Origin of the sequence: Microbacterium sp. NPDC058345 (assembly GCF_042723855.1) — a bacterium.
In the GTDB taxonomy this organism is placed as follows: Bacteria; Actinomycetota; Actinomycetes; order Actinomycetales; family Microbacteriaceae; genus Microbacterium.
Genome location: NZ_JBHXIG010000003.1, coordinates 1 through 56,337, shown reverse-complemented (window position 1 = coordinate 56,337; position 56,337 = coordinate 1). Strand labels below are relative to the sequence as shown.

General features: G+C 70.7%; 51 protein-coding genes (1 of these 51 only partly in view). 18 read left to right on the top strand and 33 right to left on the bottom strand.

What is annotated here, in order from left to right; translation table 11 throughout:
• The 4 genes from ACFWH5_RS11940 to ACFWH5_RS11925 form a co-directional block, all read left to right on the top strand.
• Positions 1-1,228, top strand: the 3' portion of a protein-coding gene (locus tag ACFWH5_RS11940) for an ABC1 kinase family protein (RefSeq protein ID WP_378834894.1). 731 nt of this gene lie to the left of the window's left edge; only the last 1,228 of its 1,959 coding nucleotides appear in the window; its start codon lies off the left edge, out of view; the stop codon is at positions 1,226-1,228.
• Between the two features lie 108 nt (positions 1,229-1,336).
• Positions 1,337-1,789: a hypothetical protein gene (locus ACFWH5_RS11935; protein ID WP_378834893.1), complete on the top strand. Its 453-nt coding sequence runs from the start codon at positions 1,337-1,339 to the stop codon at positions 1,787-1,789.
• A 135-nt stretch (positions 1,790-1,924) separates the two neighbouring features.
• Positions 1,925-2,137 carry a hypothetical protein gene (locus ACFWH5_RS11930; RefSeq protein ID WP_378834892.1) on the top strand — a complete coding sequence of 71 codons (213 nt, stop codon included), beginning with the start codon at positions 1,925-1,927 and terminating at the stop codon, positions 2,135-2,137.
• Positions 2,138-2,276: 139 nt separating this feature from the next.
• Positions 2,277-2,642: a DoxX family protein gene (locus ACFWH5_RS11925; protein WP_378834891.1), complete on the top strand. Its 366-nt coding sequence runs from the start codon at positions 2,277-2,279 to the stop codon at positions 2,640-2,642.
• A gap of 345 nt (positions 2,643-2,987) precedes the next feature.
• On the opposite strand, the gene ACFWH5_RS11920 is transcribed toward ACFWH5_RS11925, so the two are convergent.
• The gene (locus tag ACFWH5_RS11920) at positions 2,988-6,443 is read right to left on the bottom strand and encodes a bifunctional proline dehydrogenase/L-glutamate gamma-semialdehyde dehydrogenase (protein WP_378834890.1); all 3,456 of its coding nucleotides are present in this window, start codon (positions 6,441-6,443) and stop codon (positions 2,988-2,990) included.
• A 91-nt stretch (positions 6,444-6,534) separates the two neighbouring features.
• On the opposite strand from ACFWH5_RS11920, the gene ACFWH5_RS11915 reads away from it, so the two are divergent.
• The gene (locus ACFWH5_RS11915) at positions 6,535-7,428 is read left to right on the top strand and encodes a LysR family transcriptional regulator (protein WP_378834889.1); all 894 of its coding nucleotides are present in this window, start codon (positions 6,535-6,537) and stop codon (positions 7,426-7,428) included.
• A 22-nt stretch (positions 7,429-7,450) separates the two neighbouring features.
• Here ACFWH5_RS11915 and ACFWH5_RS11910 read toward each other — a convergent pair whose 3' ends face one another.
• The 5 genes from ACFWH5_RS11910 to ACFWH5_RS11890 form a co-directional block, all read right to left on the bottom strand.
• Positions 7,451-8,371: a DNA-methyltransferase gene (locus ACFWH5_RS11910; RefSeq protein WP_378835768.1), complete on the bottom strand. Its 921-nt coding sequence runs from the start codon at positions 8,369-8,371 to the stop codon at positions 7,451-7,453.
• Positions 8,368-9,417 carry a lipoate--protein ligase family protein gene (locus ACFWH5_RS11905; protein ID WP_378834888.1) on the bottom strand — a complete coding sequence of 350 codons (1,050 nt, stop codon included), beginning with the start codon at positions 9,415-9,417 and terminating at the stop codon, positions 8,368-8,370. The genes ACFWH5_RS11910 and ACFWH5_RS11905 overlap by 4 nt, the downstream gene beginning before the upstream one ends.
• Positions 9,418-9,450: 33 nt before the next feature.
• Entirely contained in the window at positions 9,451-10,305 is an 855-nt protein-coding gene (locus ACFWH5_RS11900; protein ID WP_378835766.1) for an alpha/beta fold hydrolase, read from the bottom strand.
• A 62-nt stretch (positions 10,306-10,367) separates the two neighbouring features.
• Positions 10,368-10,772: a PRC-barrel domain-containing protein gene (locus tag ACFWH5_RS11895; RefSeq protein ID WP_378834887.1), complete on the bottom strand. Its 405-nt coding sequence runs from the start codon at positions 10,770-10,772 to the stop codon at positions 10,368-10,370.
• A gap of 146 nt (positions 10,773-10,918) precedes the next feature.
• Complete coding sequence (locus ACFWH5_RS11890; RefSeq protein WP_378834886.1) at positions 10,919-11,698, bottom strand: copper homeostasis protein CutC; 780 nt, start codon at positions 11,696-11,698, stop codon at positions 10,919-10,921.
• 104 nt (positions 11,699-11,802) lie between these two features.
• On the opposite strand from ACFWH5_RS11890, the gene ACFWH5_RS11885 reads away from it, so the two are divergent.
• From ACFWH5_RS11885 to ACFWH5_RS11875, 3 genes are all read left to right on the top strand, one after another.
• Entirely contained in the window at positions 11,803-12,243 is a 441-nt protein-coding gene (locus ACFWH5_RS11885; RefSeq protein ID WP_378834885.1) for a MarR family winged helix-turn-helix transcriptional regulator, read from the top strand.
• A gap of 65 nt (positions 12,244-12,308) precedes the next feature.
• Positions 12,309-13,652, top strand: a complete 1,344-nt coding sequence (locus tag ACFWH5_RS11880; protein WP_378835763.1) for an MFS transporter — start codon at positions 12,309-12,311, stop codon at positions 13,650-13,652.
• A 141-nt stretch (positions 13,653-13,793) separates the two neighbouring features.
• Positions 13,794-14,174, top strand: coding sequence for a hypothetical protein (locus ACFWH5_RS11875; protein WP_378834883.1), 381 nt, complete (start codon positions 13,794-13,796; stop codon positions 14,172-14,174).
• 25 nt (positions 14,175-14,199) lie between these two features.
• Here ACFWH5_RS11875 and rocD read toward each other — a convergent pair whose 3' ends face one another.
• On the bottom strand, positions 14,200-15,405 hold the full coding sequence (gene rocD, locus ACFWH5_RS11870) for an ornithine--oxo-acid transaminase (RefSeq protein ID WP_378834882.1): 1,206 nt from the start codon (positions 15,403-15,405) through the stop codon (positions 14,200-14,202).
• Positions 15,402-16,280, bottom strand: coding sequence for a dimethylargininase (ddaH, locus tag ACFWH5_RS11865; protein WP_378834881.1), 879 nt, complete (start codon positions 16,278-16,280; stop codon positions 15,402-15,404). Before ddaH ends, rocD begins: the two co-directional genes overlap by 4 nt.
• A gap of 298 nt (positions 16,281-16,578) precedes the next feature.
• On the opposite strand from ddaH, the gene ACFWH5_RS11860 reads away from it, so the two are divergent.
• Positions 16,579-17,460, top strand: coding sequence for a manganese catalase family protein (locus ACFWH5_RS11860; protein ID WP_378834879.1), 882 nt, complete (start codon positions 16,579-16,581; stop codon positions 17,458-17,460).
• A 50-nt stretch (positions 17,461-17,510) separates the two neighbouring features.
• Here ACFWH5_RS11860 and ACFWH5_RS11855 read toward each other — a convergent pair whose 3' ends face one another.
• From ACFWH5_RS11855 to ACFWH5_RS11845, 3 genes are all read right to left on the bottom strand, one after another.
• A complete protein-coding gene (locus ACFWH5_RS11855; RefSeq protein ID WP_378834878.1) occupies positions 17,511-18,029 on the bottom strand; it encodes a DUF2231 domain-containing protein in 519 nt (172 codons plus the stop codon).
• Positions 18,030-18,107: 78 nt separating this feature from the next.
• A complete protein-coding gene (locus ACFWH5_RS11850) occupies positions 18,108-21,788 on the bottom strand; it encodes a proline dehydrogenase family protein (RefSeq protein ID WP_378834876.1) in 3,681 nt (1,226 codons plus the stop codon).
• A gap of 67 nt (positions 21,789-21,855) precedes the next feature.
• Positions 21,856-21,978 carry a hypothetical protein gene (locus ACFWH5_RS11845; RefSeq protein WP_378834875.1) on the bottom strand — a complete coding sequence of 41 codons (123 nt, stop codon included), beginning with the start codon at positions 21,976-21,978 and terminating at the stop codon, positions 21,856-21,858.
• A gap of 101 nt (positions 21,979-22,079) precedes the next feature.
• On the opposite strand from ACFWH5_RS11845, the gene ACFWH5_RS11840 reads away from it, so the two are divergent.
• On the top strand, positions 22,080-22,562 hold the full coding sequence (locus ACFWH5_RS11840; RefSeq protein WP_378834874.1) for a hypothetical protein: 483 nt from the start codon (positions 22,080-22,082) through the stop codon (positions 22,560-22,562).
• Positions 22,559-23,128 carry a hypothetical protein gene (locus ACFWH5_RS11835; protein ID WP_378834872.1) on the top strand — a complete coding sequence of 190 codons (570 nt, stop codon included), beginning with the start codon at positions 22,559-22,561 and terminating at the stop codon, positions 23,126-23,128. Before ACFWH5_RS11840 ends, ACFWH5_RS11835 begins: the two co-directional genes overlap by 4 nt.
• Before the next feature lie 448 nt (positions 23,129-23,576).
• Here ACFWH5_RS11835 and ACFWH5_RS11830 read toward each other — a convergent pair whose 3' ends face one another.
• Positions 23,577-25,094, bottom strand: a complete 1,518-nt coding sequence (locus tag ACFWH5_RS11830) for a hypothetical protein (RefSeq protein WP_378834870.1) — start codon at positions 25,092-25,094, stop codon at positions 23,577-23,579.
• A 121-nt stretch (positions 25,095-25,215) separates the two neighbouring features.
• Positions 25,216-25,776, bottom strand: coding sequence for an acyl-CoA thioesterase (locus ACFWH5_RS11825; RefSeq protein WP_378834869.1), 561 nt, complete (start codon positions 25,774-25,776; stop codon positions 25,216-25,218).
• A 109-nt stretch (positions 25,777-25,885) separates the two neighbouring features.
• Here ACFWH5_RS11825 and ACFWH5_RS11820 point away from each other — a divergent pair, with 109 nt between their 5' ends.
• Positions 25,886-26,395 (top strand): GNAT family N-acetyltransferase, encoded by a 510-nt coding sequence (locus ACFWH5_RS11820; RefSeq protein ID WP_378834867.1) that lies wholly within the window; start codon positions 25,886-25,888, stop codon positions 26,393-26,395.
• 60 nt (positions 26,396-26,455) lie between these two features.
• Here ACFWH5_RS11820 and pntB read toward each other — a convergent pair whose 3' ends face one another.
• The 3 genes from pntB to ACFWH5_RS11805 form a co-directional block, all read right to left on the bottom strand.
• Positions 26,456-27,856, bottom strand: coding sequence for a Re/Si-specific NAD(P)(+) transhydrogenase subunit beta (pntB, locus tag ACFWH5_RS11815; protein ID WP_378834865.1), 1,401 nt, complete (start codon positions 27,854-27,856; stop codon positions 26,456-26,458).
• The gene (locus ACFWH5_RS11810; RefSeq protein ID WP_378834864.1) at positions 27,853-29,409 is read right to left on the bottom strand and encodes a Re/Si-specific NAD(P)(+) transhydrogenase subunit alpha; all 1,557 of its coding nucleotides are present in this window, start codon (positions 29,407-29,409) and stop codon (positions 27,853-27,855) included. Before ACFWH5_RS11810 ends, pntB begins: the two co-directional genes overlap by 4 nt.
• A gap of 136 nt (positions 29,410-29,545) precedes the next feature.
• Positions 29,546-30,535 carry a helix-turn-helix transcriptional regulator gene (locus tag ACFWH5_RS11805; protein WP_378834863.1) on the bottom strand — a complete coding sequence of 330 codons (990 nt, stop codon included), beginning with the start codon at positions 30,533-30,535 and terminating at the stop codon, positions 29,546-29,548.
• Positions 30,536-30,596: 61 nt separating this feature from the next.
• On the opposite strand from ACFWH5_RS11805, the gene ACFWH5_RS11800 reads away from it, so the two are divergent.
• Entirely contained in the window at positions 30,597-31,763 is a 1,167-nt protein-coding gene (locus ACFWH5_RS11800; protein WP_378834861.1) for an epoxide hydrolase family protein, read from the top strand.
• 39 nt (positions 31,764-31,802) lie between these two features.
• Here ACFWH5_RS11800 and ACFWH5_RS11795 read toward each other — a convergent pair whose 3' ends face one another.
• Genes ACFWH5_RS11795 through ACFWH5_RS11785 form a run of 3 tightly spaced genes read right to left on the bottom strand, consistent with a single transcriptional unit; the run spans position 31,803 to position 35,756 of the window.
• A complete protein-coding gene (locus ACFWH5_RS11795) occupies positions 31,803-34,007 on the bottom strand; it encodes a cytochrome b/b6 domain-containing protein (protein WP_378834859.1) in 2,205 nt (734 codons plus the stop codon).
• 2 nt (positions 34,008-34,009) lie between these two features.
• Positions 34,010-34,978 carry an electron transfer flavoprotein subunit alpha/FixB family protein gene (locus tag ACFWH5_RS11790; RefSeq protein WP_378834858.1) on the bottom strand — a complete coding sequence of 323 codons (969 nt, stop codon included), beginning with the start codon at positions 34,976-34,978 and terminating at the stop codon, positions 34,010-34,012.
• A 1-nt stretch (position 34,979) separates the two neighbouring features.
• On the bottom strand, positions 34,980-35,756 hold the full coding sequence (locus ACFWH5_RS11785; RefSeq protein WP_378834857.1) for an electron transfer flavoprotein subunit beta/FixA family protein: 777 nt from the start codon (positions 35,754-35,756) through the stop codon (positions 34,980-34,982).
• A gap of 86 nt (positions 35,757-35,842) precedes the next feature.
• Here ACFWH5_RS11785 and ACFWH5_RS11780 point away from each other — a divergent pair, with 86 nt between their 5' ends.
• Positions 35,843-36,379, top strand: coding sequence for a MarR family winged helix-turn-helix transcriptional regulator (locus ACFWH5_RS11780; RefSeq protein ID WP_378834855.1), 537 nt, complete (start codon positions 35,843-35,845; stop codon positions 36,377-36,379).
• Between the two features lie 16 nt (positions 36,380-36,395).
• Positions 36,396-36,842: an SRPBCC family protein gene (locus tag ACFWH5_RS11775; protein ID WP_378834854.1), complete on the top strand. Its 447-nt coding sequence runs from the start codon at positions 36,396-36,398 to the stop codon at positions 36,840-36,842.
• Positions 36,843-36,871: 29 nt separating this feature from the next.
• Here ACFWH5_RS11775 and surE read toward each other — a convergent pair whose 3' ends face one another.
• Both surE and ACFWH5_RS11765 read right to left on the bottom strand, forming a co-directional pair.
• Positions 36,872-37,612 (bottom strand): 5'/3'-nucleotidase SurE, encoded by a 741-nt coding sequence (gene surE / locus ACFWH5_RS11770; RefSeq protein ID WP_378834853.1) that lies wholly within the window; start codon positions 37,610-37,612, stop codon positions 36,872-36,874.
• On the bottom strand, positions 37,609-38,598 hold the full coding sequence (locus ACFWH5_RS11765; protein WP_378834851.1) for a 1-phosphofructokinase family hexose kinase: 990 nt from the start codon (positions 38,596-38,598) through the stop codon (positions 37,609-37,611). The genes surE and ACFWH5_RS11765 overlap by 4 nt, the downstream gene beginning before the upstream one ends.
• Before the next feature lie 98 nt (positions 38,599-38,696).
• On the opposite strand from ACFWH5_RS11765, the gene ACFWH5_RS11760 reads away from it, so the two are divergent.
• Positions 38,697-39,140 (top strand): YdeI/OmpD-associated family protein, encoded by a 444-nt coding sequence (locus ACFWH5_RS11760; RefSeq protein ID WP_378834850.1) that lies wholly within the window; start codon positions 38,697-38,699, stop codon positions 39,138-39,140.
• 166 nt (positions 39,141-39,306) lie between these two features.
• Here ACFWH5_RS11760 and ACFWH5_RS11755 read toward each other — a convergent pair whose 3' ends face one another.
• The 9 genes from ACFWH5_RS11755 to ACFWH5_RS11715 all read right to left on the bottom strand — a co-directional run bounded on the left by ACFWH5_RS11755 (position 39,307) and on the right by ACFWH5_RS11715 (position 49,701).
• Entirely contained in the window at positions 39,307-39,756 is a 450-nt protein-coding gene (locus tag ACFWH5_RS11755) for a putative immunity protein (protein WP_378834849.1), read from the bottom strand.
• Positions 39,753-40,529 (bottom strand): enoyl-CoA hydratase-related protein, encoded by a 777-nt coding sequence (locus tag ACFWH5_RS11750; protein ID WP_378834847.1) that lies wholly within the window; start codon positions 40,527-40,529, stop codon positions 39,753-39,755. Before ACFWH5_RS11750 ends, ACFWH5_RS11755 begins: the two co-directional genes overlap by 4 nt.
• Before the next feature lie 143 nt (positions 40,530-40,672).
• Positions 40,673-41,557 (bottom strand): 3-hydroxyisobutyrate dehydrogenase, encoded by an 885-nt coding sequence (gene mmsB, locus ACFWH5_RS11745; protein WP_378834846.1) that lies wholly within the window; start codon positions 41,555-41,557, stop codon positions 40,673-40,675.
• Positions 41,554-42,765, bottom strand: coding sequence for an acyl-CoA dehydrogenase family protein (locus tag ACFWH5_RS11740; RefSeq protein ID WP_378834845.1), 1,212 nt, complete (start codon positions 42,763-42,765; stop codon positions 41,554-41,556). The genes mmsB and ACFWH5_RS11740 overlap by 4 nt, the downstream gene beginning before the upstream one ends.
• Before the next feature lie 30 nt (positions 42,766-42,795).
• Positions 42,796-44,298 carry a CoA-acylating methylmalonate-semialdehyde dehydrogenase gene (locus ACFWH5_RS11735; protein ID WP_378834843.1) on the bottom strand — a complete coding sequence of 501 codons (1,503 nt, stop codon included), beginning with the start codon at positions 44,296-44,298 and terminating at the stop codon, positions 42,796-42,798.
• Positions 44,299-44,634: 336 nt separating this feature from the next.
• Positions 44,635-45,729: a ScyD/ScyE family protein gene (locus ACFWH5_RS11730; RefSeq protein ID WP_378834841.1), complete on the bottom strand. Its 1,095-nt coding sequence runs from the start codon at positions 45,727-45,729 to the stop codon at positions 44,635-44,637.
• A gap of 191 nt (positions 45,730-45,920) precedes the next feature.
• Positions 45,921-47,099 (bottom strand): thiolase family protein, encoded by a 1,179-nt coding sequence (locus ACFWH5_RS11725; RefSeq protein WP_378834840.1) that lies wholly within the window; start codon positions 47,097-47,099, stop codon positions 45,921-45,923.
• 88 nt (positions 47,100-47,187) lie between these two features.
• Positions 47,188-48,453: an FAD-binding protein gene (locus ACFWH5_RS11720; protein WP_378834838.1), complete on the bottom strand. Its 1,266-nt coding sequence runs from the start codon at positions 48,451-48,453 to the stop codon at positions 47,188-47,190.
• Positions 48,454-48,543: 90 nt separating this feature from the next.
• Positions 48,544-49,701, bottom strand: coding sequence for an ROK family protein (locus ACFWH5_RS11715; protein ID WP_378834837.1), 1,158 nt, complete (start codon positions 49,699-49,701; stop codon positions 48,544-48,546).
• A 119-nt stretch (positions 49,702-49,820) separates the two neighbouring features.
• Here ACFWH5_RS11715 and xylA point away from each other — a divergent pair, with 119 nt between their 5' ends.
• Together xylA and xylB are read left to right on the top strand one after the other, a co-directional pair.
• A complete protein-coding gene (gene xylA, locus ACFWH5_RS11710; protein ID WP_378834836.1) occupies positions 49,821-51,011 on the top strand; it encodes a xylose isomerase in 1,191 nt (396 codons plus the stop codon).
• Between the two features lies 1 nt (position 51,012).
• A complete protein-coding gene (gene xylB, locus ACFWH5_RS11705; protein WP_378835760.1) occupies positions 51,013-52,395 on the top strand; it encodes a xylulokinase in 1,383 nt (460 codons plus the stop codon).
• Positions 52,396-52,493: 98 nt separating this feature from the next.
• On the opposite strand, the gene ACFWH5_RS11700 is transcribed toward xylB, so the two are convergent.
• From ACFWH5_RS11700 to ACFWH5_RS11690, 3 genes are read right to left on the bottom strand one after another with little or no spacing between them, the layout of a single operon-like run.
• On the bottom strand, positions 52,494-54,377 hold the full coding sequence (locus tag ACFWH5_RS11700) for a glycoside hydrolase family 127 protein (protein WP_378834835.1): 1,884 nt from the start codon (positions 54,375-54,377) through the stop codon (positions 52,494-52,496).
• 3 nt (positions 54,378-54,380) lie between these two features.
• A complete protein-coding gene (locus ACFWH5_RS11695; protein ID WP_378834833.1) occupies positions 54,381-55,274 on the bottom strand; it encodes a carbohydrate ABC transporter permease in 894 nt (297 codons plus the stop codon).
• Positions 55,275-55,278: 4 nt separating this feature from the next.
• Complete coding sequence (locus ACFWH5_RS11690; protein WP_378834831.1) at positions 55,279-56,199, bottom strand: carbohydrate ABC transporter permease; 921 nt, start codon at positions 56,197-56,199, stop codon at positions 55,279-55,281.
• Positions 56,200-56,337 lie beyond the last annotated feature (138 nt).

Genomic DNA, 56,337 nt, shown 5'->3' with positions numbered 1-56,337 from the left:
GGTCGTCGTCAAGGTCCAGCGCCCGCGCGCCCGCGCGCAGGTGGAGGTCGACATCGACATCGCCCTTCGCGTCTGCCGGCGGATCGAGGCGCGCTCGGATGACGCGCGCCGCGCAGGCCTGCATCGTCTGATGGACGAGCTCGCCGCATCTCTGCGCGCCGAGCTCGACTACCGCGTCGAGGGCCGCAACCTCGCTCTGATGCGATCGGCGGCCACGCGCGGCCGGCCGCGGATCACCATCCCGCGGGTGCACCTCGACGCCTCGACACGTCGGGTGCTGATCATGGAGCGCGTCGCCGGCACCCCGTTGACCTCCGCTGCATCCGTCATCGGAGCGCTTCCGGCCTTGCGACGACGCGAGGTCGCCGCAGAGCTGATCGACGTCGTGCTGCAGCAGATCCTCATCGACGGCGTGTTCCACGCCGACCTCCACTCCGGGAACATCCTGATCGACGGACGCGGGGAGCTCGCCCTGATCGATTTCGGGTCTGTCGCGGTGCTCGATCGCGAGCAGCGCGAGCTGCTGGTGTGCTTCTTCTCGGCGCTGCGGGCGGAAGACGCCCGCTCCGCGGTCGTCGCGGTGCGTCACCTCACCCTCGGCCGCGACGCGTTCGACGACCATGCGCTGCGCCGCGACATCGGCGAGCTGTTCACCCTCACCGCGCTCGAACCCGACACCGCGGTGCTGAGCGACCGGCTGCTGCGTCTGCTCCACCGCCACGGGCTCGCCGTACCCGGCAACCTGGCTGCGGCCGTGCGGACCCTGGCGACGCTTCAGGACGCTGTGGCGTCACTCGATCCCGGCTCGGACTACGCAGATCTCATCCTCGATCGAGTCGGCGACACGGCCACGCGGACCCTCGACCCCCGCAGACTCCCCCGTCTGGCTGCCGCACAGGCGATGGCCCTCGGGCAGTACCTGCGCCGGCTGCCTGGCAATCTCGACATCCTGACGGAGGCGCACACGGCATCGGCGAGGTCGAGTGGCGCCAGGGAGAGCTCCCGGCGCGGATGGCGGCTCCGCATCCTCACCGTCCTGAGCGGATGTGCGTTCGGCGCGCTCCTGTGCGCCGCCGCGTTCGTCCTCCTGCTGCAGACCGGCGGTCCTTCGCTTCCTCCCGGCGTCGCCGTCCTTCCCCTGGTCGGCGCCGTTCTGGGATCCGCAGGCCTCATCATCGGCCTCCGTTCCGTGATCGCCCTGCACCGGCTCTCGTCGAGCACACGATGATCCGATCGGGTTCCTCGCACCGAGTCGATGCGGATGTCTCCCTCGTGCGACCGAGTTGTCGCCTCAGGGCAGACGCTGCAGCCCGACTCCGCCGCCTACCGTGGCGGCATGATTCATGACACGCCCTCCGCCCCTCCCCGGAAGACCGGTCTCGGGTTCCCGTTCGTCGCACTGGTCGGCCTTGCGGCCCTCGGGCTTCCACGGGTGATCCTGCATGACCTCCACATCATCGAGCAGAACGACGTCCTGAACTGGGTGCTCGCCCTGGGCCCGATGGCGATCTGGGTCGCGGCTGCCGTGGTCAGGAAGGTTCCGAGTCCGTTCATCACGGTGCTGATCATCGGCGTCATCTTCGGTGCGATGCTCGTCATCACCCATCAGGTCCTCTGGGACGCGGCGTACCAGGGCGATCCACCGGCGCTCGGCGACAGCCCGGCTGCTGCCGTCATCCCGCGCGTGGCGGCCGTGTTCAGCGGAATGTTCACCAGCGCGCTCACCGGTGCCGTCTGCGGCCTCATCGCGTGGGGTATCCAGTCGGCCGCCAAGCGCACGAGCGCCTGACGACTCTGCGAACGGAGAAGGATGACTTCCTCACCTGAAGATCACACGAATAACCGCAGCTTCGGCGCTCCTCCCGACCCACCGGCGCCGCGCGCGACCTCGCCCCGCCCTGCGGGCCCCGTGCGCGTCCTCGCCGTGACCGCCCTCGGGCTCGCGGCCGGACTCCTGTGCGGTTTCCTGATTCAGGATGCGGTCGCCATCGCGCTTGTGGCCGGCGGAGCGCTGAATGGGCGAGCGGGCGACCTTCCCCTGGAGCTCGCGATGCTGTTCGGGCTCCTGATGCCGACGTTCGCGATCATCGGCGTCGTCGTGGCGATGCTGGTCGACCGTCGCATCCGGCGGCGATGAATCCGTCCGCCGCGCTCGCGCCGCGCCTGACGGCTGTTCCGGAGAACCCTACATTCCATTTGTTCCGAATCGCAGGATCACCCTGCTCACAGAAGGCATGCCAGCACCATCGATACGGTGCTCGAGAGGAGACATCATCATGTGGATCGCCTACTGGGCCGCGGCCGGCTCTCTCACCGCCCTCTTCCTCGTGGCGGGCGTCACCAAGCTGCTGCGGTCGAGAACCGCGCTCAAGACCGCCGGCATGGGTTACGTCGATGACTTCACCGATGCTCAGGTGAAGCTGATCGGCGCAGCGGAGATCGCGGGGGCCGCCGGGCTCATCCTGCCGATGCTCTCGGGGATCGCGATGGGGCTCAGCCCGGTCGCCGGGTTCTCGCTCGCCGCCCTCATGGCCGGCGCGGTCATCACGCACGCGCGTCGCGGCGAGCCGTTCCTGGTTCCCCTTGTGCTCGCTGTCGGGTCGGTTGCCGCGGCGGTTCTGGGCCTCCTCCTCCTCGGCTGAGCGCTCACACCGACGACGTGCGGCAGAGGGGTGCGGCGCTACTTGCCCATGCCGAGGGTGAGCCCCTCGGTGAGCCGGCGCCCCAGCCACAGGTAGATCGAGCGGGAATCCCGAGGCGAGCAGGAAGTACAGCGTCAGCGAGCTTGTCACTCGGTTCTCGACCCGGCTGAGGTAGTAGGCCGCGGACGCGGCGATCACGACGGTGAGGAAGGACGACACGACGGTCGTGACGACGCTGCACCGCTGACCCCCGCTGCGTGGATCAGAAACGCACCCCGCTGGTACGGGAAGGTGCGTTTCTGATCCACGCCGGCGTCGTCCGGGCAGGGGCGCAGGGCGAGGGGCTCAGCGCACCGGGTCGAGCAGCGGGATGTCGTAGCGGTGCGGCGTGCCGAAGCGGTGCGCGGTGACCGACACCGCCTGCTCGCGCAGGAACGTCAGCATCTCGACGCGACCCGCCGACACGACCGGGTTGGCGTAGATCGCCAGGCTCGGCGAGCCGTCCACGGCGGACGCGGTCGCGGCGGCATCCGCCCCGATCACCCGCACCCGTCCGCCCGCAGCCGCCAGGCGCTTCGCGTGGGCTGTCCACGTGTCGGCGTCCTCGGTGACGACGACGACATCGTGGGCGCCGAGCCAGGTCACGACGGATGCCGGCAGCGCGGCCGCGGTGCTCACGGTGACCCGTGCCCGCACGCGCAGGCCCGCGGCGACGACGCGGATGAGTTCAGCGAGGCGCTCGCCCGCGAAGCGCACGGTCACCGGCAGCGCCTGGTAGCGCAGCGCGTTCTGCTCGGTGGTCAGGCCGGTGGCGTCACGAACGACGCCGAACTCCCCCGCCCACGCGTCGATGTCGGTCGCCAGCGCACCGCGCAACCACGCCGCGTCGTCGCCGTCGACCAGTGCGGCGGCCGACCGGCCCAGCTCGTCGAGCTCCGTGGCGGTCGACACCGCGGCATCCGTCCACTCCGACAGGCCGACGAGGTAGTTCGGGCCGCCCGCCTTCGAACCGGCGCCCACGGCGGCCTTCTTCCAGCCGCCGAAGGGCTGGCGCTGCACGATCGCGCCGGTCGTGCCGCGGTTGACGTACACGTTGCCCGCCTGGATGCGAGCGAGCCACTGCTGGATCTCGTCCTCGTCGAGCGAGTGGATGCCGCTGGTCAGCCCGTAGTCGATGTCGTTGACGATGTCGATCGCCTCGGTCAGGCTCTCGGCGGTCATGATGCCCAGCACCGGCCCGAAGTACTCCACGCGGTGGAACTCGCTGCCGCGCTGCACGCCGTCACGGATGCCGGGGCGCCACAGCTGCCCCGCGTCGTCGAGCTTCTCGGGCTCGAGCAGCCACGACTGACCGGGATGCAGCTCGGTGAGGGCGCCGAGCAGCTTGCCCTCTGCCGGGCCGATCAGCGGTCCGATGCGATTGCTGCCGTCGCTCGGGTCGCCCACCTCATAGGCGCGCACGGCGTCGACAAGCTGACGGCGGAAGCGCTCCGACCGCGCCGCCGAACCCACCAGCACGACGAGGGATGCGGCCGAGCACTTCTGGCCGGCGTGACCGAAGGCGGAGTACGCGACATCCTTCGCGGCCAGGTCGAGGTCGGCAGAGGGCGTCACGATGATGGCGTTCTTGCCGCTCGTCTCGGCGAGCAGCGGCAGGTCGGGGCGGAAGCTGCGGAACAGCTCGGCCGTCTCGTAGCCGCCGGTGAGGATCACGCGGCCGACGGCCGGGTCGCTGACCAGCCTGGTGCCGAGCTCGCGGCCGTCGAGCTGCACGTATTGCAGCACGTCGCGGGGCACGCCGGCCTCCCACAGCGCCTCGACCATCACGGCACCCGAGCGACGCGCCTGGCGGGCGGGCTTGATGATGACGGGCGACCCGGTGGCCAGGGCCGAGAGCACCGATCCGGCCGGGATGGCCACCGGGAAGTTCCACGGCGGGGTGACGACGGTGAGCCCGACCGGCTGCATGACCGCGCCGTCGACGTCGGCGAGCTTCTTCGCGCTCTCCGCGTAGTAGTGCGCGAAGTCGATCGCCTCCGACACCTCGGGGTCGCCCTGCTCGATGACCTTGCCGGCCTCGGAGCCCATGACCTCGAGCAGCTCGGCACGACGCGCCTCGAGCACGTCACCCGCGCGGTGCAGGATCTCGGCGCGGCCGTCGGCGCCCAGCGCGCGCCAGGCCTCGCCGGCGGCGACGCCCGCTGCGATGCGCTCGGAGACCTGGTCGACCTCGTTCAGGGTGTTCGCCGCGACGGTGTCGTTCCCGAGCGTGGAGTCCTTCATGCGGGAGCGGATGCTGTCGCCCCATGCCCGATTGGCGGCCAGCGACGGGTCGGTGTCGGGCGTGTTCTCGAAGCCGTCGCGCGGTGCGGGTGCGGCCGCCTCGAGACGGTTCTGCACGCGGTTCGGACCCGGCACCTCCGCGGGCATCGTCTCGACCGAGGCCAGGAAGCGCTGCTTCTCGCGCTCGAAGAGCGCAGCATCCGTGTCGAGGTCGAAGACGGCCGACATGAAGTTCTCGTGCGATGCGCCCTCTTCGAGACGGCGGATCAGGTAGGCGATCGCGACGTCGAACTCGTCGGGGTGCACGACGGGCGTGTAGAGCAGCAGTGAGCCGACGGTGCGCTTGACGACCTCGGCCTGCGCCGACGCCATGCCCAGCAGCATCTCGAACTCGATGCCCTGCGTCACGCCGCGCTGCTCAGCGAGCAGCCAGGCCAGCGCGATGTCGAACAGGTTGTGGCCGGCGACGCCGATGCGCACGTGGCCGATGTGCTCGGGGCGCAGCGCGTAGTCGAGCACGGCCTTGTACGAGGAGTCGGACTGCTGCTTGGTCGACCAGGTCGCCAGCTCCCAGCCGTGCGACTCGGCATCGACGGTCTCCATGGGCAGGTTGGCGCCCTTCACGACGCGCACCTTGATGGGTGCGCCGCCGGCCGCGACGCGTGCGGCGGCCCACTCCTGCAGGCGGATCATCGCCGACAGGGCGTCGGGCAGGTAGGCCTGCAGCACGATGCCGGCTTCGAGGTTCGTGAACTCGGGACGGTCGAGGATCGCGGTGAAGACCGCGATCGTCAGGTCGAGGTCCTTGTACTCCTCCATGTCGAGGTTGATGAACTTGCCGCGCTTCACCGCGATGTCGTACAGCGGACGCAGCGCCGCGGCGGCGTGCTGCACGGCCTCGTCGAAGGCCCACGGGCTGTGCGGAGCGACGGTCGACGACACCTTGATGGAGACGTAGTCGACATCGTCGCGCTGCAGCAGGCGACGGGTTCCCTCGAGACGCCGAGCGGCCTCCTCCTTGCCGAGGATGGCCTCGCCGAGCAGGTTGATGTTCAGGCGCACGTTCTCGGCCGAGCGGATGCGGCGGATCGCGGAGCCCAGCTGCGAGTCACGCGCGTCGACGATCAGGTGGCGCACCATGCCGCGCAGCACGCGCCGGCTGATCGGCACCACGATGCCGGGCAGGATCGGCGCGAACGCGCCGCCGAGGGCGATGGCACCGCGCAGCGGGGCGGGCAGGAACTTCGGGGTGAGCGGCACGAGCTCGCGCAGCTTTCGGGCGGCGACCTTCGTGTCCTCGGGCCGGACGACGCCGTCGACGAAGCCGACGGTGAAGTCGAGGCCGTTCGGGTCGCGCAGCACGCCGGCGAGGCGCTGGGCGGCGACGTCGACAGGGATGTCGCGGCTCTCCGCGAGCCAGCGGCGCACCAGCGCGACGGCGTCGTCGGCGAGGGCGGCCAGTTCGGCACGGGATTCGGGGGTGGATGCCGCGGAGGGGGCGGACACGGAGGTGCTCATGGTCTCAGGATGACGCGCCGCACCCGATATGAAAAGCGAACGTTCCTGAAGGATAATGTTCGATGTCAACGAATGGTGAGGAGCCCCCGCGATGTTCGAGCTGCGCCGCTTGCGACTGCTGCATGAGCTGTCATTGCGCGGCACCATCGCCGAGGTGGCGGCGTCGCTCTCGTACAGCCCTTCCACGGTGTCGCAGCAGCTTGCGCTGCTGGAGCGCGAGGCAGGCGTGGCCCTGCTCGAGCCCGACGGACGCCGGGTCCGGCTGACGCCTCAGGGGCGGATGCTGGCGGAGCACGCCGCCCGTGCTCTGGACCTCGACGAGAGGGCCCGTGCCGCCCTAACCGCGCACACCGGCTGGCAGCCGGTTCGGCTGGCAGCCATGCCCACCGCCGCCGAGACCATCGTCCCCGCCGCGCTCACGCTGCTCGCCGAGCGCGCGCCGGAGCTGCGCGTCGAGCTGGCCGAGCTCGCGCCCGAGGAGAGCCTGTTCGAGCTGTGGGCGCGCCGCTTCGATCTCGTCATCGCCGAGCAGTATCCCGGATACACCCGCGAGCGCCGTGACGGCGTCGTGCACGAGCTGCTCGGCGACGACCCGATCCGCATCGCGCTGCCCTCGCTCGAGCCTCCGACCCCCTTGGCACAGTTGCGCGATCACGCCTGGGTGATGGAACCCGAGGGCACGGCGGCGCGCCAGTGGGCCGTGCAGCAGTGCCGCGCCGCCGGCTTCGAACCGGACGTGCGCTTCGACGCGGCCGACCTGACCGCGCATGTGCGGCTGATCGCCGCCGGCCATGCCGTGGGGATGCTCCCCGATCTCATCTGGGGCGATGAGCCCAGCCCGCTCACCGTCGCCGATCTGCCGGGATCGCCGGTGCGCGAGGTGTTCACAGCCGTGCGCGCGGCATCCCGCGACGACGAGGCGGTCGAGCTGGTACGCGCCGCGCTCGCGGACGCGTTCGCGGCACACAGACGGGTCAGCCCGTAGCGTCCGACGGCACTCGCCCGCGTCAGACCGACCGGACGCGGGCGTGCGGCATCCGCTCACGCATGACGCGGATCGCCTCCGGACTGTGGTCGACGAGAACGGCGTCGCGGCCGAGCGCCGACGCCACCGCGCCCGTCGTGCCGGAGCCGGCGAACAGGTCGAGCACCCGGTCGCCGGGTCGGCTGGAGGCCTGCACGATGCGGCGCAGCACGCCCTCGGGCTTCTGCGTCGGGTACCCGGTCTTCTCACGCCCGGTGGTCGGCACGATGGTGTGCCACCAGACATCGGTGGGCAGCTTGCCCCGCGCCGCCTTCTCTGGCGTCACCAGGCCGGGCGCCATGTACGGCTCGCGGTCGACCTCGTCGGAGTTGAAGACGTACGCGCGCGGGTTCTTCACGTAGACCAGGATCGTGTCGTGCTTGGTGGGCCAGCGTCGGCGCGACTTGGCTCCGTAGTCGTAGGCCCAGATCAGCTCGTTGAGGAACGCATCCCGCCCGAACACGGCATCGAGCATGACCTTGGCGTAGTGCGCCTCGCGGTAGTCGAGGTGCAGGTACAGGGTGCCGTCGTCGGCGAGCAGCCGCCACGCCTCCGCGAGGCGCGGCATGAGGAAATCGCCGTAGTCGTCGAAGCGGTCGTCGTAGGTGCGCAGCATCCCGCGCACCCGCTCATAGGCGTGGCCGTGGAAACCGTGCCGGATCTCCTTCGCCGCGACCGGCTCCGACGGCCCCGGCTCGTCGGCGCTCGCCGGCAGGTTGCGGCGCGCCTCGATGATCTGGCGCTCCTGCGCGCGTCCGGTGTTGAACGGCGGATCGAGGTAGATCAGCGTGAAGGATGCCGACGGCAACGCGCCCGCGACGAGGAGGTTGTCACCCTCGATGATCTCCACCGATCCGGGTGGTTCGTCCCGCTTCTCCCGCTTCACGCGAGGCGCCGGGATCATGGGACCCGGTGCAGCCACGCCTCGGTGGCGAATTTCGACTCCACCAGCGCCTCCGCGTCGGCGTACTCGTCTGCGGTGATCGCGCCGTCCTCGGCGCCTGTGAGGGATCGGAAGGTCTCCTTGAACCGCTCGATGATCTCGGAGCGGGCCATGCCCGTCTGAGTGCGCAGCGGGTCGACCCGCTTGGCAGCCGAGGTCGTGCCCTTGTCGCTGAGCTTCTCGCGGCCGATGCGCAGCACCTCGGTCATCATCTGGCCGTCGATGTCGTACGAGATGGTGGCGTGGTGCAGCACTCCGCCGTTGGCGAGGCGCTTCTGCGCGGCGCCGCCGATCTTGCCCGTCGGCGAGGCGATGTCGTTGAGCGGCTGGTACGTCGCGTCGACCCCGACCGAGCGCAGCGCCTGCAGCACCCAGTCGTCGAGGAACGCATAGGAGTCGGCGAACGTCATGCCCTGCACGAGGGATGCGGGAACGTACAGCGAGTACGTGATGATCTGGCCGGCCGCCATCAGCATCGCCCCGCCGCCCGAGATGCGGCGCACCACATCGAAGCCGTGCTTCGCGGCACCGTCCGGATCGACCTCGTTGCGATACGACTGGAACGACCCGATCACGACGGCCGACTCGTCCCACTCCCAGATGCGCAGCGTGGGCCGGCGGCGGCCCTCCCCGACCCGGGCGGTGAGCACCTCGTCGAGGGCGAGGTTCATCCGCGGCGAGACGGCCTTCTCGTGCACGATCTCCCAGTCGAAGTCCCGCCAGCCCGGCGCGGTGACCAGCGCTCGGCGCACGGCCGTTCCGACGGCCTCGGGCGAGAATCCGAGCAGCTGAGCGCCGTCGGGAAGCGCACTGCGCACGGCGGCGGCGATCGTCGACGCGTCCGTCTCGACGGGCATCCCCTCGACCGCGGCGTTGATGGCGTCGAGCGCCGTGTCGGGCTCGAGGAAGAAGTCGCCCGCCAGCCGGAAGTCGCGGATCAGCCCGTTCTCGACCTGCAGGTCGACGACGACGAGCTTTCCGCCTGGGACCTTGTACTCACCATGCACGTGTCCAGCTTAGGCGGGCCGACGCACCGGAGCTCAGGCCTCGGCGGGCACGTGCTTGTCGAGCCAGGCCAGCAGGTCGGCGCGGACCTCTGCTTGATTGAGCTCGTTGAACAGCTCGTGCCGTGCGTCGGGATAGACGAGCGTCGTCACGTCGGAGAGACCGGAACGCCGGCGGTACGCATCGGCGAGCTTGTGCACGCTGCGCGGCCCGCCCACCGGATCGTCGCGTCCGACCAGCAGCAGCACGGGCACGTCGCGTTCCAGGTCGCGGCGCGGCCGGCCGTACAGCCGCGCCGCCTCGACGGGACCGAACAGCCGCAGCAGCGGCGTCTCGGTGGTCAGCGGATCGTCGCGGAACGCCTTCCAGACGGCCGAATCACGCGACAGCCACTCCAGCCCGTCGGCATCCGGCCCCTTCCAGCGCGCGTTCAGCGGCGCGGCGTTCAGATCGGCCGGCGTGAGGTGCGCCGAGCCGCTCAGCACGACGGCGTCATACGCCGTCGGATTCTCGTTGAGCAGCTTCTGCGCGAGGAACGATCCCCACGAGTGGCCGATCAGCACGAGCGGCAGCTCGGGGTGCTCGGTGCGGATGATGTCGGTCAGCTGCGCGCATGCCGCCACCGCGGCCCGCAGCCCTCCGGGTCCGAGCCGGCCCAGTCTCGCCGGCCCGCCGTGCTGCCGGATGCCGGTGCGCCCATGCCCGCGATGGTCGTCGGCGTAGACGTGGAATCCCGCGCTCGTGAGCGCGTCGATCACCGCGCCGTACCGCCCGGCGTGCTCGCCCACGCCGTGCAGCAGCTGCACCGCGCCCCTCGGCGTGCCGACCGCGTCGTACACGTCGTACACGATGGGGATCCCGTGAGCGTCGGTGAACTCCGTCGTCCGCATCGTCGTCATGGTGCGAGTCTACGGACGCGCGGCCGCGCCGACACCCTCGCGCGACGCGTGACTCACCGGTAGTACGGAAAAGCGGGGTAGACGTATCCCGCCGCCCAGAATGGCGTGTAGCCGTAGTAGTCGAGCACGTTCTGGTTGTACTCCTGGTCGTTGATGAGCTCGGGGTCGTACGTGGGGGCGCCCGCCAGGTGCTCGCGGCTCTGATCGACCCGCACCTCATCGTCGCCGACACTCGTCACCGCATCGACGGGGATGTACGACTTGTGCTCGCCGATGCCGAGGAATCCGCCGGAGGCGACCACGAGGAATCGGACCTTGTTCTCCGTGGTGTCGATCAGCAGGCCTTCGACCTCACCGACCTCCTCGCCGCCGGCATCCCTGACGGTCCTGCCGCGGATGTCGTCCTCGGCTGCGACCGTGCGGTCGCTGTCCTGCAGTGTGACCAGTTCGTTGTCCATGTCGGTCTCCTTCCCGTTCTGTCGCAAGCCTGCCCTCGGACAGCGGCGAACGCGAGGGGGTGGCGTGACGTCCACGGAGCACGCATACTGGCGCCACGAGGGCGTGCGGACGACGGCCGGGGGCGACGGTTATCGGGACTCTACGGTCACGGTCGGGCAGCCGTGCCGGCGGGCCGGAGCACCGCGGCGAGCGCCGATACGACGGCGCGAGCGATGTCGGCGTCGGTGACCTCGTGGCCGCCGACGCCGTCGGCTGCAGAACCCATCCGCACCGAGCCGCTCGCGCCGACGATGTCGGAGACGACGGTGCGCTTCGCCGAGAAGTGCACCGCGTCGACGCCGGTGGCCGCGATCTCGCCGACGTTCGCGGCGTTCACCCCGCTGCCGGCCATCACCTCGATCGCCCCGTCGGCTTCGGCGACGAGCGCGCGCAAGACGTCGAGTCCGTCGACGGCCGACGACGCCCCTCCCGAGCTGAGCACGCGTCGCATCCCGAGCTCGCGCGCGACGCGCAGCGCCGCGACGGGGTCCGGCGTCACGTCGATGGCGCGGTGGAGGGTGACGGATGCTCCGCCGGCCGCGTCCACCAGCATGGCGAGAGCATCGCGGTCGAGCGCTCCGTCGGGCCGCTGGCATCCGATCACCACGCCGTGCGCACCGGCACCGAGTGCGTGGCGGATGTCGCGCACGGTGAGGTCGAGCTCGTCGACGTCGTAGTGGAAGCCGCCGGCGCGCGGGCGCACCAGCACATGCACCTCTGGTCCGGTGTCGCCCGCCGCCTCGAGCGCAGCCTCGACCGTCGCGGCGGACGGAGTGAGGCCTCCGAGGGCCAGTGCCTGCCCGAGTTCGACACGAGCGGCGCCGATCTCGCGAGCGATGCGGATTCCGGCGGTGTCTTGGACGGCGAGTTCGAACGCGAGGGGCATCCCACTATTTTCTCACCGGCCAGCGCCGATTCCGCGCACGGTGCGCTCGGCGGTGCAGGTCGCGCTTTCCGTCGGGCGGCAAAGTTAGTTAGACTATCTAAGTAATGACCGCCTCCCCCGAAGATCTCGACGACACGGCGACGGAACTCCGCTTCGCCGTCTTCCGGCTCGCCCGTCGCCTGCGCTCAGCCCGCGCGCTCGACGCGATGAGCGACGCACAGCTCGCCGTGCTCGCCGCGCTGCGCATGCACGGGCGGCACACGCTCTCCCGCCTCGCCGAGCGCGAGCGCGTGACGGCTCCCACGATGAGCGCCATGATCAACGGACTCGCCGAGCAGGGCTTCGTCGTGCGCATCCCCGACGACGAGGACCGTCGTCGCGTGCATGTCGAGATCACCGAGCAGGGTGCGAACGTCGTCGCCGAGACGATCCGCCGCCGCGACGAGCTGCTGGCGGGCATGCTGCGCGAGGTCGATCTCGACGATCACGACCTGTCGGTGCTGCGAGAGGCGTCCGTACTGCTGAGGAAGGTGGCGGAGGGATGATCCGCAAACCCACTCGCCGCTCCGCCGGCACGTCACGCCGAGCCGCCGGGCGCGGAACCCCGGCGATGTTCCGCTCATTCCGCTCGTTCAACTACCGGACGTGGTTCTTCGGCGCCGTCATCTCGAACATCGGCGGTTGGATGCAGGCCACTGCGCAGGACTGGGTGGTGCTCACCGAGCTGACCGACAACGACGCGACCGCGATGGGCGCGACGATGGCCCTGCAGTTCGGTCCGCCGCTGGTGCTCGTGAGCCTGACCGGGTGGGTCGCCGACCGCTTCGATCGGCGCCGGGTGCTGCTGGTCACCCAGTCGACGCTGATGCTGCTGGCCGTGGCGATCGCCGTGCTGCTGCTCACCGGCGTGATGACGCTGCCGCTCATGCTGTGCTTCGCCGCCGCGTTCGGCATCACCAACGCCTTCGACGCGCCCGCCCGTCAGGCGTTCGTCTCCGACATGGTGAGCATCGACGACACCTCGAACGCCGTAGCCCTGAACTCCGCGTCGTTCAACATGGCGCGGCTGATCGGCCCGGCGGTGGGTGGTCTGCTGATCGTCGCGCTCGGCTCGGGCTGGGTGTTCGTCGCGAACGCCGTCACGTTCCTCGCGATGCTGATCGCGTTGATGCTGATCCGCACAAGAGAGCTGATCCCCCGCGTCGTCAGCAGCCGCAGTGGCGGGGGCCTCGCCGCCGGCTTCCGCTATGTGCTCGGTCGGCCCGACCTGCTCGTGGTCTTCGTGATGGTGTTCCTGATCGGCGCATTCGGGATGAACTTCCCGATCTTCGCCTCGACCATGGCGCTCGAGTTCGGTCGCGGCGCCGACGGCTACGGCCTGCTCAGCTCGGTGCTGGCGATCGGCTCGCTGGCGGGAGCCCTGCTCGCCGCACGGCGCGACCGCGCACGCGTGCGGGTGCTGGTGTTCGCGGCGGGCGGGTTCGGGGTGGCATCCGTCGTCTCCACGCTGATGCCCTCGTACTGGACCTACGCGGCCGTGCTCGTGTTCGTCGGCTTCTCGACCGTCACCATGCTCACCACGGCGAACGGGTACGTGCAGACCACGACGGATGCGGGATTGCGCGGTCGCGTGCTCGCGCTGTACATGGCGGTGATCATGGGGTCCACGCCCATCGGCGCTCCGATCGCCGGGTGGATCGTCGACGCGTTCTCCGCACGCACCTCGATCATGGTCGGCGGCCTCGCCGGCATCCTGGCGTTCTCGATCGGCATCGGCTGGATGCTGTGGTCGGGTCGCCTGCATCGCCAGGAGCACACCCGCTTCCTGCTCACGCTCGACGAGACGCGGCCCCTGTCGGTCGTGCGGGCCATGGACCCGGCGTCCTTCGACGACCACACCACCGCGACGACGCCGATCCGGCTGCCACGCGAAGGCGACCGGCGAGCGGACTGACCCGTGCACCGGCACCCGCGCGCGCTGCTGCCGGCCCTCGGCGCCGATCGGCGTCCACCTCCCGCCGAGCACCCACACAACGTGACGCGGTTCCTGTCAATGCCCTCGCCGCCGTCGGCGGCGCCCTCTAACGTCGCTGTCATGAACGATCAGCAGAGCGACACGGGCCAGCATCCGCACACGCCGGGCCAGGACCCGAGCGGCAGCGGGGAGCCCCGTCAGCCCCAGGGCGCCACCGGTCAGGACGACGCACCCTCGCGCAGCCCGGTCGTCCCCGAGTCGCAGCGCAGCGACACCGACGGCGCGGCCGACGCCGCGACGCCCGGAGACACCGGCGCCGGCGGGCACACCGGCGAACCGGAGGACAACCCTGCGCACAACACCGCCCCCGACGGGCAGCGCGGCGAGCGCGACGACGCGCCCCTGGGCGGCGACGAGACCACCGAGGAGCAGCTCGAGGCCGACACCGCCGTCGAGGAGGACGCGCTCAAGGGGCTCGACCCCGACGACTCCCCCGCCTGAGCGAACGTCAGCTCTCGAGCAAACGTCAGCCCTCGAGCACGAGACGCAGCTGCTCGACCGCCCAGTCGAGTTCCGTGGCGCGGATGACCAGCGGCGGTGCGATCCGGATGGTCTGACCGTGCGTGTCCTTGACGAGCACGCCGCGATCGAGCAGTTTCTCGGCGACCTCGCGTCCCGTTCCGACGGCGGGATCGATGTCGACGCCGGCCCAGAGGCCGGCGATGCGCACCCCCGTCACGCCGTGGCCGATCAGCGGCTCGAGTCTGCCCGCCAGGTGAGCGCCCAGCGCGCGTGCGCGCTCCTGGAACTCACCGGATGCGAGCATCTCGACCACCCGTTCGCCGACGGCCGCGGCGAGCGGGTTGCCGCCGAAGGTCGAGCCGTGCTCGCCGGGGCGGATGACGCCCAGCACATCGCTGTTGCCGACCACGGCCGACACCGGCAGCAGGCCCCCGCCCAGCGCCTTGCCGAGCAGGTACAGGTCGGGCACGACGCCCTCGCGGTCGCAGGCGAAGGTCTCGCCCACCCGGCCGAGACCGGACTGGATCTCATCGGCGATGAACAGCACGTCGCGCTCGTCGCAGATCTCGCGGATGCGGCGCAGGTAGCCCTCCGGAGGGATGATCACGCCGCCCTCGCCCTGGATCGGCTCGATGAGCACGGCGGCGGTGTCGTCGGTGATCGCGTCCGCGATCGCGTCGGCGTCGCCGTACGGGACGACGTCGAACCCGGGCGTGTAGGGCCCGAAGTCGGCGCGCGCCTGCTCATCGTCGCTGAAGCTGACGATGGTCGTGGTGCGCCCGTGGAAGTTGCCCGCGGCGACGATGATGCGCGCCCGGCCCTCGGCGATGCCCTTGACGCGGTAGCCCCAGGCGCGTGCGACCTTGATGCCGGTCTCGACGGCTTCGGCGCCGGTGTTCATCGGCAGCACCATCTCCTTGCCGCTCAGCCCGGCGAGCGCCGCGGCGAACGGCTCCAGACGGTCGCTGCGGAACGCACGGCTGACCAGCGCGACGCGTCCGAGCTGCTCGGTGAGCGCGGCGACGAGAGCGGGATGGCGGTGACCGAAGTTCACCGCCGAGTAGGCGGCGAGCAGGTCGAGGTAGCGCTTGCCCTCGACATCCGTCACCCATGCGCCTTCGGCGCGCGCGATCGAGACGGCGAGCGGGCTGTAGTTGTTCGCGACGTGCGGCTCCGCGGCCGTCGTCGTCTCCGGCACCACGGCGGTCACTTGGCACCTCGCAGCTCGAGGGTGCAGCATTTGATGCCGCCGCCGCCGAGCAGCAACTCGGAGAGGTCAACGGTGATCGGGTTGTAGCCGCGCTCGCGCAGCTGCTTCTCGAAGCCCTTCGCGCGCGGCGAGATGATGACGTTGTAGCCGTCGCTGGCGGAGTTCAGGCCGAACACGGCGCCGTCGTCATCGGAGACGAGGATCGCGTCGGGGAAGCGCTCCGCGAGGATGGCGCGTCCGGCGTCGTCGAATGCACCGGGGAGGTAGGCGATGTTGGCGCGCTCGGGCCCGCCGTTCTCCACGCCCTGTACCGGGTCGAGCACGGCGATCGCGGTGTCGAGGTGGTAGAACCGCGGGTCGATGAGGTTGAGCGAGACGACCTCGCGGCCGAACACCTCGCCGACCTCGCTGTGGCTGTCGTCCGTCGAGCGGAAACCGGTGCCGGCGAGGATCACGTCGCCCACGAGCAGGAAGTCGCCCTCGCCCTCGTTGACCTGCTCCGGCATCACCGTGTCGAACCCGTTGGCGCGGAACCAGTCGGCGAACGCGGGCGCCTCACCCTGCCGCTCGACGAAGCGGAACTCCGGCACGTAGGCGCGGCCGTCGATCACGAATCCGCCGTTGGCGGTGTAGACCATGTCGGGGTAGCCGGCGAGCGGCTCGATCAACTCGACCTCGTGACCGAGCTCGAGGTACAGGTCGTACAGCGTCTGCCACTGCGCGAGCGCCCTGGCGGTGTCGGTGGGCTTGGCGGGCTCCATCCACGGATTGATGGCGTAGCTGACGGTGAAGTGCTCGGGGCGGCACATCAGGTAGCGGCGGTGGTGTGCGACGCGGGCCGGTGCGGTGGCGGTCGCGATCTCAGGCGTGGACATGGATGCTCCTCAGAAGACGCGGCGGACGCTGTCCAGGGGCCCGGCGGAAGTTCGACCCGCGCCACCCGTTCCGGGCAGCGCGCGGGGAAGATGCGACTCGGGCACGCCGGTCCCATTTTTGCATCCGCGGCCTGGATGTCGCCAGAGCGCGCGCCGCAGAGTGTGCGCCGCAGCGGCGGCGGGTCGCCGAGCGGATTGTCCCACTCGCTGCATCCGCGGGGAAGCCCTCTGCTGCGATTTCAACATCGGGCGTTGCATGGGCCGCTCACCGCCACTCCGATCAGAAGGGTCTTTCCTCATGTTCTTCCATCGTCAAGAGCTGCAATACGCGGCGACACCGACGGCGCCGGATGCCGTCTACGCAAGAAAGCTGCAGGAGGTGCTCGGCGGACAGTACGGCGAGATCACCGTGGCCCTGCAGTACCAGTTCCAGGCGTGGAACATGCACATACCCGGCAAGTACCGCGACCTGGTGTTCGGTATCGGCGCCGAGGAGATGGGCCACGTCGAGATGCTGGCGATCATGATCGCGCAGCTGCTGGAGAAGGCGCCTCTGGGTGTCACTGAGGACGCGGTGCAGGACGATCCGACCGTCGCCGCGATCGTCGGCGGCACCGACGTTCAGCAGGGGATCGTGGCCGGCGCGGGCGCCCGTCCGGTCGACAGCAACGGGAATCCGTGGTCCGGGTCGTACATCACCTCGAGCGGCAACCTCCTCGCCGACTTCACCGCCAACGCGAACGCCGAGATGCAGGGTCGACTGCAGGTGTCGCGGCTGTATCACATGACCGACGACCACGGCGTGCGAGACCTCCTCGCGTTCCTGCTGGCCCGCGACACGATGCACCAGAACCAGTGGCTCGCGGCCGTCGAGGAGCTCAAGGCCGAGGGTGCGGAGACGCTGCCTGTTCCCAGCAACTTCCCGCTGGCCCAGGAGCACCGCGAGGTCTCGTACCAGTACCTGAACTTCAGCGACGGCGAAGCCGCGGCGGACGGATCCTGGGCGCAGGGCCCGGCGCCTGACGGGCTGGGCGAGTTCAGCTACCACGAGGGAGCGACCACGACCGCCGAGATGCCGCCGCCCACCCGACCCGATGTGCGCTTCTACGGCACGACCGACATGCCGAACGTCGTGGAGAAGGTGGCGGGAGCCGCGCAGGACGCCCTGAAGAAGGAGTGAGCCCGACGCCGCGTCGAACAGCGCCCCCCGGATCGCCCCGACGCCGCCGATCACGTCGCGGTGCGGCGGAACCCCTCCTCCTGGGTGTCTTCGTCGGCGACGCGCACTCCGTAGCGGTAGGCGAGCTTGCCGCCGAGGTATCCGGACACGCCGAGAACGAGCACCGCCACGATGCTGAGGATGAACCCCAGGATGCTGAGGTCATCGGCATCGCCGGTCAGCCGCAGGATCAGGCTGACGACGAACAGCGCCGTCACGGAGAGGTTCAGCGTCATGTGCGTCAGCGCGACCCGGCGAGCGGGGGTGCCCGCCGTCAGCTGCGACAGGTCCATCAGCCCCAGCACGGCCGCGACGACGGCCCCGACGAGCCCGATCACGATGAGCACGTTCGCGCCCGCGACGAAAGCCGCAGGCTCATCGGACGCCAGCGCGACGATGTCGAACACGATGCTCGAGATCCATGCCCCGATCGGAATGGTCACCGCGATGGGATGAAAGGGATGCCCGTACGGACCGGCGACGACGGTGCGGGGCTGCTTGGCGCGAGAGATGCGCTGTGAGGTGTCCATGGCCCGACGCTAGGGCAGTGCCACGCGGGGCAGAAGGGCGTTGACAGCCGGCCGAACGCGCGACCGGCGCCCGCGGGATCAGATGACGGTGGCGCTCCACGCGTCGGGGTTGCCGAAACGGTGCGCGGTGATCGAGATGGACTGCTCGTGCACGAAGGGCAGCAGCTCGATGCGGCCCGCCGATGTCACCTCGTCGTCGTACACCGCCAGGTCGGGGTCGCCGTCGACGGCCGCGGCCAGCGAGGCGTGCAGTGTCGAGACGGCGTCTCGCCTGCCGATCAGACGCACCCGACCGGCGTGCGCGAACGCGACGGCAGGGTCATCCACGGCGGCACTGTCGGTGACGTTCTCGCCGCGGCGCAGCATCCGGTCGATCCACTCCTCGTCGCTCTCGACGGCGACGAGCACGCCGAGCGCGCCGAGTTCGGCGCGCACAGCGGCGGGGATACCCTCGGGCACCGAGACGAAGAACGGCGCCCCCGACCGGATGCCGGCCAGCACCACGCGCAGCACTTCGTGCAGCCCGGCGTCGGCGGCCGCGCGCACGATCACCGGCACGGGACGATAGCGGAACAGGTTTCGTTCCACCGCGAGCTGCGACACGTCGCGCACCTGGCCGAACTCGCGGTCCCAGGCGACGGCGTCCGAGAGGGCGGCCTGCCGAAGCCACTCGAACGCGTCGAAGCCGAGCGACGGCTGCGCGGCTTCGATCAGGCCCGAGATGCGGCTGTCGAGCCCGCGGAGGTGCAGGGTGCTCGACGCCTTGCCGCGCGGCCGCGACCGCCAGGAGCCGAGCCCGATGAGGTAGTTCGGTCCGCCGGCCTTGGCGCCCGGTCCGACCGACGAGCGCTTCCAGCCGCCGAACGGCTGGCGCTGCACGATCGCACCCGTGATTCCGCGGTTCACGTACAGGTTGCCGGCTTGCACGCGGTCGAGCCACAGCGCGAGATCGTCGGGATCCTGGGTGTACAGGCCGGCGGTCAGGCCATAGGCGACGGCGTTCTGCATCTCGATCGCCGCCGTGAGGGTGGGCGCGTGCATGACGCCGAGCATGGGCCCGAAGAACTCCTCGCGGTGGGTCCGCGAGCCGGGCTGCACGCCGACGCGGATGCCGGGGCTCCACAGCCGTCCGCTGTCGTCGAGCGAGCGCGGCCGGATCAGCCACTTCTCCTCACCCTCGAGTTCCGAGAGCGCCCATGCGAGCTTGCCCTGGGGCTTCTCGATGACCGGGCCGACCTCGGCGCGGGGATCGGCCGGCCAGGCGACGTGCAGCGAGCGGGTCGCGTCGACCAGCTGTCGGGCGAAGCGCTTCGAGCGGCCGACGGGGCCGACGAGGATGGCGAGGGATGCCGCCGAGCATTTCTGCCCGGCGTGGCCGAAGGCGCTCTTGACCAGGTCGGCCACCGCGAGGTCGACGTCGGCGGTGGGGGTGATGATCATCGCGTTCTTGCCGCTGGTCTCGGCGAGCAGCGGCAGGTCGGGGCGCCACGAGCGGAACAGGGCCGCGGTGTCCCACGCCCCGGTGAGGATCACCCGGTCGACGTCGGGGTGACTGATCAGCCGCTGCCCCAGGTCGCGCTCCGAGACGTCGACGAGCACGAGCACGTCGCGCGGCACGCCCGCCTGCCAGAGCGCCTCGGCGATGACCGCCGCGCAGCGGCGTGCCTGATGCGCGGGTTTGAAGACGACGCCGGAGCCCGCGGCGAGCGCCGCCAGCACGCCGCCGGCGGGGATGGCGAGCGGGAAGTTCCACGGCGGAGTGACCACCATCACCCTGGCCGGCTCGAAGGCCGCGCCCGCGACCCCGTCGAGCTCACGGCACGTGGCCGCGTAGTACTTTGCGAAATCGACGGCCTCGCTGACCTCGATGTCAGCTTCGGCGAACATTTTGCCGGTCTCGTCGGCGGCGACCTCGATCAGCTCGGCGCGGCGTGCGGACAGCGCCGCCGCGGCGCGCAGCAGGACCTCGGCGCGTTCGGCTGCCGGACGCGCGCCCCACGAGGCGGCGGCATCCTTCACCCGCGCGATGGTGTGCACCAGCATCCCCTCGTCGTCGATGCGCGATGCCCGCACCGTGGCGAGTCCCAGCGCGGAGGGGGCGGTGCCGGCCAGCCGATCGAAGACGCCCCGCGCCCAGTCACGGTTGGCGGGCAGGGCCGGATCGCTGTCGGCGGTGTTCGCGAAACCGGGAGCGCCCGATCCGGCGCCCGCGGCGGAGAGCTCCTGTCGGGCGTACACGGCGGTCTCGAGGAAGGCATCGCCGGCGTCCTCGTCGGAGGAGCCGCGGGCGATGCCGAGCACGACGCCGGTGAGGTCCTCGTCCGGGGCGGCCGGCTGAGTGAGCGGGCGCACCGATTCATGCACCGGAGCCGCGCGGTTCTGCGTGCGGCGCTGCCCCACGAGCAGCGAGTGATCGGTGGCGCGGCTGACCGAGTCGACGAAGCGCAGTCGCTCCCGCTCGAACAGTGCGGGGTCATCGGCGAGGTGGAACGCGGCGGAGAGGAAGTTCGACGGCGACGCGCTCTCCTCGAGCCGGCGCACCAGGTAGCTGATCGCCACGTCGAACTCGTCGGGGCGCACGACGGGCACGTACAGCAGCACCTGTCCGACGGTGCGCGAGACCGCGGCGACCTGCGCCTGCGCCATGCCGAGCAGCATCTCGAACTCGACGGCGTCGCGCACGCCCCGCTCTCCCGCGAGCAGCCAGGCGTAGCCGATGTCGAACAGGTTGTGACCGGCGACGCCGACCCGCACCGCGGCGGCGTTGCGGGGCTGGAACGCCTCATCGAGGCAGCGCAGGTAGTTCGCGTCGGTGTCGAGCTTCGAACCGTAGGGGGCCTGCGGCCAGCCGTGCATGACGGCATCCACCTTCTCCATCGCGAGGTTCGCGCCCTTGACCAGTCGCACCTTGATGGGCGCCCCGCCATGCTCGACGCGCTCTCTGGCCCAGGCGGTCAGCTCGCGCAGCGCCGGCAGCGCGTCGGGAAGATACGCCTGCAGCACGATGCCCGCCTCGAGGCGCTTCAGCCGGGGGTCCTCGAGGATGCGGGTGAACACCGCGATGGTCAGGTCGAGGTCCTTGTACTCCTCCATATCGAGGTTGATGAAGGTGCCGTCTTCGGCGGCGGTGACGTACAGCGGCGTGAGACGCGACACCACCTCGTCGACAACCTGATCGAACGCCCACATCGAGATGCGGCTCATGATCGCCGACACCTTGACCGACACGTAGTCGACGTCGGGCCGCCGGATCAGCTCGTGGATGCCGTCGAGCCGGCGCTTCGCCTCCGCTTCGCCGAGCACCGCCTCGCCCAGAAGATTGAGGTTGAGGCGGGCCCCGGACTCGCGGATCTTCTCCAGCACCGGACCGAGCTTGTCGGGACGAGCGTCGACGATGAGGTGCCCCACCATCTCGCGCAGGGCCCGCCGGGCCATCGGCACCGTCGGGACCGGCAGCACCGGAGCGACGCCGCCGCCGACGCGCACCAGACCCCGCAGGTACCAGGGCAGGAAGTCGGGGGCGAGCGGGGCCACCCGGTGCAGGTTGGATGCGGCGGCCGCCATGCTCTCCGGGCGCATGACGCCGTCGACGAAGCCGAGCGTGAAGGCCAGTCCGCTCGGATCGCGCAGCACGCCGGCGAGCCGCTCGGCGGCCGGATCGACCTCGACGGATGCCGCTTCCTGCACCCAGCGGTGCGCGAGTTCGACGGCCGCGTCGGCGAGACGCGCCCCTGCGGCGGACGACGGCTGCTCTGACATGCGTCCAGCCTAGGCATGTGGCCGCCCGGAAGGCGGACGATCGGCACGGTGGCGCGCGAAGATCCCCCTATGCTGATGCCGTGAGCAGCACACCGCCGGAGGGGACGGCGTCGCACCAGGATGCCGCCGCCGTGGCGCGGGCCAACGCGGGCGCCCGTGCGAAGGTGCTCGCCTGGGCGAGGCGCAGCATCGACCTCATCCCGACGAGATGGCTGATCACGGGAGCGGGTGCGGTGCTGCTGGCGACGACCGCGGCCTTCGGCGGGCTGGAAGAGCGTCGCCGCCGCGCCGGTGCCCGAGCTCGCCGTCGGCGAGACCTTCGCGGGGTCCGACCTCGAGGTCACCGTGCGGGCCGTCGAACTGCGCGACGAGCGCGGTGATGCCGCGGTGTTCCCCGACGAGGAGAAGGGCGAGAAGGTGCTCATCGTCGTGCTGGACGTGGTGAATACCTTCCCTGCTCCGCGGAGCGCCGGGAGCGGTGGCGAGCCGTCGCCTACTCTGGACGGCATCCGCGTCGAGGGGGTCGAGGGTGCTCCCGCACTGTCCCGCGACGACGGCCTGACCACGCCGATCCTTCAGCCCGATGTACCCGCGCAGGTGATCGCCGCCTGGGTTGTCGGGCCGGGAGATCTCCGCGCAGGCGAACAGGTGCGCCTGTCTCTGCCGGACTCCACCCACTACGTGGGTCGGAGCGTGACCAGCGGCGACTATTGGTCCGACGTGCGGATCGGTGCCTGGGTGACCGCCGACGTCGAGGCGGTGGTCACGCGGTGACTGCGAGACGTTCCCGGCTTGCCGTGTGGCTGCTCACCGGCGCGCTCCTGGCCGGTGCCTGGGCGGTGTCGAAGGCGACCCTTCCCGACGACGCCGCGACCGCCCCGTTCCCGACCCGCGCCGGACTCGGTGAGCGGGTCACCGTGCGCGATCTGTCCGTCACGGTGACGGACGTGCGCGCGGCGGGACGCGTGATGGATTCCACCGGCTGGTCGGCCGAGGGGACGTGGCTCGTCGTCGATCTCGAGGCCGCTGCCGTGCTCTCGCAGGACGCGGCGCTGCAGCTGCACGAGCTTGTCATCGGCGAGCGTACGTTCTCGGCGACGGAGCGTGGCACCACCTTCCGCGGCCACGCGCTCATCCCCGGCGTCGCGCGCACCGGCAGCCTGGCGTTCGAGCTGCCGGCCGGTGACCTGCACGGGCAGGCGGTGCTCCGGCTGGGCACCCCGACCGGCCTGCGCCTGGACGCACCGCTCGATGCCGTCGTCGAAGTGCCGATCGACCTCGATGACGTCACCGTGCAGAACGAGGCCGTGCTGCTCGAGAACGGATGGGCGCAGCGATGACGATCCCACCGGTGCCCGATGGGTGCGGCGAGTCCCGTCCTGGGGAGGAGGAGGGCGCGCGTCCAGGCGCGGCGGTGCGCCGACCGGCATCCTGGTGGCGAAGCAACCGGTGGGCGCTGCTGGCGCTGGCGGCCCTTGTTCCGGTGACCGCCCTGAGCATCATCTGGCAAGAGTGGTACGGCTGGTACGGCTACGGCGTCCGCCCCTACGTGCCGGTCGTCGCCGCGGCCGAGGGCAGTGTCGAGCTGGCTGACGCTACCTGGGGCCCGGTGCGCAGCACCGAGATCGACGACCTGCGCGGGCTGGACGTACCCGAGGGCGCCACCGTCATCGCCGCGGCCATTCCCGTCGACCCGGCAGTGGCGGGTGTGGGATGCGCCGCGCCCGAACTGGTGCAGCAGAGCACCGGGCGCATGTGGAAGCCGGTGCGGTCGGAGATCGGTTTGGACTACGACGCCGACGAGCCGTCGACCTGTTCGTCCGCGGGCACCGCACCGTACGAGCTGATCGTCGCCTTCGTGCTGCCCGACGACGTCGACGGCCCGTTCTGGGTGGATGTGTCGCCCTCGGCCGGCGCCGGCGAGTTCGTGAGATTCCCCGTCGATCCCTGACCCGACACCGCGTCGCGGCTCTGCGCCGAGACGACGGCGGCGGCCACCGCGTCGACGGATGCCGGCAGCAGGCCGGCCGCGTCGGCGACGGCGCGAACCTCCGCCTCTTCCGCCGACAGATGCGCGGCATCCCGGTTGTCGCTCCGCTTCCTGCGCAGCCGGCCGAGTGTCGCGTCGTAGGCACCGGCGATCACCGCGATGCGCAGCGGCTCGACGATGAGCGTCGGGATGAGGAAGAGCACGGATCCGGCGATGGCCCAGAACAGGAACTCGTGCGGCCCGACCACCCTGGTCAGCGCGAGATCGAGGTACGACTGGAGTGCCTTCACGATCACGTACACCAGCGAGTACGAGGCGACCAGAAGCGGCCCGGCCCGCCACATCAGCAGCAGAGCGCGCCCGATGGGCCGGAACCGAGCCCCGAGCTCTTCTCCGAGGTCCTTCAGCCTGCGCATCAGCGGGTTCGGCACGAACGCCGCGTGCTCACGCAGCCGGACGAGCACCCGGTGCTCGATCCGCAGCTTCTCGGCGACGATGGCCTGGCCGTAGACGATGCCGCCGATGGTCAGCCACGCCAGCGGCGCCAGAAGCACCGGTCCGGCTTCGGCGATGATCCAGCCCAGCGCGTCCCACAGCCAGCGCAGCGGCGCGACGGCATCCAGCACCTGTTCGCGCATCCGCTCGAGGAACGCGATCGCGGCCCTGCTGTCGATCCAGCTCCTGACGGAGTCGGTGAGGTCACCGATGACCATCACCGAGAAGAACACCCACACGACCTCGAAGTACACGGCCAGCGGCGACAGCCATTTCGCCAGGCGTGCCGACCATTTCGACCATGCCCAGCGTGCCGCGAACGACACCACGATGATCGACACGGTCCAGACGTTGAGGGGCAGATTCAGCACCGTGTCGACGCTGCTCACCGGCTCCTCGCCCGCGACGGCCGCGGTGACGATCACGTCGGTGCGGATCTTCAGGGCCCGAGCGGAGTACGCCTGCACGTCCTCGTTCAGCAGCCCCTGTGCCCAGTACACCGCGAAGAAGGGCAGGATGCCGGCGAGCAGGGCCGAGAGGAAGGTGCGCCGGCGCTCGGCCGGCGACTCGGGAAGCGGGGCGACGGCGCCGAGCTCGCGCAGTCCGTCACGGAGCACGAGGAACATCGCGACATAGCTGATCAGCCGGGCGAGGATCGCGAGCGGCAGGATGAGGAATCCGAGCGTGGCCGAGCGGCCGCCGACGGCTCCCGCCAACTGCACGATGGCGTAGTGCGCCAGCACACCGGCGAGATACCACGCGAACATGGCCGGCCAGTGCCGCCAGAGGCTTCGGCCGGTCGACACCAGGATCGCCTTCACGCGCTCAGATTACCGCCAGCTGAGCACCGGGCCGGATCAGAGATGCTGCTCCGCGGCCGCTGCGAGCAGCATTTTCCATCCGGCATGCGCCGCTGGGAGTTCCCGACCGCCGACGCGGCGCTCAGCTCCAGACGCTCGGTGCCTGTCGTTTCGTGGACGGCAGAGCGGATGCGGCTGCCCACTCGTGGATCCATTCGTCGATGTCGGGCACGCCCTCGGGCCGGCCGAGGGTGGCGAACAGCTCGTCGTGGGGCACCGTGCCGCCGCTGCGGCGCAGCATCCGTGCTCTGACGATGACGCGCGCGTACACCTCGCCGTCGACAACCACGCGGTGCTCCATGAACAGGGCGCGGTCGTCGTGTCCGGTGAAGCGCGACTCGATGTCGAAGCGCTGCCACAACTCCAGCGACTTGCGGAACGTGACCGTCTCGCTCGACACCACCGCGTACCACCCGCGTGTGCGCATGGCGTCGAACAGTCCCGTGCGGATCAGCAGATCCCAGCGGCCGAGATCGAACAGCGACAGGTAGCGGCCGTTGTTCATGTGCCGCAGGATGTCGAGGTCGGTCGGCAGCGTGGTGAGCCGGATGCGACCGACCGCGGTGGGCTCGAGCGTGTCACCGCGGCGGGCGCGCCGGCGGGCCTGCCAGATGATGAGGAGGGTGCGCCAGATCACGTTCACGTTCAGTGATGGTAGCCATCCTCGACGGATCACCCAATTCGGTTGTCGCATTTCCACAGAGCCGTCGCCCGATTTCCTGTTTCGCCGCGGGTATGTCTAGAGTCCTCGCATGAGCGCCGAAGCCCAGCCCGAGATCATCGTCCGTCCGGTCCGCGATGTGGATGCGGAGGCTCTGGGTCGTGTGCATGCGCAGTGCTGGCACGAGACCTACGACCACCTGATCAGCAAGGCCGCGCTGGAGAAGATCTCCCCTCGCCGCATGGCCGAGCTCTGGACGCACTGGGCCGCCCAGGGTCCCGACTTCAAGATGAGCGCGGCGCTGGTCGACGGAGAGATCGTCGGCTTCGTCGGCTCCGGCCCCGCGCGCGACAAGGATGCTCCGGCGTTCCGCGAGCTGTACTTCATCTACCTGCTCGACCAGTGGCACGGCACCGGCATCGGCCAGAAGCTGTTCGACGCCGCCGTCGAAGAGGACGAGCCGCTGTACCTGTGGGTCGCGGAGGACAACCCCCGCGCACACCGTTTCTACACGCGTAACGGCTTCTCGCTCGACGGCGCCAGCCACACCGAGCCGTTCCTGGGTGAGACGCTCACCGAGGTGCGCTTCGTGCGGGCCTGACCTCTCACGATGAAGCCCCTCCCGCGATCAGCGGGAGGGGCTTCATCGTGTCCGGAAGCGTCATAGCGCCCGGATGATGTCCTCCACGCGCTCCTTGGCGTCGCCGAACAGCATCTGCGCGTTCTCGCGGAAGAACAGCGGATTCTGCACGCCCGCGTAGCCGGCGGCCATCGAGCGCTTGAACACGATCACGTTCTCGGCCTCCCAGACCCGAAGCACCGGCATCCCGGCGATCGGGCTCCCCGGGTCCTCAGCGGCGGCGGGGTTGACCGTGTCGTTCGCGCCGATCACCAGCACGACGCTGGTCGACGCCAGGTCGTCGTTGATCTCGTCCATGCCGAGCACGATGTCGTAGGGCACCTTCGCTTCGGCGAGCAGCACGTTCATGTGGCCCGGCAGCCGCCCGGCGACGGGGTGGATGCCGAAGCGGACGTCCACGCCGCGGTCACGGAGCCGCGAGACGAGCTCGGCCACGGGGTACTGCGCCTGCGCGACGGCCATGCCGTAGCCGGGCGTGATGACCACGCTCTTCGCCGCGGCGAGCAGGGCCGCGGCGGCATCCGCCGTCACCTCGCGGTACTCGCCGTACTCCTCGTCGCTTGAGGCGGAGGCGACGATGCCGAATCCGCCCGCGATCACCGACAGGAACGAGCGGTTCATGGCCTTGCACATGATGTACGACAGGTAGGCACCGGACGAGCCCACCAGTGCACCGGTGACGATGAGGAGGTCGTTGTTCAACAGGAATCCGGCGGCGGCGGCCGCCCAGCCCGAGTAGCTGTTCAGCATCGACACGACCACGGGCATGTCGCCGCCGCCGATCGAGGCGACCAGATGCCAGCCGAGAGCGAACGACAGCACGGTCACCGCGATGAGCAGCCAGAGCTGCTGATCGACGACGAACCACACGGTGAGCGCCAGGAACGCGGCGAGCGCGAGCACGTTCAGCAGGTTCTTGCCCGGCAGCATGAGCGGACGGGAGGAGATCTTCGCCGAGAGCTTCAGGTAGGCCACGATCGAGCCGGTGAAGGTCACGCCGCCGATGAAGATGCCGATGAACACCTCGGCGTTGTGGATGCCGACCAGCTCGGCCGGCAGCACCGGGTGCGCCAGGTGGCCGTTCCAACCGACGAGCACGGCGGCGAGGCCGACGAAGCTGTGCAGCAGGGCGATGAGCTCGGGCATGCCGGTCATCTGCACGACCCGTGCGCGCCACAGGCCGATGGCGGCGCCGACGAGCACGGCGACGCCGAGCAGCACGAGGCCGGTCGCGGATCCCGCGCCGCCCCAGGCCTGGGCGACGGTGAGCGCGATCGTCGCGACCAGCGCGATGGTCATGCCGGCGACGCCGTAGATCACGCCGGCACGGGCGGATTCGTGGCGGCTGAGCCCCGCGAGGCTCAGGATGAACAGCAGGGCGGCGACGATGTACGCCGCGCCCGCGATGGCGTCGACGGTCACTTCCGGCCGCCCTTCGCGGAGTTTCCAAGGGTGAACATGGCGAGCATCCGTCGGGTCACGGCAAAGCCTCCGAAGATGTTGATGCTGGCGACGAGCACCGCGACCGCCGCCAATGCCTGCACGACCGGGTTCGGGTCGGTGATCTGCAGCATCGCCCCGACGACGATCACGCCGCTGATCGCATTGGTGACCGACATCAGCGGGGTGTGCAGCGCGTGGTGCACCTTGCCGATGACATAGAAGCCGATCACGACCGAGAGCATCAGCACGGTGAAGTGCTGCGGCAGCGGGGCGGGCGCGAAGAGGTTCACCAGGAACAGAGCGAGTACACCCGCGCCGATGAGTGCGGCCTTGCGACCGGTGCTCATCGGCTTCTTCTGCGGCAGGGCGACGGGTTCGGGAGGCGGGGTGGATGCGGCGGGCGCCACCGCCACCTGCACCGGAGGCGGTGGCCAGGTGACCCCACCGTCGCGCACGACCGTCACCGCACGCTGCACGACGTCGTCGAAGTCGATCCTCAGCACGCCGTCCTTGCCGGGGGTGAGCAGGGCGATGAGATTGGCGACGTTGGTGCCGTACAGCTGCGACGCCTGGGTGGCGAGGCGCGACGCCAGGTCGGTGTAGCCGAGGATGACGACGCCGTTGTCGGTGACGACGCGCTCCCCTGCCACCGAGCCCTCGACGTTGCCGCCCTGAGCCGCGGCCATGTCCACGATCACGCTGCCCGGCTTCATGCGGGCGACGTCGGACGCGGTGATGAGCCGCGGCGCGGCACGGCCGGGGATCAGCGCGGTGGTGACGATGATGTCGACGTCCGCCGCCTGCTCGGTGTAGATCTCGGCGGCGCGGCGATCGTAGTCCGCACTGGTGGCCTTGGCGTAGCCGTCGGTGGACTTCTCCACCTCCACGTCGACCGCGAGGTACGTACCGCCGATCGATGAGACCTGGTCGGCGACCTCCGGGCGGGGGTCGGTGGCCCGCACGACGGCACCCAGGCTGGATGCGGCGCCGATCGCGGCGAGGCCTGCGACGCCGGCACCGGCGACGAGCACCTTCGCCGGGGGCACCGTGCCGGCGGCGGTGACCTGGCCGGTGAAGAAGCGGCCGAACTCGTGCGCGGCCTCGACGACGGCGCGGTAGCCGGCGATGTTCGCCATCGAGCTGAGCACGTCCATCGACTGGGCCCGTGAAATGCGCGGAACCGCCTCCAGGGCGATCGCGGTGATCCGCCGCTGCGCCAGCTTCTCGACCAGGTCGGGGCGCAGCGCGGGCGAGAGCAGACCCACGATGGCCGCACCGTCGGACAGGCGGGCGATCTCGGCATCCGTCGGCGCAGCGACCTTCAGCACCATCCCGCTCCCCCACGCCTCGTCGGCCGTGACGATCTGCGCGCCGGCCTCGCGGTACGCCTCGTCCGGATACGACGCGCGGCTGCCCGCCCCGGTCTCCACCGCGACGCGGTAGCCGAGTCCGAGGAGCGTCCTGACGGTGTCCGGGGTGGCGGCGACCCGCGCCTCATCCGGCCCTTCCTGCACGATTCCGATCTGCAACACTGCGATCCTTCCCTCCGGCCACTGCGCCGTCGACGGCCGCGTCGGGATCACGGCCTGATGCGTGTCGACACTATCGACACCGCGGGAGGACAGGGCGATTCTCCGGCACTGTCACCGCACAAGAATCCGGCTTCTTTCAATCCTGCGTAATCGCCGGGTCACTTGCGATGGGTTCGCGGGCGCCGCGGCCGAAGCGTTCGGCGAGGGCACGCAGCGCGCGACGGACCTCCTCGCCCTCGATCACCTCGAAGTCGATACCCGACATCCCCACATACAGCGCGAACTCCTCGGGGGTACGGGCCCCCGCGCTGAGGATGCTCGTGTCCGGTCCTTCGTCGATCACCTCGGCCACCGTCGCCGAGAAGTGTCGTGCCACGACATCGGCGGGTGCGCGCATGCGCAGCCGTGCCCGGATCGGGTACGGAGCGGTGGAGATGCTGCGCGTCGTGAAGCGGCGGAGAGCCTCGTCCGGGATGTCGCGGCGGGCGAACTCCTCTCGCAACATGACGGGACGCCGCACTCGGTCGACCCGCAGAGTGCGCCACGACCCGCGCTCCGGGTTCCAGGCGACCAGGTACCAGCGCTCCGCGGTGTGGACGACCCGATGCGGCTCGACGACCCGGCGCACTTCGGTGCCGTCGTGTCGGGTGTATTCCATCTGCAGCCGCCTGCCCTCGGCGATCGCCGCGGCGATGGTGGTGACGACGGCGACGTCGACCTCGTCGCGCTGACCACGAAGGGGCACCATGGCCCGTTCGACCTCGACGATCTGCCGACGGGTGGCCGGTGAGAGCGACTGCTCGAGTTTGGCCAGCGCTCTGGCCGACGCCTCGTCGAGCCCGGTGACCACACCGGTGGCGGCGGCGCGCAGTCCCACCGCGATCGCGACGGACTCGTCGGCGGTGAGGGTCAGGGGCGGAACCGCGGCACCCACCCCCAGGCGGTAGCCTCCGTGCCTGCCGCGGGTGGCCTCTATGCCGTAACCGAGCGCGCGCAGATCTTCGATGTCGCGTCGCAGCGTCCGCTCGCTGACGCCGAGTCGGGCACGCAACGCGGCACCGCTCCATTCGCGCCGTGCCTGCAGCAGAGAGAGCAGTTCGAGGGTCCGACCGGTCGTGCGCGTCATATCTCGATCCTCTTTCGGTATCCGGCCATGCTATGACCGTTTTGGTCGAGAGAGTGGGGTCATGAACACGACGCAGCTCGACACCCGCATCCACCCCTTCCGCATCGAGATCGCAGACACCGCCATCGCCGATCTGCGCGCACGTCTGCAGAATGCCCGGTTCCCGCAGGCGCTGCCCGGCGACGACTGGCGCACCGGCATCCCCTCTGCGCAGCTGCGCGAGCTCATCGCCCGATACGCCGACCATGACTGGCAGCGCACGGCGGAGCGCCTGAATGCTCTCCCGCAGATCATCACCGACATCGACGGGCAGAACATCCACGCTGTGCACGTGCGCTCCCCGCACCCCGATGCGACGCCGTTGCTGCTGATGCACGGATGGCCCGGCTCCTTCCTCGAGTTCGAGTCGCTGATCGGTCCGCTGACCGACCCGGTCGCCCATGGCGGTGAAGCCTCCGACGCGTTCGACGTCGTGATCCCCTCACACCCCGGCTTCGGGTTCTCGATGCCGCTCGTGGGCGCGGACTGGTCGCGCGGCGACATCGCCCGAGTCATGCTCGAGCTGATGACCCGCCTCGGCTACCGTCGCTTCGCCGTGCAGGGCGGCGATGTCGGCGCCGGTGTCGCCCCCGAGATCGGCCGGCTCGCTCCCGACCGGGTGCTCGGCGTGCATGTGAACGGCTCGCTCGGCTCCTTCGTCGGCCAGGTCGACGACGAGACCGCGGCGTCGCTCACTCCGCTCGAGCGCGACCGGCTGCGTCGCGTCGGGGAGTTCATGCAGCGCGAGTTCGGGTACATCGCCATCCAGTCGACCCGGCCGGCCCTCGTCGGACAGATGCTCGCCGACAGCCCCGTGGCTCAGTTCGCCTGGATCCTCGACAAGCTGCAGGCCTGGACGCATCCGGCCGAACGGTCGGCGATCGACATCCTCGGCGAGCGCTTCGTCTTCGAGAACGCCGGCCTGTACTGGCTCACCGCCTCGGGCGGCACCTCGGCGTACGTCGGCTACGCACAGGATGCCGCCTGGGGCGCTCAGCCCACCAGCTCAGGCGTGCCGACGGCGGTCATCGTCTTCGCCCACGACGTCGGCCTGCGCTTCGCCGAGGAGAAGGCGAACAACATCGTGCGCTGGACCGATGTCGAGGACCGCGGGGGTCACTTCGCCGCACTCGAGGAGCCCGAACTGCTGCTCGCCGACGTGCGGGAGTTCTTCCGGACGCTGCGCTGACGTGCTCCGGGCCGCGCGGTCGATGCCGCGTGGCCCGGCTCAGCGCCCCGAAACCTGGCCGAACAGCTTCGCGATCGGCGCCAGCACGAGCGGGCGGGCGGCGAACCAGCCGCCCGCGATCACCGCCATCGCGGCGACGAACACCCAGAAGCCGAGCCAGCTGTCGGACTGCTGAGAGGCGAACATGTGGTTCAGGTTGCCGAGCATGCCGGTGAGGAACACCAGGGCGACGTGCGCGATGATGAACGCCACGAAGTACAGCATGATCGGGAAGTGCAGCGCCCGCGCCCATTCGACCGGGTACGCCTTCGACAGCCTCTCTGCCCTCTTCGGCCACAGGCCCGACATGCGGAATCCGGTGACGGTGGCCAGCGGGGCGGCGATGAACACCGTGACGAAGTAGGCGAGTTGCTGCAGGCTGTTGTAGTTGTTCCAGCCGTTCTCGGCCGGCCAGTCGAACGACACGTACTGCAGCCCCGCCGAGACCGCGTTGGGGACGACCTCCCAGCTGGTGGGCACGATCCGCACCCAGTGCCCGGTCGCGAAGAGCAGGATCACGAAGGTCACGCCGTTGATCAGCCAGAGCAGGTCGAGCGCCTGATGGAACCACAGGGTGAGGCTGATCTTGCCCTTGCTGTTGCCGCGCGGGGTCCAGAACACGGTCGGGCGCTTCTCGGAGCGCACGCGCAGGCCGGAGCGGATGATCAGCACCATCAGGAACATGTTGAAGAAGTGCTGCCAGCCGACCCAGGGGGCGAACCCGGGTTCCACGTGCACGGCGGGTTCGTACTCGCCGGGGAAGGCGGCGAGGAAGTCCTGCATGAACGGCAGGCTGAGGAAGGCTCGCACCAGGGCGATCGCGGCGAGGCCCAGGATGCCGAGCGCCGCGGCGCCGAGCAGTCCCGAGATGGCCTGCGGCCATGTCGGCCGGAAGCGGGATGCCGCCGGTTCCGCCGCCCCGTGCCGGGGCGCCGTACCGTGCCACACCGTGCGCGTGAACGGCAGCGGCGACGAGACGTCCCGGCCCGCAGGCACGACGGCTGCTGCGGAAGCGGCGGTCGCGGGGGTCGCTGCAGCCGCTGCCGGAGCTGTGGCCGCGGGTGCCGCGGCGGGAGCTGTGGCCGCGGGGGCCGCGGCGGGAGCTGATGTCGCAGGGGCCGTCGCGGGAGCGCCGGTCGCGGGAGCGTCAGTCGCGGGAGCGTCGGTCGCGGGAGCATCCGCTGCGGGGGCCGACGGGACGGCCGCGAGGATCGGCGCAGTGCCGGCCGGGGGCCACGGCTCTCCGCCCTTCACGCGCGGCAGCCCGCGACGCAGCGCAGCGCCCTCAGCGTTCGCTGCAGCGGTCGCGGCGGCAGGGGCAGCGGCGGCTGCCGCGGCATCCGGATGCTCCGCGACCGCACCACTTGCCGTCGACGACACCACCTGCGGGCGCGGCGAAGTGGTGCTCTCGACGGCAACCGGTGCACTCGGCGGCGCGGCGGCCGCCGCTGCGGCGGGAGGCCACGGCTCCCCGCCTGGGACGCGTGGCAGGCCGCGCCGCAGCGCGACCCCGGACGCCGAAGCGGCGGCAGTGGCAGCGGGCGCCGCTGCAGCATCCGGATGCTCCGCGACCGCACCACTTGCCGTCGACGACACCACCTGCGGGCGCGGCGAAGCGGTGCTCTCGGCGACAATCGGTGCACTCGGCGCCGCGGCGGCCGCCGCTGCGGCCGGAGGCCACGGCTCCCCGCCGGGGACGCGCGGCAGGCCGCGCCGCAGCGCGACCCCGGATGCCGAAGCGGCGGCAGCGGATGCGGGGGTTGCGGCGGCATCCGGATGCTCCGCGACTGCACCACCTGCCGTCGACGGCACCACCTGCGGGCGCGGCGAAGTGGTGCTCTCGGCGGCAACCGGTGCACTCGGCGGCGCGGCGGCCGCCGCGACGGCGGGAGGCCACGGCTCCCCGCCTGGGACGCGTGGCAGGCCGCGCCGCAGCGCGACCCCGGATGCCGAAGCGGCGGCAGGGGCAGCGGCGGCTGCGGCGGCATCCGGATGCTCCGCGACTGCACCACTTGCCGTCGACGACACCACCTGCGGGCGCGGCGAAGCGGTGCTCTCGGCGGCAACCGGTGCACTCGGCGCCTCCGCCACCGGAGGTGCGCCCCCCTCGACCGGCGCATCCGCCACGTCGACGGCGCCGCCGGGAGGCCACGGTTCCCCGCCCTTCACCCGCGGGAGGCCGCGGCGCAGCATCCGCTCTGCCATGACTACTTCTTCCGCGCCTCGAGCGCCTCGATCACCTGCGGCACGACCGTGAACAGATCGCCGACGATGCCGAAGTCGGCGACGTCGAAGATCGGGGCATCGCCGTCCTTGTTGATGGCGACGATGGTCTTCGCGGTCTGCATGCCGGCGCGGTGCTGGATCGCGCCCGAGATGCCGAGGGCGACGTACAGCTGCGGTGACACCGAGACGCCGGTCTGCCCGACCTGGTGGGCGTACGGGATGTACCCGGCGTCGACCGCGGCGCGCGAGGCGCCGATCGCGGCGCCCAGCGCATCGGCGAGCTGCTCGACGAGCGCGAACTGCTCCTTGGAGCCGAGGCCGCGCCCGCCCGACACGACTCTCGTCGCACCGCGCAGCTCGGGTCGCGAGGAGGTCTGCTCGACGGCGGCGATCTCGCCGGCCGTGGCCGCCACGGCGCCGGATGCGGTCACCGTGAGCTCCTCGACGACGGCTGTCGCCGCCTCGGCACGCGTGTCGACGGCGCCCTGGCGCACGGTGATGACCGGGGCGCCGAAGGTGGGCACCGAGTCGGTGAGGTAGGAGCCGCCGTACACCGAGTGATGGGCCACGATCCCCTCGTCGTCACGAGAGACGCTGATCGCATCGACGGAGACGGCGAGCTTCTCGCGCACGGCGAAACGGCCGGCGACGTCGCGGCCGGTGAGGGAGTTCGAGACGAGCACGGCGTCCGGGCGCACCTGGCGGTACGCGGCCTGCAGCGCGTCGACGATCGGCACAGTCAGCGCGGTGGCATCGTCGGGGGCGGTCAGCACGACCTGCGCGCCGGCCGCGGCCGCGGCATCCGTCGCCGCCTGGCTACCGCCCACGATGAGCGCCACCGGCGCGCCGATCGTCGAGGCCGCGCCGATCAGCGCGGCTGTGCTGCTGGCCGCGGCGCCGGACGGGTCGACGTCGACGAGGACGAGGATCGGGTTCTCGGGGTATGCCATCTCACACCAGCCTGTTCTGCACGAGGAACTCGACGAGCTGCGCGGCGGCGTCGCCCTCGTCCGTGATCTTGACGCCCGCGGCGCGAGGCGGCTTCTCGGCCACCGCGGTCATGATGGTGCGCGGGGCCACCGCGGGGTCGGCCGACACCCCGAGATCGGCGAGCGAGAGCACCTCGAGGGGCTTTTTCTTCGCGGCCATGATGCCCTTGAAGTTGGGGAATCGCGCATCGGGCAGAGCCTCGGTGATGGAGATGACCGCCGGCAGCGGAACGGTCACCGGCTGCGAACCGGCATCGGCCGCACGGGTGCCGGTCAGCCGGCCCTCGCCGATCTCGACCGCGCTCAGCGCCGTTGCCTGAGCGAACCCGAGGTGCTCGGCGAGCATGGCGGGGATCATTCCGCCGGACCCGTCGGTGGAGAGGTTCCCGGTGATGACGAGGTCGGGCTCGCCACGGCGGATGGCGGCGGCGAGCACCTCGGCGGTGAGCCCCATGTCGGCGCCGCGCAGCTCGTCGTCGACGATGTGCACGGCGGATGCGGCGCCGATCGCCAGCGCCCGGCGGACGGATGCCGTCGACGTCTCGGGCGCCATCGACAGCGCGACGACCTCGGTGCCCGCGTTCTTATCGGCGTACGACAGCGCCACCTCGAGTGCACGCTCGGTGATCTCGTCGAGCACGACATCACCGGCGCCGCGATCGGCCAGTCCGGTCTCGAGATCGAGCTTGCGGTCACCGTAGGTGTCGGGCACTTCCTTCACCAGGACGTAGATCTTCATCGACATCTCCTCACGCCGCATCCGAGTCTATCCGCTCGGAATCGTCGCACCCCGAGCAGGCCCCGCGACAGCGATACGCTGTGACCGTGCCCCGTCCTCGCCCCCTCCCCATCGACCCGCTCGCCGAGGCGAAGCGGCAATGGCTCGCGCACGGGTGGACGGAATCGGCCGACGGCATGGCCGTGGTGATATCGGTGATGCGCGCGCAACAGCTGCTGCTGGCGCGGGTGGATGCCGCACTCAAGCCCTTCCGCCTGAGCTTCGCCCGCTACGAGGTGCTGCGCCTGCTCGCCTTCAGCCGCAACGGCAGTCTGCCCCTGTCGAGCGTGGTCGCCCGCCTGCAGGTGCACGCCACCAGCCTCACCAGCACGGCGGAGCGGCTGGTGCGCGACGGGCTGGTGAATCGCGAGCCGCATCCGCACGACGGCCGCGCGGCGATGCTCACCCTCACCGACGCCGGGCGTGAGCTGGTCGAACGTGCGACGCTCGCACTCAACACCGAGGTGTTCACGAATCCGGGGGTGGATGCCGACGACGCCGGCGCCCTGGTCGGGATCGTGGCGCGGCTGCGCCGCAACGCCGGCGACTTCACCGATCCCCGTCCGCTGCCCGATCCGCTCTGATCCGGTAACTTCACCGATGTCGTCCTTCGTGCTGGAACGCCTGATCCCCGCGAGCCCGGGCGAGGTGTTCGACGCGTCTCTCGATGTCGAGCTGCACGTGCGATCGCAGGGATCCCGCCGCGAACGGGTGGTCGCCGGCCCGACGTCCGGGATGCTCCGCGACGGCGACGGCATCACGTGGAGCGCCCGGCATTTCGGCATCCGGTTCCGGCTGGCATCCGTCGTGTACGACGTGGACCGCCCGCGCCGGTTCCGCGACCGGCAGACCCGCGGCCCGTTCTCGTCCTTCGTGCACACCCACGAGTTCCTCTCCGACGCGGAAGGCACCCGCATGCGCGACACGATCGAGTTCCGCTCGCCGTTCGGCCCCCTGGGCCGCATCGTGGACGCTGCGGTGATGAGACGGCATCTCATCGGCGTCATCTCGGAGCGCAACGACGCGATCAGCGCGCACTTCGCCTGAGTGCGCGTCGCGCCGGGCGTCCGACCCGGTCAGACGATGCCGAGCGGCACGTGCGACACGGGATCCAGCCCGGTCACGGTGATCCAGCCGTCGGCGAGGTGGGCGGCATCACTGCCCGGCACGGGGTCGCGGGGCAGATCCTCCACCGCCAGGCGCACATTGTGCTCGTCCTGCTGGGTGAGGGTGGTCTGCACGATACCGAACGGGGCGAGCTCGGATTCGATGACGCCGCGCTGCTCGCGTGTGTTCGGCACATTCACATTGATGACGGTGCCGCGCGGATGCCGCAGCAGTGCCGGCACCAGCTCGGCCGCCGCCTGCGCCGCCGCATCCCACTGGAACTCCTTCGGCGCCATGCCGACATCGAGCGACACCGCGACGCCCCATGCGCCGTTGAGCCCTCCGGTGAGCGCGGCACCCACCGTGCCGGAATGCAGGATCGCCCGCCCGACGTTGGCGCCGTGGTTCACGCCGGATGCCACGACGTCGGTCGGATCGCCGAAGGCGCCGCGTGCGGCGATGAGCGCGATCAGGCCGGGCCCGCCGTGCACCGCGAACGCGGGGACATCCTCCAGTCCCTCCAGGGTGCGCCGCTCGACGCGGATGCTTCCGTGAGCGTCCTCCGCCATGATCGACGCGCTCGAACCGCTGGACTGCGACACCGGCGCGGCGATGACCACGTCCATCTCCGCGGCGAGAAGCGCTCGTGCCAGGGCATGCAGGCCCGGTGAGGTGATCCCGTCGTCGTTGGTGACCAGAACGCGGGTCATCCTTCCTCCTCCGTGTCGATCATCGAGGCCAGGCCGTCAGGGCTCACGCCCCCGCTTTCGTCGTCCTCTCCGCCCTCCGGCGTCCGGGTGCGCACGCGCTGTCGCAGTTCGGCGATCGTGTCGGCGTCACCGGTGCCCAGCCCGTGCCGCGTCACGTTCATCGCCCCCGCGGCGGCACCGAGAGTGATCGCGGTGCGGACCGGGTCCCCGCGGACGAGTCCGGCGACGACGCCGGCGATGAGCGAATCCCCCGCTCCCCGGCTGTCGGCGACCTCGACCCTCGGCGGCGTGATCTCCAGCATCCCCTCGCCGTCGAGCAGGAGCAGCGGCTCCGCAGCGCGGGTGACGATGACGGTCGCCGCACCGCGCGATCGCAGGGCGCGCATGGCGTCTGCGGTCGCCGGCACGGAATCAGTCGCGAGACCGTGGGCGTGCAGCTCCTCATCGCTGACCTTCAGCAGATCGACGCCACCCTCCAGTGCGGCATCCAGGCGCTCGCCGGAGAGGTCCACCACGACCGTGCACCCCGCCTCACGCAGATCGGTCGCCAGCCGGCGGTACGTGTCGGCGGGCAGCACGTCGTCGCCGTCCGGGCCGCTGAGGATCACGATGCCGGTGCGCATGCCCTCGCGGATGACCGCCCCGTAGAGCTCGTCGAGGTCATGGCGCGCGACGGGGTCTCCGGTCTCGCGGCCGACCTCCCGGCGTTCGCCCTCCCGGCGATCCTGGACGTAAGCGGACGCCCGGCCGGCGCGTTCGACGCCGACCACGTCGACCCCGTCGTCTTCGAGCAGGTGCCGGATGACTGCTCCCGCTTCGCCGGCGAGCGAGCAGCACATCGTCACCGAGATGCCGAGTCGGCGCAGCATCCGCGCCTGCCACACCCCCTGCCCGCCGGCGTGGATGTGGATCTCATCCGCGTCGCCCGCGTTCTCGACGGTCACGGTGAGTGTCGGCGAGGGGGCGAAGATCGTCACGTCGCTCATGCGGCGACGATAGCCACGCGCGTCACGCCTTCGGCACCCCCTTGCGACGAAACGGGTGCCCGGTTAGGCCGGATGCGAGCCGTCGTAAGATGACCGCCATGAGCGAACTCCGTCTGCACACTGTGCTTCAGCCGATGGGCCCCGCCGGCGCGATCGTGCTCGATGACGAGCAGGTCGCGGTGCTGAGCACGGCGAAGACGTTCCCCGTCGTCGTGGCGATCGGCGACCGCATCGCCCGACTGCGCCTGGCGCGGATGGGCGGGCAGAACCTGATCGGCTTCAGCAAGGCGGTGCGCGCCGAGATGGGCGTGGAGCTGGGCGATGAGTTCGACGCCGTGATCACGGCCGACACCGCCGCGCGGACGATCGATATCCCGGATGCGCTGGCCGCGGCGCTGGAATCGGATGCTGCGGCGAAGTCCGCCTTCGGCGCGCTGTCGTACTCCCGTCGGAAGGAGATCGCCCGCACGATCGCCGAAGCCAAGCAGGATGCCACCCGCGAGCGACGCCTCGCGAAGGCACTGGAGGAGCTGCGGGGCTGACGCGCGCGCCCCTCGTGTCGGCGCGCCTTGCGTGCCGCGCGTTCGCGAGAAACCACGTTCGGCATGAGAAACCACGTGCGCACGGGTGTCTCGTGCCAGAAGTGGTTTCTCGCGCACGAGGCGGTTCTCGCCTGCGGGACCGCTCGCGTCGGGCAGCGCGGCGACGCTAGTCGCCGTGATACACGTAGTGGTCGAAGCGCTCTGGCACCTGCATGCGCTGCCAGGCGAGCTCCTCGTCGCGCCGCGACCGGTTGCCGGGGAACGCCTTGGCCGTGTACCGGGGCACCTGGCGGGCGTGGCCGGCCATGTGCGCCACGGCGGCCGCCTGGCCGCAGACGCGCGCGGCGGCGATCGCCGACGGGTCGCTCGCCTCGCGTGCGGCGGCGTGACAGGCGAAGGCGCGCTCGCGCACCTCGCCGATCCCCAGCTCGCCGCGCAGGAACGCCTGCGCGGCGTCGAGCGCCTCGCGCGGCCTGATGTCATCCGGCCGCTCCGCGACGAACAGCGGCAGCATCCGCTCGGCACACGCCACCGTCCATTCGACGAGCTCGCGACGGTCCCTCTCGGGAAGCGTCAGATCTGCGTCGTCGGGAAGCACGTCGATCGCGCCGCTCATCGGTGCTGGAAGTGAGGGGGGCGCTTCTCTCGGAACGCGGCCATCCCCTCCTTCTGGTCGGCGGTGTCGAACAGCACGGCGAACGCCTGCTTCTCCTGCGCGAGACCGTCGGCGAGCGAGGTCTCCATGGCGGCATCCAGCGTCGCCTTCGCCGCGTAGAGCGACGGCAGCGACTTGGAGGCGATGGTCTCGGCGAGCTTCGTCGTCTCGTCGAGCAGATCGGATGCGGGCACCATGCGCGAGACCAGCCCGATGCGCTCGGCCTCGTCGGCCTTGATCAGCCGACCGGAGAGGATCAGCTCGGCGGCCTTGTAGTAGCCGACCGCCCGGATCAGGCGCTGCGTGCCGCCCATACCGGGGATGACGCCGAGGTTGATCTCGGGCTGCCCGAACGTCGCCGTGTCGGCGGCGAGGATGATGTCGCACATCATGGCCAGTTCGCATCCACCGCCCAGGGCGTAGCCGGAGACGGCGGCGATGACGGGCGTGCGCACGGCGGCGAAAGTGTTCCAGGCGCCGAAGTGATCGGTGGCGATCATCTCGGCACCGGTCTTCGACTCCATCTCCTTGATGTCGGCACCGGCGGCGAAGGCCTTCTCGGACCCGGTGACGACGATCGCGCCGATACCGTCGTCGGCGTCGAAGGAGGATGCCGCCGCGGCGACCTCTTCGGAAACCCGGCCGTTGAGGGCGTTGAGGGCCTCAGGTCTGTTGAGGGTGATCCAGCCCACCCGTCCTCGCTGTTCGACGAGGATCGTCTCGTACTCGGCCATGTTCACTCCCTCCGCCGCGACGTTGCGGCCCCTCCAGTATTCCAGGCGCGCGCCGGCAGGGCGCCGCGGCACCCGCGCCGGCGCACGTCACCGTCTGTCCTCGGATGCCGGCCCTCGGTCGGCGTTCCGCGCCGACGCGCGGTTCAGCCGGCGTCGCGGATGTCCGTGATGATGCCGGAGAAGTCGCGCCCGGCGCCGTCGCCGTCGGCGAACGTCGCGTAGATCTGCTCGGCGAGGCGCCCCATCCTGGCCTCCGTGCCGGTGCCCTCGATCGCCTGCAGCGCGAGCCCGAGATCCTTGGCCATCAGCGCTCCTGCGAAGCCGGGCTGATAGTCGCGGTTCGCCGGGCTGGTGAGCACCGGACCGGGCACGGGGCAATTCGTGGTCAGCGCCCAGCACTGACCGGACGCCTGCGAGACGACGTCATAGAGCGCCTGATGCTCGAGGCCGAGCCGTTCCCCCAGCACGAACGCTTCGGCCACGGCGATCTGCGAGATGCCGAGGATCATGTTGTTGCACACCTTCGCCGCCTGGCCCAGACCGGGCCCGCCGCAGTGCACGATGCGCTTGCCCATCGCCTCGAGCAGCGGCAGCGCCTCGGCGAAGTCGTCGTCGGAGCCGCCGACCATGAACGCGAGCGTGCCGTTCTCGGCGCCGACCACGCCGCCCGACACCGGCGCGTCGATGTTGCGGTGTCCGGCGGAGACGGCGAGCCCATGCGCTGTGCGCGCCTCATCCACCGCGATCGTGGACGACTCGATGAACAGCGTGCCCGGCTTCGCCGCGGCCAGCAGCTCCTCCTGATACGCGGCGATGACGTGCTTGCCCGCGGGGAACATCGTGATGACCACGTCGGCGTCGGAGACGGCGGCCGCGCCGCTCTCGGCGATCGGAATGCCGGCCGCCCTGGCTGCCTCATCCGCGGCGGGAACGACGTCGTAGCCGTGAACCTCGTGCCCCGCGGCGACGAGGTTCTTAGCCATCGGCAGCCCCATGTGCCCGAGGCCCAGGAACGCGATGCGGGTCATGATGCGCTCCGCATCGGGTTCTCGCCGCTGCGCTGGAGGGACGCGGAGCCTGCGGGTCGCAGGATCTCGCGTCCGACGATGAGTCGCATGATCTCGTTCGTCCCTTCCAGGATCTGGTGCACGCGCAGGTCGCGCACGACCCTCTCGATTCCGTAGTCCTGCAGGTACCCGTAGCCGCCGTGCAGCTGAAGCGCCCGGTTGGCGACGTCGAACGCGGCATCGGTGGCGAACCGCTTGGCCATCGCGCACCGCATCGTGGCATCCGGCGCCTTGTCGTCCACCGCCTGCGCGCCGTCGCGCATCATCAGCCGCGCCGCCTGCAGATCGGTGCGCATGTCGGCGATGGTGAACAGGATCGACTGCTTCTCGGCGAGCGGCTCACCGAAGGCGACCCGCTCGTGCACGTACTGCACCGCGCGGTCGAGCGCCCACTGCGCGCCGCCGATCGAGCAGGCCGCGATGTTCAGGCGTCCGCCGTTGAGCGCCGACATCGCGATGGCGAATCCCTCGCCCTCGCCACCCAGCCTCGCGGAAGCGGGAACGCGCACCCCGTCGAAGATGACCTGCCGGGTCGGCTGCGCGTGCCAGCCCATCTTCTTCTCCGGAGCGCCGAAGCTCAGCCCCTCGGCGTCGCCGGGCACGAGGAACGCCGAGATGCCCTTGGCGCCGGACGATGCGGAGCCGGTGCGGGCCATGACGACGTACACGCCCGCCTCGCCCGCGCCGGAGATGAACTGCTTGACGCCGGTCAGCAGGTAGTCGTCGCCGTCGCGCGCGGCACTGGTGGCGATGTTCGCCGCATCCGATCCCGCGCCCGGCTCGGTGAGGCAGTACCCGCCGAAGGCCTCCATCGCGGTCAGCGGCGGCACCCATTGCGCGCGCTGCTCCTCGGTGCCGTACGTGTCGATCATCCAGGCGACCATGTTGTGGATCGAGATGTACGCGGCGACCGCGGTGTCGCCCTTGGCGAGCTCCTCGAAGATCGCGACCGTGTCGACACGGCCGAGCCCGGTGCCGCCGAACTCCTCGCGTACGTAGATGCCGCCCAGCCCCAGTTCGCCCGCGCGGTGCAGGCTCTCACGGGGGAAGATGTGCTTCTCGTCGCGCTCGGCGGCGAACGGCGTGAGCTCGGCTTCGGCGAACTCGCGTACGGCGCCGAGAATCGCCTCGCGCTCCTCGGCGGTGGTGGTGACGGTGGTGATGCTCATGACATTCCTTGGGTGGAGTGGGCGTGGCGATCAGTGCAGGGTGGGGATCACGAAGCTGGCCCCCTCGCGGATGCCGTGGGCGGGCCACCGGCTGGTGACCGTCTTGGTCTTGGTGTAGAACCGGAACGCGTCGGCGCCGTGCTGGTTGAGGTCGCCGAACCCGCTGCGCTTCCACCCGCCGAAGGTGAAGTAGGCGATCGGCACGGGGATCGGCACGTTCACGCCGACCATGCCGACGTTCACCCTGGCGACGAAGTCGCGGGCGGCGTCGCCGTCGCGCGTGAAGATCGCGACGCCGTTGCCGTACTCGTGGTCGGATGCCATCGCGAGCGCCTCTTCGTAGTCGGATGCCCTGGCGATGACCAGCACCGGCCCGAAGATCTCCTCGCGATAGATCGCCATGTCGGTCGTGACGTGGTCGAACAGGGTGGGCCCGAGGTAGAAGCCCTCCTCGTGCCCCTCGACGCTGAAGCCGCGACCGTCGGCGAGCAGGGTTGCTCCCTCGTCGACGCCCTGCTGGATGTACGCGGTGACCCTCTCGACCGCGGCGCGCGTGACGAGCGGGCCGTAGTCCATGCCTTCGTCCAGCGAGGGGCCGACCTTCAGCTCGGCCACCCGCTCGGTCAGCTTGGCGGCGAGCGCCTCGGCGGTCTGCTCGCCGACGGGCACCGCGACCGAGATCGCCATGCAGCGTTCACCGGCCGACCCGTAGCCCGAGCCGATCAGCGCATCCGCGACCTGGTCGAGGTCGGCGTCGGGCATGACGATCATGTGGTTCTTCGCACCGCCGAAGCACTGTGCGCGCTTTCCGTGTGCGGTCGCGGTGGTGTAGATGTACTCGGCGATGGCCGTCGAGCCGACGAAGCCGACCGCCCGCACGCGCGGATCGGTGATGAGGGTGTCGACCGCCTCCTTGTCACCGTGCACGACGTTGAAGACGCCGGCGGGCAGACCCGCCTCGAGGAAGAGTTCGGCGAGGCGCACCGGCACCGAGGGGTCGCGTTCACTCGGCTTGAGCACGAAGGCGTTGCCGGATGCGAGTGCGGGGCCCGCCTTCCACAGCGGGATCATCGCCGGGAAATTGAACGGGGTGATCCCGGCGACGACGCCGAGCGGCTGGCGCAGCGAATAGACATCGATGCCGGCACCCGCCCCCGTGGCGTACTCGCCCTTGAGAAGATGCGGGGCTCCGATGCAGAACTCGATCACCTCGATGCCGCGCTGGATGTCACCCTTGGCGTCGTCGACGGTCTTGCCGTGCTCACTCGACAGCAGCCGGGCGAGCTCGTCCATGTCGCGGTGCACGAGCTCGACGAAGCGCATCATCACGCGGGCGCGCTTCTGCGGGTTCGTCGCCGCCCATTCCGGCTGGGCCGCCTCGGCGTTCTCGATCACGGTGCGCACCTCGTCGGCGGTGGCGAGCGGCACGCGCGCCTGCACCGCCCCCGTGCTGGGGTCGAAGACGTCCGCGACGCGGCCGCCCGCGGTCTCGACGTGCCTTCCGCCTACGAAATGTGGGATCAAACGAGTCATTGTGCTGACGCTCCTCCGTGCCTTCTTTGGCACAGTGATGAGGATAGTCGGCGGGCAGACGAAATACTAGGGACACCAAGCATCTGCCGATGTCGGGGCTCGGAGCCGAGCGCGGCATGGGGAAGCGCGCCGGCGCTCACCTTCGAGATGTTCCCCGGCGTTCACCACCCCGTCACCTTGCGCGGGTACAACTGTTCCTGCGCGGGCGAGGCTGAGACCGGATCGGGTGCCGATGACCGCCGCGCCGCGGTGAGCACTGCTCCCGCAGCGGTCACAGACCGCGAGACCCCCGCCGAATCGGGTCGGCGGGGGTCTCTTCCGTTCGATCGCGCCGACTCAGCGCACCAGGTTGCCGTTCACGCGCACCTTGCCGTCGGCGATGCTGACGATCTTCCCCGGGCCTCCGGCCAGATCCATCGTGGCCGCCCATACCGTTCCGTTCGCGGCGACCGCCACCGACAGCGCTCCGCTGAGCGGGGCATAGAGCGAGGAGACGCCTCCGTTGATCTTCGTCACGCCGGCGCCGAACAGCTCGGCGACATACACGTCGCCACCCTTCACTGCAGCGCTGGTCGGTCCGGACAGCCCGGACGCGAGCTGCGTCACCGAGCCGCTTCTCGGGTCGATCTGCCACAGCGCTCCCTGCGAAGCACTCTCGCCGGGGAAACCAGGCAGCGTCGTCACGTAGACTTTCCCGCCGCTGCCGACGGCGACACCGGTGGGCACCGGTTCGACGTAGTACGTCTCCCCCGCCGCGCACGCGGGCAGCCCCAGCATCCCGGCGGTCTCCGCGGTGAGCGTCACCGGCACCGGCGGCAGCACGGCCAGCGTGCTGATCTGCCCCGAGTCGGTCACCCGCAACACGGCGTTGGCCGCCGCGTCGGCGACCAGCCACTCGCCCTTCCAGGAGGCGACGTTGTATGCGTGCGCGTCCTTGAGGCCGGTGTAGCTGAGCGGAGCGCCACCGCTGGCTTCGACGACGCACGGGTTCGGGTCGGTGATGCCGTAGACGTTGCCGGCGTCGGGGTTGTTCGCGAACTCGTAGGCATGCAGATCGGCGTACACGACGGCGCCCTTCGGCCCCCGGATGTTCAGTCCGCTCTCCAGGATCACGGGAGGCTCGGTGGAGCCGTCCTCGACGGAAGAGCCCCAGGCCATCGTGGCTCCGCGGATCGCCAGGCCGGTCAGCCCGGGGATGCCCTCGACGACGGGGGCGATCCCCCCGTCGGGCTGGAGCTGGCCGATCGTGCCTGTCGCGCCGTCGGCGACGTAGACCCGCGAGCCGTCGAGAGCGATGCTGAAGGGCGCGCCGAGCTGCGAGGACCATTCCTGCGGGGGCGGTGGTGGGGAGTCGGCCGACGCGGCCGTCGGGAGTGAGAGTGCCAACGCCGCGGCAGCCGCCGCCGCGATGATGGTTCTGGTGCTGCGCATTCCTGTCTCCGATCTCGGTACGGGTCGTCCTCGATGACGACCCGCCTGGATTCTCCTCCCGAGCCGGACGGACGCCATCGGGGTTCCGCCCCGTCTTTCGCGCATCCACCCCCGTAGGACGCACCTCCTCCCGAGGCGGCCCTGGCGTCCGAAGCGCCCCTCGTGGCCGAGGCGACGCGCGCGTCCGCTCCTCAGAGCCGCTCGAGGATCAGGGCGTTCGCCATGCCGCCGCCCTCGCACATCGTCTGCAGGCCGAACCGGCCGCCGGTCGCCTCGAGGTGCCCGAGCAGCGTGCCGAGCAGCCGGGTGCCAGAAGAACCGAGGGCGTGCCCCAGCGCGATCGCACCGCCACGCGGATTGAGCCTCGACGGGTCGGCGCCGAGCTCGGCGGCCCAGGCCAGCGGCACCGACGCGAACGCCTCATTGACCTCGTAGGCGTCCACATCGTCGATGGTCAGCCCGGCGCGATCGAGCACACGCCGGCTGGCCGGGATGGGACCGGTGAGCATGAACATCGGGTCGTCGCCGATCACGTCGAAGGCGCGGAACCGCGCCCGCGGCGTGAGCCCGAGCTGAGACGCCCGCTCCGAACTCATCATCAGGGCGGCCGAGGCGCCGTCGGTCAGTGGCGAGGAGTTGCCCGCGGTGATGCGCCAGTCGAGTTCGGGGAAGCGCTCCGCCAGGGCGTCCGTGCGGAAGGATGCCGGCAGGCCGGCGAGCTTCTCGGCGGTGGTGCCCTCGCGGATCGTCTCATCGGCGACAGTATCCGGCGCCTCGGGAACCGGAACGACCGTGGCGTCGAAGAATCCGTCGCGCCATGCCTGCGCGGCGCGCGCGTGCGACTCGGCCGCGTACGCGTCGAGGCGGTCGCGGTCGAGAGCCCAGCGCTGCGCGATCAGCTCGGCGCTGACACCCTGATTCACCAGTCCGTCGGGGTAGCGCGAACGCAGCCGGGGCGACATCGGCGAGCCGCCGGCCGTGGATGACCCGAGCGGTACGCGGCTCATCGATTCGACTCCGCCGACGATGACGATGTCGTAGGCACCGGCGGCGATCCCCTGCGCGGCGAAGTGCACCGCCTGCTGGCTCGAACCGCACTGCCGGTCGATCGTCGTCGCCGGCACGGTCACGTCCATGCCCGCGGCGAGTACGGCCTGCCGCGCGATGTTCATGGCCTGGTCGCCCACCTGGCTGACGCAGCCGAGCAGCACGTCGTCGATCTGCTCGGATTCCAGTCCGTTGCGGCCCAGGATGCTCTGCAGCACGCCCGCGGCGAGGTCCACGGGATGCACTGCGGACAGCGCTCCGCCGGGCTTGCCCCGCCCCACCGGGGTGCGGACGACGTCGACGATCACGGCTTCGCTGCTCATGCCTCCATCCTGCCCCGTCATGAACGGAAAGGGGCCGGTCGCGACGGCCGCAGCGCGCTGCCCGGCCGATGCGGTCAGCGCCTGCGGCTCAGAGCCCGAGCCGCTCCAGGAACCCATTGCGGAAGCGACCCTCGGGATCCATCCTCGCGCGCAGCGCCGCGAAGTCGTCCCAGCGCGGGTGGCGATGGCGCACCTCGGCGGCATCCAGCGTGAAAACCTTGCCCCAGTGCGGGCGGGCTGTGGCCGGCAGCGCCGACTCGATCGCCGGCAGAAGCGCACGCACGGCCGCTTCGTCGCGACGCCAGGTGAAATGGATGCCGACGGCATCCGTCCCGTACGACGGGCTCAGCCAGAGATCATCCGCCGCGATCGTCCGGATCTCGCTCACCAGCAGCACCGGTGCGATCCGATCGGCCAGTCGGCGGATCGCCTCGATCGCCGCGACCGCGTCGGAACGCTGCAGCAGGTACTCGCTCTGCAGCTCCTCACCGGCGGACGGCGTGAACTCCAGCCGGAAATGCGGCAGGCGTTCGTGCCAGGGACCGGCCGCGCCGAGCTGCGGGGTGGCGGCCCCGGCCGGTGCGCCGAGGAGGGGATGCCGCTCGACGACGGCGGACGTGACACCCAGGCTCTGCAGCAGCTGCGCGTCGGGCGCGACGGCATCCGTGCGATTCTTCACCCAGAGCTGGTCGGCCGCGTCGGCATCCGTCCAGCGCGAGAAGATGCTGACGCTGGTGCCGAGGGCGGTGACCCGGTCGAACTCCGCGAGCAGCGCATCCCACGACGGCGACTCGTGCACGGTCTGCGCGACCTCGTACGCCGGCTCGATGTCGAGCTCGAGTTCGGTCACGATGCCGAGTGCGCCGAGGGCGACGACGGATCCGGCGAAATCGGGATCGCCTCGGCGCAGCATCCGCAGTTCGCCGTCGGCATCCAGGATCGTCACGGCGCGCACCGCGGCCGCGAGAGAGCCGCTGCGGTCGCCGGAGCCGTGCGTGCCGGTGGCGACGGCGCCGCCGACGGAGATGTGCGGCAGCGAGGCGAGGTTGCCCAGCGCATGCCCCCGCTCGTGCAGCAGCGGTGCGAGTTCGCCGTAGCGGATGCCGGCCGGCACCCGCACCGCACGGCCATCGCCGGTGATCACGACCTCACCGGTGAGCGCCGAGAGCTCGACGAGCACCCCGTCGGTGTCGGCGATGTCGTTGAAACTGTGCCGCGATCCCAGCGCCCGCACCGTCCGGCCGGTGGCGCGGGCGTCGGCCAGCAGACGGCGCAGCGCCTCGAGGTCGCGGGGACGCTCGACGCGCTCGGCGGCGTAGCGGATGTTCCCTGCCCAGTTGGTCTGCGTGCCCATGACGGCATGGTACGGCGGTTCGCGCCGTCGCCACGGCACACGAGACCGGGCGACCGCGCACCGCGGAAGGGTCTTCAGGCCGCCCCGATCTCAGCGGAGCGGATCGGCGAGCAGCCGCTCGAAGGCCGCGTCCGCGGCGCCGATGAGGAGCCGGTCGGCCCCGAGAGCCGCAGACGACAGCACCAGACCTTCGGCCGACGCGGCCAGGGCGCGACGGCGGACCTCGTCGTCGAATCCCTGCGCGTCGGTCTGGCGGAGCACGCCGAGGAATCCGCCCAGCACGATCATCGAAGGATTCAGCACGTTCACGGCGTTGCCGAGCGTCGCGGCAAGGATGCGGCGCTGCCGCGCGGCCTCCGCCCCGACCTGAACGTCCGGCGCCCCGAGCGCCTGCGCGAGGCGGGCGTCGTCCGCACTGCCCAGCCCGGCGGACGCCAGCAGGCGCGCCCGGTTCACCTCGTCCTCGAGCACGCCGCCCTCGACGCGCCGATCCCGCGCATCCGTGATGCTCGCGGCCGTCTGCCCCCACTCGCCGGCATATCCCCCGACACCGCCGATGAGCCGGCCGTGCAGGATGAGCCCGCCGCCGATGCCGCTGGCGCCGCCGTTCAGATAGACGACGTCCTCGTGCTCGCGTGCCGCGCCGAACAGTCGCTCGGCACGCGCCCCCAGTGAGGCGTCGTTTCCCACCGTGACCGGCAGCCCGCTCGCCTCCGTCAGCGGCGCGGCGATATCGGCATCTTGCCATCCGAGGTGCGGCGCAAGGCGCACGAGCCCGTCTGCCATGCGCACCAGTCCGGGAACGGCCACGCCGGCGCCGACGATGCGGCATCCGGCGAGCGCCTCCGCACGCCACCGGGCGACCACGTCGGCGACCACGGCCACGACCTCGCCGATGCCGGGCTCGGCCGCGTCGACGCGCACGCGTTCGCGCACCCGGCCGCCCAGCGCGACCGCGCCGATCTCGATCGCGTCGATCTCGGGGTTGACGCCGATGGCGACGATGTTCTCACTCGGCACCACGACGGGCGACGGACGGCCGACGCGGCGGGTGGGATCGGGTTCGCGCTCCTCGACGAGTCCCGCCGTCACCAGCCGGAGGACGAGGTCGGACACCGTCGAGCGATTGAGCCCCGTCTCGGTGGTGATGACGGCGCGCGAACGCGGACCGACCTGGTGCACGAGTCGCAGCACTTCACCGAGATTGGTCCGTCGCACGCCTTCGGCGGTCGTGGCGCGCTCGCTCATCCCGCCTCCTGCCGCTCTGAGCCCTCGGGGTGTCGGTTTTTGACGCGATCGCGGCTCGCCGACCCCCGTGATATGTTCGACTCTACAACATTTCATCGATGACGCTGAAGGCGGCTCCCATGTCTCTCATCCCCACGAAGGCCGACCGGTTCTCGTTCGGCCTCTGGACCATCGGCTACAACGGCACCGACCCGTTCGGCGGCCCGACCCGTCCTGCGCTCGACGTGGTGCACGCGGTCGAGAAGCTCGCCGAGCTGGGCGCGTACGGCCTCACCTTCCACGACGACGACCTGTTCGCCTTCGGATCGACGGATGCCGAGCGGCAGACCCAGGTCGACCGGCTGAAGCAGGCCATGTCCGACACCGGCATCGTCGTGCCGATGGTCACCACGAACCTGTTCAGCGCCCCGGTCTTCAAAGACGGCGGATTCACGTCGAACGACCGGCAGGTGCGCCGCTTCGCCTTGCGCAAGGTGCTGCGTAACATCGACCTCGCCGCCGAGCTGGGCGCGAAGACGTTCGTGATGTGGGGTGGCCGGGAAGGCGCCGAGTACGACTCCGCCAAAGACATCCGCGCGGCTCTCGAGCGTTACCGCGAGGCGGTGAACCTGCTGGGCGATTACGTCACCGACAAGGGCTACGACATCCGCTTCGCCATCGAGCCGAAGCCGAACGAACCCCGCGGCGACATCCTGCTGCCGACCCTCGGGCACGCGATCGCGTTCATCGACTCGCTGGAGCGTCCCGAACTGGTCGGCCTGAACCCCGAGGTGGGTCACGAGCAGATGGCGGGCCTGAACTTCACCGCCGGCATCGCGCAGGCGCTGTACCACGGCAAGCTCTTCCACATCGATCTCAACGGTCAGCGCGGCATCAAGTACGACCAGGACCTCGTCTTCGGTCACGGCGACCTGAACAACGCGTTCTCGCTGGTCGACCTGCTCGAGAACGGCGGCCCCGGCGGCACGCCGGCCTACGACGGCCCGCGGCACTTCGACTACAAGCCCAGCCGCACCGAGGACGAGAAGGGCGTGTGGGAGTCGGCCGCGGCCAACATGCGCATGTACCTGCTGCTGAAGGAGCGCGCCGCCGGTTTCCGCGCCGACCCTGAGGTGCAGGAGGCGCTGGCCGCCGCGAAGGTCGCCGAGCTGTCGCAGCCGACGCTCGGCGAGGGCGAGAGCTACGACGATCTGATCGCCGACCGTGGTGCCTTCGAGGACTTCGACGCCTCTGCCTACCTGGGCGGGCACGGCTTCGGATTCGTGCGGCTGCAGCAGCTGGCGACCGAGCACCTGATGGGTGCACGCTGACGTGACGCTCGTGATGGGCGTCGACTCCTCGACGCAGTCGTGCAAGGTGGTCATCGCGGACGCCGCGACGGGTGACGTGGTGCGCTCCGGACGGGCCGCCCACCCGGATGGCACCGAGGTCGGCCCGCAGGCGTGGTGGGAGGCGCTGCGGGCGGCGATCTCGGATGCCGGCGGCATGGCCGACGTCGAGGCGTGGTCGATCGCCGGACAGCAGCACGGGATGGTCGTGCTCGACGCCGAGGGCCGGGTGATCCGGCCGGCCCTGCTGTGGAACGACACACGTTCGGCCGCTGCCGCGGCCGCCCTCGTCGAGGAGGTCGGTGCCGGGGCGTTCAGCGCGCGCACCGGCGTCGTGCCGGTCGCGTCGTTCACCGCGACGAAGCTGCGCTGGCTCGCCGACGATGAGCCGTCGAATGCCGCACGGGTGGCCGCGATCACCCTGCCGCACGACTGGCTCACCTGGCGGCTGCGCGGCTTCGGCCCCGAGAACCCGGTGCTCGATGAGCTCATCACCGACCGGTCGGATGCCAGCGGCACCGCCTACTGGGGCGCCGACGGCTACGACCGCGAGATCCTCTCGCTCGCGCTGCGCCGCGATTCGGCATCCGTCGTGCTGCCTCGAGTGCTGCGGCCGGACGAGAAGGTGACGGACGCCGACGGCCGACGCGTGGCGCCGGGCGCGGGTGACAACGCCGGTGCCGCCCTGGGACTCGGCGCGCGCGGCGGCGACGCCGTGGTGTCGATCGGCACGAGCGGCACGGTGTTCGCGGTGACGGATGCGCCGGTGCGCGACGCGACGGGCACCGTGGCCGGCTTCGCGGATGCCGCCGGAGGATGGCTTCCGCTCATCGCCACGCTCAACGCGGCGCGCGTGCTGGACGCGACGGCCGCGCTGCTCGGAGTGGATCACGACGGGCTGGCCGCGCTCGCGCTGGCGGCGGAGCCCGGCGCCGGCGGGCTGGTGCTGCAGCCGTGGTTCGAGGGCGAGCGCACCCCGAATCGCCCCGATGCCACCGCGACGCTGTTCGGCATGACGCTGACGAACGCCACGCGCGAGAACCTCGCGCGCGCCGCGATCGAGGGCGTGCTGTGCGGACTGGCCGACGGGCTCGACGCGATCCGAGCCCACGGCGTCGCGCCGACCCGCATCCTGCTCATCGGCGGCGCGGCACAGAGCCGGGCGGTGCAGACGATCGCAGCGCAGGTGTTCGACCTTCCCGTCGTCGTTCCCGAGCCGCAGGAGTACGTGGCGTTCGGCGCCGCCACCCAGGCCGCCTGGACTCTCCTCGGCTCACGTCCGGATTGGAGCGTCGGAGAGACGGATGCCGCGGCGGGCGGCCACGTTCCCGGCATCCGGTCGCAGTACGCCGCCCGTCTTCCCTAGCCGCACTCCCTGTTCTCGTCGAGCCCCGCTCCTGGTGTCAGGGTCGCGCGGCGTGCGGTGCGTGAGGCGCCCTCGGGATGGGCACCACACGCGGCGGGTCAACTCGTGGGTATCCAGACTCGCATGGTCGAGGGGCCGCGCTGCGCCCACTCGTGGTACGGGATCAGCACGACATCGGATGCCACGCCGGTCTCGCGGTTCGCGATGCGCACGCGCACCTGCCCGTCGGTCTCGGTCGGCTCGGGGGCGGAGTCGATCACCGCTTCGGCGACGTCCGCGCCGAAATCGACCGACTCCAGCGCCAGCACCTCGGGCCCGCGTTCGACGACCAGACACCCGCGCACGGCGTCGATCCGGGGGTCCGGTGCGATCACGCGAGGCGCGAGCGGCAGGTCCAGCTCGATGACGTCGCCTGCCTGGAAGGCGCGGTGCAGCGAGACCGTGCCTGGTATGGCTTCCGCGGCCTGCTCGTCGCCGAAGCGCACGGTGGCCCCGTCCGCCCATTCGGGGATGCGCAGACCGAGCGTCCACTCGCCGTCCTCGCGGATCGTGACCCGCACGCGTCCCTCGGCCGGGTAGGCGGTCGAGACGTCGAACGCGGCGACGGTGCCATCGGGCAGCGTCGTCCGCACGGATGCGGCGGCGTACTGGTGCACCTGCACGCCCTCGTCGTCCGCGGTGGCGAGGTAGGCGGCGAGGCTCGCGAAGGTGCGTGCCACGTTCGGCGGACAGCACGAGACGTCGAACCACGGCGCCCGAAGCGACGAGTGCGCGCGCGGCGAGGTGGCGTCCGGGTCGGCCGGCTGCGCCGGCACCCGCTGGTGCAGGGTGTTCGCATAGTAGAACGCCCTGCCGTCGGGTGCGGGCGACGTGGCCACCACATTGAACAGAGTGCGCTCGATCAGGTCGGCGTACCGCGGGTCGCCGTCGGCGAGCAGCAGCCGCCACGAGAACATGATCGAGCCGATCCCCGCGCAGGTCTCGGAGTAGGCCCGATCGGAGGGCAGCTCCCAGTCGTCGCCGAAGGCCTCGTCCTGGTGATGCGAGCCCTGCCCTCCGGTCACGTAGGTGCGCCGTTCCACGGTGCGCCGCCACTGCCGGCGCAGCGCGTCGAGCAGCGCGTCGTCGCCGTTCTCCACCGCGACGTCGACCGCCGCGGACGAGAGGTAGTTCGCTCGCACGGCATGCCCGCGCAGGGTCTCGGCGTCGCGCACCGGCACGTCATCCTGGTAATACGACCGGCCGAACTCGATGTCGGCGAGCGTGTGGCGCCCGTGACGCTCGACGAAGAGCCCGGCCTGGTCGACGAAGCGCTGCTCGCCCGTCAGCCGGCCGAGCTCCGCCAGGCCCACCTCCACCTCCGCGTGCCCGCAGATGGCGTCGCGCCCGGCGGTGCCGAACTCCCGGCACACCAGATCGGCGGCGCGCATTGCGAGCTCGAGCAGACCGTCGTCGGCACCAGGACGGGTGCGCGCACGCGCCACAGCGGCCTGGAAGAGGTGGCCGAGGCAGTACAGCTCGTGACCCCACTCCAGGTCGGACCAGCGCGGTGCCTGGCCCGGACGACCGAATCTCGTGTTCAGGTAGCCGTCGGCCTCCTGCGCCGCGGCGACGCGCGCCACGATCGCGCGGAACCTGGCCTCGAGCGATGCGTCGTCCGTGCGGCCGATCTCCCAGGCCAGCGCCTCGAGATATTTGTACACCTCGGAGTCCGAGAACTCGCGGCCGCGACGCCCCTCGGGGAGCCGGTCCGCCGCTGCGAGGTCGAAATTGCGCAGCCACCCCTCGGACTCGAGCTTGGACTCGATGTGCGCGAGCGTGTTCGCGCCGTTGACGCGCTGGCGGTCGCCCCAGAAGCCGTCCGCGATGCGCACCTCGTCGATACCGAGCGGGCGCAGGCGCCCCCGGGCCGGGACGACCGGTGCGACGACGCTGCTGGCCGCCGTGGCGAGGACGGGGTGGGTGCAGATGATGTCGGTCATGGTTCAGCCCTTGAATGCACCCGACATGAAGCCGCGCACGTAGTGTCTTTGCAGGATCAGGAACAGCAGGATGCACGGCAGTGCGAGCACGACCACACCGGCCTCCGTGGCTCCGTAGTCGACGACGCCCTGCGCCTGGCCGCGCAGATTCGCGACGGCGAGCGGCAGCGTCATCCTGTTGCTGTCGTTGATGAGGATCAGCGGCGCCATGAAGTCGTTCCAGGCGGTGAGGAAGGCGAACAGGCCCACAGTGACCAATCCGGGCTTGACCGCGGGCAGCAGCACTCTCCAGAGCGCGCCCCAGCTGGAGCAGCCGTCGACCATGGCGGCCTCGTCGAGCTCCTTCGGGATCGACTCGAACGAGATGCGCATCATGAACATCGAGAAGGGCAGCTGGAACATGGTGATCACCAGCGCCACCCCGACCAGGGAGTTCTGCAGTCCGACCGCGTTCAAGATCACGTAGAGCGGAATCAGGAGGGTGGCGTACGGCACCATCAGGATGGCCAGCGTCAGCAGGAACAGAGCGTTCTTGCCCGGGAAGCGGAAGCGCGCGAACGCGTAGCCGCCGAGCAGCGAGATGAACAGCGTTAGGGCGACGGTGAGCACGGAGACGACGGCGGAGTTCCACAGGTAGACCCAGATGCCGGCCTGGTACTCGGTGAGCGCGGCGTAGTTGCCGAAGCCCCATCCGCCGGTCTGGCTGGTTCCCGCGCGCGGACCCACGCTCGAGACGGCGGTCCAGATCAGCGGGTACAGGAAGATGAGCGCGAGCGCGCCGGTGAAGACCCAGTACGGGATGCCGAAGGCGAGCGGCATCCGCTTCTCCGGCGCGTGCGGCGCGCCGGGCGCGATGACAGCGCGAGTGGTGACGGGCGCGGTGGTGGTCGTGGTCATGGTCTCAGCTCTCCTCGGAGCGTCCGAAGGCGCGCATCTGGAAGACATTGATGACGATCAGCGCGAGCAGCACGATCACCGAGAGGGCGCCGGCGATGCCGAGGCTGTTCTGGCCCTGGAAGGCGACGTTGTAGATGAGCTGCACGACGGTCATCGTCGAGTTGTCGGGTCCGCCCTTGGTGAGGATGTAGAACTGCTCGAAGGCGAGCAGCGAGCCCGTCACGCACATGATGGTGGTCAGGGCGAAGGTCGGCCGCAGCAGCGGCACGGTGATGTCGCGGAACGTCTGCCACCGACTCGCGCCGTCGATGCGCGCCGCCTCGTAGACGTCATCGGGGATCCCCTGAAGGCCCACGAGCATGAGCAGCATGTAGAAACCCGCGTAGCGCCAGACGATGAGGAAGATCGTCGACCACAGGGCGCCTTCCGGCGTGCCGAGGAAGGTGATCCCCCAGGAGGCCATCAGATCGGCGAACGGACCGGCGATCGGCGAGTAGAGCACGTAGAAGAGGAGGGACGCGGATGCCAGCCCGAGGGCGCTCGGCACCAGGAAGGCGGTGCGCAGGAAGCCCTTCCAGCGGGTGGACTCCTGCACCAGCAGTGCGAGCCCGAGGCCGAGTGCGATGAGGATGACCGTCGTGATGACGGTGTAGAGCAGCGTGAACCGGATCGAGTCCCAGAACAGCCGGTGGTCCACGGCATCCACGTAATTCTCGGGGAAGTTGATGCCGCGATTGCCTCCCAGCAGCGGCCAGTCCGACGCGGACATCTGGAACACCAGCAGCAGCGGGATGACGAACAGACAGGCGACGAAGACCGCCGTGGGAGCGGCGTACAACCAGCCAAGGACGGGTCCGCCGTAGCCGCGGCGACGCCGGCGGACGCGCGCCGTCGCGCTCTGCGGCGCGGAAGCGGTGAGGGTCATCTCGATCCAATCGGGTAGAGCGGGGGCGGGGGGGGGGGGGGGGCGGGGCCCCCCCCCCCCCGCAAAAAAGGGCCGGGCCGGGCCGGGAGACGGGGGTTGACGCCGCGGCGGGGTCGGCCGCCCAGTGGAACCCGGTTG

Excerpts from the sequence above, each read along its gene's own strand:
- ACFWH5_RS11935 (WP_378834893.1), top strand. The coding sequence starts at position 1,337 with ATGATTCATGACACGCCCTCCGCCCCTCCCCGGAAGACCGGTCTCGGG.
- ACFWH5_RS11925 (WP_378834891.1), top strand. The coding sequence starts at position 2,277 with ATGTGGATCGCCTACTGGGCCGCGGCCGGCTCTCTCACCGCCCTCTTC.
- ACFWH5_RS11920 (WP_378834890.1), bottom strand. The coding sequence starts at position 6,443 with ATGAGCACCTCCGTGTCCGCCCCCTCCGCGGCATCCACCCCCGAATCC.
- ACFWH5_RS11915 (WP_378834889.1), top strand. The coding sequence starts at position 6,535 with ATGTTCGAGCTGCGCCGCTTGCGACTGCTGCATGAGCTGTCATTGCGC.
- ACFWH5_RS11910 (WP_378835768.1), bottom strand. The coding sequence starts at position 8,371 with ATGATCCCGGCGCCTCGCGTGAAGCGGGAGAAGCGGGACGAACCACCC.
- ACFWH5_RS11900 (WP_378835766.1), bottom strand. The coding sequence starts at position 10,305 with ATGCGGACGACGGAGTTCACCGACGCTCACGGGATCCCCATCGTGTAC.
- ACFWH5_RS11895 (WP_378834887.1), bottom strand. The coding sequence starts at position 10,772 with ATGGACAACGAACTGGTCACACTGCAGGACAGCGACCGCACGGTCGCA.
- ACFWH5_RS11890 (WP_378834886.1), bottom strand. The coding sequence starts at position 11,698 with ATGCCCCTCGCGTTCGAACTCGCCGTCCAAGACACCGCCGGAATCCGC.
- ACFWH5_RS11885 (WP_378834885.1), top strand. The coding sequence starts at position 11,803 with ATGACCGCCTCCCCCGAAGATCTCGACGACACGGCGACGGAACTCCGC.
- ACFWH5_RS11880 (WP_378835763.1), top strand. The coding sequence starts at position 12,309 with ATGTTCCGCTCATTCCGCTCGTTCAACTACCGGACGTGGTTCTTCGGC.
- ACFWH5_RS11875 (WP_378834883.1), top strand. The coding sequence starts at position 13,794 with ATGAACGATCAGCAGAGCGACACGGGCCAGCATCCGCACACGCCGGGC.
- ddaH (WP_378834881.1), bottom strand. The coding sequence starts at position 16,280 with ATGTCCACGCCTGAGATCGCGACCGCCACCGCACCGGCCCGCGTCGCA.
- ACFWH5_RS11860 (WP_378834879.1), top strand. The coding sequence starts at position 16,579 with ATGTTCTTCCATCGTCAAGAGCTGCAATACGCGGCGACACCGACGGCG.
- ACFWH5_RS11855 (WP_378834878.1), bottom strand. The coding sequence starts at position 18,029 with ATGGACACCTCACAGCGCATCTCTCGCGCCAAGCAGCCCCGCACCGTC.
- ACFWH5_RS11850 (WP_378834876.1), bottom strand. The coding sequence starts at position 21,788 with ATGTCAGAGCAGCCGTCGTCCGCCGCAGGGGCGCGTCTCGCCGACGCG.
- ACFWH5_RS11845 (WP_378834875.1), bottom strand. The coding sequence starts at position 21,978 with ATGCTGCGCCTCGCCCAGGCGAGCACCTTCGCACGGGCGCCCGCGTTG.
- ACFWH5_RS11820 (WP_378834867.1), top strand. The coding sequence starts at position 25,886 with ATGAGCGCCGAAGCCCAGCCCGAGATCATCGTCCGTCCGGTCCGCGAT.
- ACFWH5_RS11805 (WP_378834863.1), bottom strand. The coding sequence starts at position 30,535 with ATGACGCGCACGACCGGTCGGACCCTCGAACTGCTCTCTCTGCTGCAG.
- ACFWH5_RS11800 (WP_378834861.1), top strand. The coding sequence starts at position 30,597 with ATGAACACGACGCAGCTCGACACCCGCATCCACCCCTTCCGCATCGAG.
- ACFWH5_RS11795 (WP_378834859.1), bottom strand. The coding sequence starts at position 34,007 with ATGGCAGAGCGGATGCTGCGCCGCGGCCTCCCGCGGGTGAAGGGCGGG.
- ACFWH5_RS11790 (WP_378834858.1), bottom strand. The coding sequence starts at position 34,978 with ATGGCATACCCCGAGAACCCGATCCTCGTCCTCGTCGACGTCGACCCG.
- ACFWH5_RS11785 (WP_378834857.1), bottom strand. The coding sequence starts at position 35,756 with ATGAAGATCTACGTCCTGGTGAAGGAAGTGCCCGACACCTACGGTGAC.
- ACFWH5_RS11775 (WP_378834854.1), top strand. The coding sequence starts at position 36,396 with ATGTCGTCCTTCGTGCTGGAACGCCTGATCCCCGCGAGCCCGGGCGAG.
- surE (WP_378834853.1), bottom strand. The coding sequence starts at position 37,612 with ATGACCCGCGTTCTGGTCACCAACGACGACGGGATCACCTCACCGGGC.
- ACFWH5_RS11765 (WP_378834851.1), bottom strand. The coding sequence starts at position 38,598 with ATGAGCGACGTGACGATCTTCGCCCCCTCGCCGACACTCACCGTGACC.
- ACFWH5_RS11760 (WP_378834850.1), top strand. The coding sequence starts at position 38,697 with ATGAGCGAACTCCGTCTGCACACTGTGCTTCAGCCGATGGGCCCCGCC.
- ACFWH5_RS11755 (WP_378834849.1), bottom strand. The coding sequence starts at position 39,756 with ATGAGCGGCGCGATCGACGTGCTTCCCGACGACGCAGATCTGACGCTT.
- ACFWH5_RS11750 (WP_378834847.1), bottom strand. The coding sequence starts at position 40,529 with ATGGCCGAGTACGAGACGATCCTCGTCGAACAGCGAGGACGGGTGGGC.
- mmsB (WP_378834846.1), bottom strand. The coding sequence starts at position 41,557 with ATGACCCGCATCGCGTTCCTGGGCCTCGGGCACATGGGGCTGCCGATG.
- ACFWH5_RS11740 (WP_378834845.1), bottom strand. The coding sequence starts at position 42,765 with ATGAGCATCACCACCGTCACCACCACCGCCGAGGAGCGCGAGGCGATT.
- ACFWH5_RS11735 (WP_378834843.1), bottom strand. The coding sequence starts at position 44,298 with ATGACTCGTTTGATCCCACATTTCGTAGGCGGAAGGCACGTCGAGACC.
- ACFWH5_RS11730 (WP_378834841.1), bottom strand. The coding sequence starts at position 45,729 with ATGCGCAGCACCAGAACCATCATCGCGGCGGCGGCTGCCGCGGCGTTG.
- ACFWH5_RS11725 (WP_378834840.1), bottom strand. The coding sequence starts at position 47,099 with ATGAGCAGCGAAGCCGTGATCGTCGACGTCGTCCGCACCCCGGTGGGG.
- ACFWH5_RS11720 (WP_378834838.1), bottom strand. The coding sequence starts at position 48,453 with ATGGGCACGCAGACCAACTGGGCAGGGAACATCCGCTACGCCGCCGAG.
- ACFWH5_RS11715 (WP_378834837.1), bottom strand. The coding sequence starts at position 49,701 with ATGAGCGAGCGCGCCACGACCGCCGAAGGCGTGCGACGGACCAATCTC.
- xylA (WP_378834836.1), top strand. The coding sequence starts at position 49,821 with ATGTCTCTCATCCCCACGAAGGCCGACCGGTTCTCGTTCGGCCTCTGG.
- ACFWH5_RS11700 (WP_378834835.1), bottom strand. The coding sequence starts at position 54,377 with ATGACCGACATCATCTGCACCCACCCCGTCCTCGCCACGGCGGCCAGC.
- ACFWH5_RS11695 (WP_378834833.1), bottom strand. The coding sequence starts at position 55,274 with ATGACCACGACCACCACCGCGCCCGTCACCACTCGCGCTGTCATCGCG.
- ACFWH5_RS11690 (WP_378834831.1), bottom strand. The coding sequence starts at position 56,199 with ATGACCCTCACCGCTTCCGCGCCGCAGAGCGCGACGGCGCGCGTCCGC.